This window comes from Priestia sp. HNGD-A6, from assembly GCF_045784335.1.
Taxonomy (GTDB): Bacteria; Bacillota; Bacilli; order Bacillales; family Bacillaceae_H; genus Priestia; species Priestia zanthoxyli.
In genome coordinates this window covers 576,715-634,385 of sequence record NZ_CP138621.1, presented here as the reverse complement: position 1 = coordinate 634,385, position 57,671 = coordinate 576,715, and the positions used below count along the sequence as shown (strand labels likewise).

Below are 57,671 nucleotides of genomic sequence, written 5' to 3'. Positions count from 1 at the left end.
AATGTGGAATAAATTTGATTACATTGTAGCAGTATCGGAAGAATGTAAGAGTGCATTTATTCAAAAATATTCTGGTTTAGAAAAGAAGGTTATTGTTATGGAGAACATTACTTCTCCAGATTTTGTTAGAGCCTTAGCCAATGAACAAGTTGAAAATCCTATGCTAAATGATCAAAGGTTCAAAATCATAACAGTGGCAAGATTATCTTATGCTAAAGGAATTGATAATGCAGTTAAAGCTTTGAAACTATTAAAAGATAAAGGTTATAAGGATATTGCCTGGTACGTCGTTGGATATGGCGGAGATGAGGCAATGTTAAAAGAGCTAATAAAAGAAAATAGCTTGGAAGATTGTTTTATTCTTTTAGGTAAACAAACCAACCCATACCCTTATATGAAAGAAGCCGACCTATATGTCCAACCGTCTAGATATGAAGGAAAAGCTGTTACGGTCGGGGAAGCTCAAATTCTTTATAAGCCGGTCTTGATTACTAATTATACTACTGCTAAAAGTCAAATCCGTAATAAATATGATGGATTTATATGCGAATTGTCAGTTGAGGGAATTACGGAGGGGATTGAAAGATTATATAAGGATCACCAACTGAGAAAGACGTTAATAATTAATTGTGAAAAATCTAGTTATCACAATGCCTATGAACTAAGTAAATTATACAAATTGATAAAATAGTTTTAAGGGAGTGACATTATGAAAATTTGTACAATAACATGCCATGATGTTTACAACCATGGTGCTTCCTTACAAGCATATGGACTAATGAAATATTTGATGAACTGTGGTCATGAGGTCGAAATAATAGATTACAAACCAGATTATTTAAGTAATCATTATAATTTATTAAGCATTGATAATCCCAAATGGGAAAAAAATATTATAACAAAGTCGATATATCTCACATTAAAAGTTCCTACTAGAATATCTGGATTAAGGAGGAAAAAAGCGTTTGATAGGTTTACTTCTCACTATTTAACAGTGACTAACTCGCGATTTATTTCTAATTATGAGTTAAAACAAAATGTTCCTTATGCAGACGCATATATATGCGGCAGTGATCAGATCTGGAATACTTTACACAGAAACGGAAAAGACCCTGCATTTTACTTAGACTTTGTGCCAAATGGAAAGATAAAGGCTTCCTACGCAGCAAGTTTTGCGACTGATACAATCTCTGATAAATATAAGCCTATGGTAAAAGAGAGAGTAGAAAGACTAGAGGGTGTAGGCGTAAGAGAAAAAAGTGGAGTGGAAATATTAAAGAAGCTAGATGTAAATAAAGCAGTTCATGTTGTAGATCCCGCTTTTTTATTAGAGAAAGAAGAGTGGAACAATATAGCTACAAGAGAATTCAAAGAGAAATATATTTTAATATATGATTTTGATAACAGTGTTCTGATAAAGGATGTAGCCATTAAAATTGCTAAAGAAAAAGGATATAAAATATATAATATAAATCCCAGTAAACTTACTTACGCTGATAGATACTTTAAATTTGATGGACCTGAGACATTGGTATCCCTTGTTAAAAATGCACAATTCATTATATCTAACTCTTTCCATGCTGCTGTTTTTTCAATAATTTATGAAAAAGAATTTATTATTGTTAACAGAACTGAAGCCATAAACACAAGAATGAGGGATTTATTAAGTGATTTAGATATTACCGAAAGATTAATAAGCGAGGATTACAGTCTAAGTCAAATATTAAAAAAAATTGATTATGAACGGAGTAAAAAAATATTAAATGAAAAGATAATGTTTTCTAAGGAATATTTAGAAGGTGTGTTATCTAAAAATCGAAACGTGAGAAACGTACTATGAAAAAGGTGTTATTTGTTATAGATTCGTTAAGTAGCGGAGGAGCCGAAAAAAGTTTAGTATCATTATTGTCATTATTGGATCACAAAAAATATAGTGTAGATTTATTAATGTTTTCTCCCAAAGGATTGTATCTACCACTTTTACCTAAGGAAATTAATGTATTAGAGGTTCCTAAGTTTATTAAGATACAAAACAATAATATAACGTATTTAATAAAAAATAAAAATTTTAAAGAGCTGTACTTAAGATTTGGAGCATCTTTCTCTCTTAGAAATCCATTAACTAAAAAAAAGATGCATAGCGCCCAAATAAACTGGCGTTGGATGTCTAAAGGTATAGAAAAATTAAATAAGAAATACGATATAGCTATAGCATATAGTCAAGGCACACCCACTTATTTTGTTGTAGAAAAAGTAGATGCTGCAAAAAAAATATGCTGGGTCAATACAGATTATAAAAAAGCATCGTATAATAAAGCGTTTGACGCAAGGTACTACAATCAATATGAACATGTAATAGCAGTATCTGATCACAATAAAGAAGTCTTTATAAATGAAATGTCTAATGCAAAAGAGAAAACTACTGTTATTTATGATATAGTCTCACCCAAACTCATCAAATCTATGTCCACAAATAACGGTGGATTTCAGGATGGTTGTGATGGTATAAGAATACTAACGATTGGAAGATTAGTCGATGTAAAGGGGTATGACATGGCAATTGAAGCCTGTTATAAACTAAAAAAACAAGGATATAAATTTAGGTGGTATGTCATTGGGGAGGGCACTTTAAAAAGTAAGCTCCAAAACATGGTTAGGGAGTTTCAGCTAGAAGATACATTCATCTTTCTAGGTACATTTCAAAACCCGTACGTATTCTTAAAACAGTGTGACATATATGTACAACCTTCAAGATTTGAAGGTTATGGGCTAGCAATAGCTGAGGCTAAAATTTTGCAAAGACCTATAGTAGCAACCAATTTTACAGTAATACACAATCAGATTCAAAATAGAAAAAATGGTCTTATAGTTAATATGAATGCAGAAGGAATATGTCAAGGTATCAAAGAAGTTATTGAACACAAGAATCTAAGGGAATATTTTTATAAAAATTTAAGTGCTGAAGATGTAGGTACTGAGGAAGAAATTAATAAAGTATGTTGTTTGATAGAGAATGTGTAAAAATAACTTACTTAATAGGTTCATAAGGAAAATAATTATGTCTAAATAAAAATTATCAATCATTAGCTGTAACAACCCTATAATTTCTAGGAGGTAGCATGAGAAAAAAGATCGTTTTTATGATTATAAACATGAATGTAGGTGGAACTGAGAAAGCATTGCTTAACATGATGTTAGAGATGCCAAGAGATACATATGAAATAACAGTTTTAATGTTAGAGGAATATGGAGGATTTCTGGAACATATCCCGGGTGATATTAATATTGAGTACTTCAAAAACTATAGAGGTATAAAAGACGTATTGAACAAACCTCCTAAGGTAACAACTCTACAACTCTTTAAAAATGGTCAAATCATCAAAGCTTTTAGTTTACTAATGATGTACTTAATATCAAAGATCGTGAAAGACAAGAGTATTTTCTTTAAATACATTTTAAGTACTTGTCCTGAAATGGAAAGTGAATACGATATTGCAGTAGCTTACGCTGGACCTATGGATTTTATAAGTTATTTTGTGGTAAATAAAATAAAGGCTAAAAAGAAAATCCAATGGGTTCATTTTGATATTACCAACATAGGTTTCGATCAAAATTTTGTATCTAAAATATATAAGAAGTTCGATAAGATTTTTGTAGTATCTAATGAGGGAAAAACTAAGTTAATTAATTTATTGCCCAATATTAAAGAAAAAGTAGATAATTTCACCAATATTATATCAAAAGATTTTGTAGTTAAAATGGCGGATAAAGGAAAAGGATTTGACGACGACTTTTGTGGAGTAAGAATCCTTACTGTTGGACGATTAAGCAGGGAAAAAGGGCAGGATTTAACTATTCCAATATTATCAAAGCTCAAAAAAGCTGGATACAATGTTAGATGGTACTGCATAGGTGATGGAAGTGAGAGACTAGAATATGAACAACTCATAAGAGAGCATAATGTTGAAAAAGATTATATCCTTTTAGGTTCTATTTCTAATCCATATCCTTATATGAAGCAATGTGATATATACGTACAATCATCACGACATGAAGGGTATTGTATAACACTTTCAGAAGCAAGATGTTTTAATAATCCTATTGTTACAACTAATTTTACAGGAGCAAATGAGCAGATTTCTAATGAAGAAACAGGGTTAATAGTAGATTTTGATGAGAGGAAAATGTATACAGCATTGCAAAGACTCTTAAATGACGAAAGAATAAGAAATAAATTTAAGTATAATTTGCATCAAGAAAGTGTAGATACTACCAAAGAAATAGAAAAACTATATAAAATAGCAGATAATTTTTAATGGTATCCTAAGTTAATAATTGTTACTTAAGGTACCATTATTTATTGTATTTTAAAGGATAATAATCGGGAGACTATTATGAAAAAAATATTATTTATGGTAAGCAGCATGAATATTGGTGGTGTAGAAAAATCACTCCTCTCACTTTTATCAGTTATTCCAAAAGAAAAATATGATATTACCCTTTTGTTGTTAGAAAAAAAAGGTGGCTTTTTAGAGCATATTCCGGAATGGATAAAAGTGGAGGAAGCTACTTGGTTTAAAAGTATACGTCCAATTATTACACAGTCACCACAACACACAATCCGTCATTATTGCGATAATAGAGAATATATGAAAATTCCATTTTTTGTATGTTCGTATTTCATATCCAAAACACTAAAAGATCGCTATATATATTATAAACAGATTTTTAGGGGGATTCCCCCAAAAAGGAATACGTATGATGTTGCAATAGCTTATCAAGGACCTACTGAAACTATTGATTATTATGTAGCAAATAAAATATCTGCAAAAAAGAAAATATCATGGATACATTTTGATGTTTCTAAACATCAAATTAATCAAAAGATGTATAACAAACTGCAAAAATCGTTTGACAAAGTCTTTGTAGTCTCAGAAGAAGCAAAAAAACGTTTGATTGAAAAAGTTCCTAAAAGTGGAAAAAAGGTAGAAGTTTTCAAAAATATAATATCTACCGAGTTAATATCTGAACTTTCTAAAGAAGATATTGAATTCGATGATGATTTTAACGGAACAAAAATAGTGACAGTAGGAAGGCTTTCTAAAGAAAAAGGCCAAGATATCGCAATCAAAGTATTATCCAAGCTACGTAAAAATGGATGTAATGTAAGGTGGTACTGTCTTGGAGATGGTATAGATAAAAAAGCATATGAAATTTTGATAGAAAAATATGATTTAAAAAATGATTTTATATTGTTAGGATCAAAGCACAATCCTTATCCATATATATCTAATGCAGATATCTATGTTCAAACATCAAGGCATGAGGGATTTTGTCTAACCTTAGCAGAAGCAAGATGTTTAAATAAACCTATAGTAACGACAAACTTTATAGGAGCATATGAACAACTTACGGATGGTTATGATGGATTGATTGTTCATTTTGATGAGGAAGAATTATATGAAAAAATCAGGCATTTAATTAAAAATAAAAATGAAAGGGAACGTCTTACTACCAATCTGGAAAAGACCTATGTAGATACGACATCAGAAAGTATGAAATTAATTAATTATATTGGCTAGAGAGGAAAAAAGATATGAACCCCAAAATAAGTATTATTGTTCCTGTATATAAAGTGGAAGCTTACATACACAAATGCGTGAATTCAATATTACATCAGACACTTAAAGACTTTGAGCTTATCCTTGTCAATGACGGATCACCCGATAATTGTGGGAATATTTGTGATGAATATGCAAAAAAAGATTATAGAGTAAAAGTAATACATAAAGAAAATGGTGGGCTCTCAGATGCACGGAATGAGGGTTTAAGTATAGCAACAGGAGATTACGTAGGCTTCGTAGACAGTGATGATTGGATTGAACCTGATATGTATGAGCTTCTTTATAATATGTGTGAAGAAAATAAATGTGATATAGCAAATTGTACAAGCACAATTCACTTTAAACATAAGGTGGTAAAAAATGGTACTCACCCTCTGGAAATCCACAATAGAAAACAAGCTATGGAATTCATGCTTAAAGGAGAACTATATGACGAGGTAGTTTGGACAAAGTTATTTAAAAGGAGTTTATTAGAAGATATAAGATTCCCGGTGGGCATTATATATGAAGATACTGCGTTCACTTACAAAGTTATCCACAAGAGTGAAAGAATCTGTTGCATAGGTGCACCTAAATATCATTACATCAAACGTGATGACAGTACCATGGATAGAGCTATAAAAAATATTAGAATTGATGGTGTATTGATATATGATGAAATGTATAAATTTATGGATAAGCATTATAGCGAATTACGAAATATAGTAGCTTTAAAGTTAGCTAATAGTGCAATGACTGTTATGAACTTAATGTCATTTCATTCAGACTTTCCTAAGTATAAAAAGCAGTATTATGAAGTTGGACATTTATTAAATGCTTATTTTAGTAGCACAGTAAAGCTTCAAGAATATCCTAGCACAGTAAAATTACTTTTGGCTGCTACGAAAGTGCATCCATTGTTATACAAACTGATAGTAAACGTAGCCTTAAGGAGAAGATCAGTGTGAAGAAGCATTTGTTGGAAATATATTATATAATACTTAAACTTAAAGATTTTAAAACCATTGTCTGTAATCATTCAATAGCGGCAATAGTCAAACCACCTTTAGTGAAGTCAACAGATGAAACGTTAAGTAAAATAATAAATGATAAATGTTCAGTAAGTAGATTTGGAGATGGGGAGTTTTCACTTATTTATGGGAAAAGTCTATTATTTCAACCTTATAGTGCTGAATTAAGCTCAAGGTTAAAAGATATACTTAAAAGTAATCAGAAAAATCATATAGTATGTATTCCAAATGTCTTCAAAAATCTTGATTGGTGTATGGGAAAGCCAAAAAAATACTGGGAGAAATACTTGAGTTTAAATCTTAGTAACATTTTTAAAATATTAGATAAGGAAAAAGTATATTATGATTCACTTGTGACGAGGATATATATAGATCATATCGACAAAAGTAAAGCAGAAAATCGATTTAAACAGTTTAAGAAAATATGGAATAAGAGAGAGATTATAATTGTTGAAGGTCAACAGAGTAGATTGGGGGTTGGAAATGATTTTTTTAATAACGCTGCTTTAATTGAAAGGATTGTTTGTCCAGCTACGAATGCCTTTGAAAAATATGAGGAGGTTCTTAAGAGGATTAAAGAACACGATAAAACAAAGTTAATTTTAATTGCACTTGGCCCGACAGCCACTGTTTTAGCTCATGATTTATCGATGGAAGGGTATGAAGCTATAGATATTGGTCATATTGATATAGAATATGATTGGTTTTTAAAAAAAGCTGTAGAGAAGGAACCAGTTGAAAGTAAGTACATCGGTGAGATAACTGGTGGTACTGAAGTTAAAGAGGTTAAAGACCAAAAGTATGAGGATGAAATTATTACTAGAATAGTATAAATGTAATTTAGTAAACAATCAAATTTAAAAAGGAATTAATTAAATATGAGAACTGAACAGTCTATAAAAAATATATTTATAAGTATATTTTCTCAATTAATTATTGTCGCTTTAGGTTTTATATCCCGAAAAGTTTTCTTAGATAGTTTAGGTGTTAATTATTTAGGAGTTAATGGGCTTTTAACCAATGTGTTATCTATGATGGCATTAGTGGAAGGAGGAATAGGATTAAGTATTGTATACAATTTATATAAACCGTTGGCAGAAAATGAAAGAAAAAAGGTAATAGCCCTGGTTCAATTATATAAAAAAATATACAAAATTTTAGCTTTGATTACCCTATTAATTAGTCTGTGTTTATATCCTTTCTTAAATCATTTAATGAAAGAAGGAGAGTCTATATCACATATTACAATTATATATTTCTTATTTGTTGCAAAAAATATAGTCTCATACTTAAATGCACACAAGTGGTCGTTAATTAATGCAGATCAAAGAGGATATGTGATAGTTAGAATGGAGCTTTTCTTTCAGATAACTACCACTGTAGCAAAGATACTTATTCTTATTAAGACTGAGAACTATATTCTTTACCTATTAATAGAATTTTTTATATATATAATTCAAAATATTGCAAATGGGATAATTGTAAATAAGCGCTATCCCTATATAAAAACCCAAACAAAATATTCGGTAGATAATGATACCAAAGAAAATTTGCGAAAAAATGTAAAAGCTTTATTCCTCCATAATATAGGAGGTTTTTGTGTGTTTGGGACAGATAACATTCTCATTTCCTCTTTTGTTAGTATATCTACTGTAGGTGTTTATTCTAATTATACCATGATAACTCAACAACTGGCTTCTTTGATAGGCCCGTTGCTTGGAGGTATTGGGGCCAGTGTTGGAAATTTAATTGCTACTGAAAGTAAGGAGAAAAATTATTCTGTTTTTAAAATAGCCTTTCTAATGAATTTTTGGATATATTCATTTAGTATAATATTTTTGTATAACTTATTAGAACCTTTTATTAATTGGTGGCTAGGAGACGGGTACCTTTTAAATAATAGTACATTTATTTTTATATTAATAAACTTTTATTTGAATGGAATGCGGACTGCGATAGCAACATTTAAAAATAAGGCGGGTTTATTTGTTCAGGACAAATATGCACCATTAGTAGAGGGTTTAGTAAATTTAATTTTTTCTTTAATTTTAATAAAGTACTTCGGGTTAATAGGAATATTTATGGGAACGGCAATCAGTACTCTTTCAACAGTGTTTTGGACTCAACCAGTTATTGTTTATCAAAATGTGTTTAATAAACCTGTTTGGTTATATTTCAAAAAGTATAGCCTTTACGCTATCTTAACAGTCATAACTTGTCTTTTAACAACTATGATATGTAATACTCTTGTAATAGGCCATAATTTTATCTCTCTATTATTAAAAGGAATTGTTTGTTTAATTGTACCTAATAGTATATATGTCGTATTGTTCTTTAAAACAAAAGAATTTAAGTATATATTGAATGTCCTGAAAAGTAATGTATTCAAATTAAAGAAGAGTAAGCAGATCCCTAAGGAAGCATAAAAGTATATAGAGATTAGAATAGAGTATATATTTCTGATCTCTTTTTATTATGGTAAAAAATGCAAAGGAAGAGGTTGTTTATGAGTAAAGTAAGTGTAGTAGTACCAATTTATAATGCAGGAAATAAGCTTAATAAGTACATATTTTTTATAAATATATTGAAATGATAAAATTTCAAAAGCATTTTAAGTAATAATCCAGTTCTTTTTTTTTGTATACTAATATGTCAACTGTCAAAATAACAGTAAAAAAACTTTAATAACCATAGCTCAAAACTACTCATGAAAAATACACCAATCCCATAATGAAGAAATAATTATAAATAAAGAAAATTAAATTTAGTATTGTATTTCTACTGAAAGTATAGTATGTTCTTTATAAAGAACATGTTTATTTGAAACTAATAAATAAGATTGTAAACATAACTTTAACGAACAATTCTTCTAACCAAATAAAGTTAAGTATATCATTTTTTATAACTAATTAGTTCTTTATAAAGAACGAAGGGGGTGCTTTATTTTACATCTGTTAAACGTAAATCTTTTGAATCGGAGAGAAAAACAATGAGCGCAATCGCTGGCGTCTATCATTTTAATAATGAACCTGTACCTATAGAGCATGTAGGAGGGATCATGGGGTCCTTACGAAAATATCCTGCTAATGATATTAAGGTATGGCATAAGGAAAATATCTTTTTGGGATGTCATGCGCAGTGGATCACACCAGAATCAGTTGGAGAGCAGCTGCCTTATTACGACTATGAAAGACAGCTAGCCATTACGGCAGATGCTATTATCGATAATCGGGATGAATTATTTGACCAGCTGCAAGTTGAACGATCGCGAAGAAAAATGCTGCCAGATAGCCAATTGATTTTACTTGCTTATCAAAAATGGGGAGAAGAAACACCTAAGTATTTAATAGGTGATTTTGCTTTTATGATTTGGGATGAGAAAAAACGTAAGCTATTTGGAGCAAGAGATTTCTCCGGGGCTCGAACTCTCTATTACTATCATACGCAGCAGCAACTTGCCTTTTGTACGACAATAGAGCCACTACTTACCTTACCTTATATTGAAAAACAGCTGAATGAACAGTGGCTAGCTGAATATTTGGCCATAGCTGGAATGATTGATGCGGCAGATGCTTCTATAACGCCCTATAAGAAGATACAACAAGTACCTCCATCTCACTGTATCTCGATAACTAAAGATAAAATAAATTTTACAAGGTATTGTCATTTGATTTCAGAAAAGAAACTAAACCTAAAGTCAAACGAAGAGTATGTAGAAGCATTTCAAGAGGTGTTTCAAAAGGCAGTAACTTCAAGGTTGCGTACACACTTGAATGTCGGAGCACAGTTAAGTGGAGGTTTGGATTCAGGGGCAGTGGTTAGCTTTGCTGCAAAAGATACCCAAGAGAATAACAAAAAATTACATACATTTAGTTATATTCCGCCAAAGGATTTTGTAGATTTTACGCCTAAACAATTGCTTCCTGATGAAAGACCTTTTATCCAATCAACTGTACAATATGTAGGAGGTATCCAAGATCACTATTTAGATTTTGCAAATAGGAATTCCTACTTAGAAATTGATAGTTTACTGGAAACAATGGAGATGCCGTATAAGTTTTTTGAAAATTCTTTTTGGTTGAAGGGGATGTTTGAGAAAGCTCATCATGAAGGATTAGGAGTATTATTAAGTGGCGATAGAGGTAATTTTTCGATATCTTGGGGGTTTGCTCTAGATTATTACGCAGTTCTTTTAAAGAAGTTAAAATGGCTTCAGCTGTTCTACGAATTGAATCAATATAGTCAAAACACAGGCGGGGCTAGGTTACGTATGCTCCCAGTTGTTGCTAGAGTGGGTTTTCCTATAATCGATAAAATTTTTCCAGAAGGTATATCGTATCAGCTTCCTAAACTTCTTAATCAGGAATTTGCAGAGAGCACAGGTGTTTTTAATAAACTTAAAGGGTACGGCATAGACCAAACAGGCTGGTTTCCTGGTGCAAATATATTTGAAGAAAGAAAAAGGCATTTTGAAGATGTTTTCCATTGGAATGCGGGTAATACACTTGCCGCCAAACTGTCTTTACGCTATGCCGTATGGAAGCGCGATCCAACCAATGATTTGCGTGTAGTGCGTTTTTGTTTATCTGTTCCTGAAGAACAATACGTTCAAAATGGAGTAGATCGCTCTCTTATTCGAAGAGCAACAGAGAACTTCCTTCCTGATGAAGTTAGGTTAAACCAACGTATTCGGGGAGTTCAAGGAGCTGATTGGGTTCATCGAATGATTCCCCATTGGGATGCATTTGTGGATGAAGTGGAGCAGCTTAGTGCAGATGAAAGAGTTTTAAGGTTTTTAGACGGTCAAGTAATTAAAAAGGCTCTGTTAAAAGTCAAACAGGGAGCGCAGCCAGAACATGCCACTGACCCCGATTATAAGGTTTTAATGCGCAGTTTAATTATATATAGATATATTAAAAAATTTACTTGAAAGGAGGTGATAACATGAAAAAAGAATGGCAAACACCCGTATTAGAAGTACTTGATGTGAAAATGACAATGCTTGGAAAAGATGGAGATTATACTGATGCTGCTTTTCCTCAAAACACACCTAAAGGTAAATTAACTTTTAGCTAAATGATCGGACAGAGCTATTCATCCAAATCTGCGTGGATTTCGTACATATGAAATTTTGCAGTGCAGGTTTGTAAGATTCAAAAGTTAAAAGCCCTTATATTTTAAAAAACATATAGGGGCTTTTAACTATTTAAAAAAGTCACTTAATTCTTTTTTAAAGTAAATTATTTCACAAATAAAACAGTTCTTTGTTCTATTGACAAGATAATTGGAAAATGTTATATATTAAGTAGTTGTTCTTAATTAAGAACCATTTATCTATTATAAAGTTTTTCTTAATAATATTAATATAAGTTGGTACAGAATTATTTTTTTGATTTAATTGTTCTATATATAGAACTTATTTGATTATATCGGTTTTAAAACAGGTGACTGCCTCCTCACTGAATTTAGCTCTTATAGCTAAGCGGATATAAGGAGAAGTACATGAGAAATGGGGACGTGTTAAATGATAGACACTGTAAAAAGGACTGCTTACAAGGCGTTTGGATTAACCGTTTCAAGTGAGCTTTCTCTGCCAGAACTGCTGCAAGCGGGCGTAGATGAATGTGAAGTAGATGTTGTGATTAAAGAGGCCGATCTTTTCGGATTATGGTCTGAAAGATCTGTTCCAGATGATGATTTTGTTATTCAAGAAAATTCAGTTATGTTTCATATTCCCGAAACAGCTTTCTTTTTGGTCGAAAACGGAAATGAAATTCTTTTCTCCCCAATGGAAGGTGCCCATGAAGATGAACTGCGTCTCTATATTCTTGGTACTTGTATGGGGACTGTGCTGTTACAAAGAAATATTCTCCCTTTGCATGGCAGTGCGATTGCTATAGATAACAAAGTGTATGCAATAGTAGGAGAATCTGGTGCTGGGAAATCAACTCTTGCTTCAGCTTTTTTGAAAAGAGGCTATCAACTTCTGAGTGACGACGTTATAGCGATAACTGTTACTGACGAGAACGTGCCTGTAGTCATACCCGCTTACCCACAGCAAAAATTATGGATGGAAAGTTTAAATGAATTTAAGATGGAATCAAGTAATTACCGGCCTATTATTGACAGAGAAACAAAGTTTGCTATTCCTGTTCAATCTCAATTTGCAAATCAACCACTGCCTCTTGCAGGTGTATTTGAACTAGTTAAAACAGATGGGGACGAAATAGAACTACACTGTATTCAAAAACTAGAACGGTTTTATACTCTGTATACTCATACTTACCGCAATTTTTTTGTGCAAAAGGCAGGCTTGATGGAATGGCATTTTAGTACTTTAGCAAAAATCATTAACAAAATTGAGCTTTATCAGCTTCGTCGACCTACGTCTCGTTTTACGGCTCATGATTTATCAGATTTAATTTTAGCTACATTAAACAAAGGAGAGGTATTAGATGATTAAAAGTATTTCAATAAGTCAATTTGTTAGCCAAGGAGAAGGAAACATTGTAAGCGATATGGATGGAGAAAAAGTGATGTTAAGTATTCACAACGGTAAGTACTATAACCTCGGGGAGCTCGGAGGTGAAATATGGGAGAAGATAAAAGAGCCCGTTTCCATTCAAAACTTAGTAGACAAACTAGTTGCTGAGTACGATGTAGAACTAGATACGTGCAAGGAGCAAGTCATTTCGTTTTTAGCCTTGCTACTTGATGAAGGTCTAGTAAAAGTTGAAGGCGAAAAGGCATCGTAGTTTTTATTGTTTTGAAAGGAATAATCATATGGCACTTATAAAAAAATTAAAAGCTTTCTTATTATTTGATTGGAAGACAAAAAGTTTGTTATTGGAGTCTTACCTTTATTTAGGGTGGTCTCGTTATTTAAAGAGTGTTCCTTTTTCAAAAGTGGCGCCTACTTTAGGTAATCATATGGAAGAGACATCTTTTACTCTTAGTTCATCAAATAAAGAAGTATTAGCTAGTGTAGCGCAAGCTATTCATATTATGAGTCGCTATACATTTTGGGAAAGTCAGTGTCTTGTAAAAGCCATTGCTGCGATGAAAATGCTAGAGAAACGCCAGATTGAAAGTACTCTTTATTTAGGTACTGCTAGAGAAGAAAACGGAGAGTTAGTAGCGCATGCGTGGCTTCGCAGCGGTCCTTTTTATATTACTGGAGCAGAAGTAATGGAAAGGTTCACCGTCGTGAGTAAGTTTGCTAAAAAGCTCTGATACTAAATGATTGAAGGAGAACTCAATGGATAATCAATTCTGTCTGAATGTATCGGGCATCCCTAATGAATTAAATTTAATCATTGAATTGCTAAAAAGTAGTGAGACCGGCGGTACGCTAACTAACAAATTGGAAGTATGCAGAGGAATTGATTGGGATCTTTTTGTTAATCAAGCGGAACATCATCGTATTTATCCAATACTCTACTCAAAGTTAAAAACAGCGGATGAACATATTATTCCTACCTACGTTATTCAAAGTTTACGTCAAGCATATAAAGGAAACACATTTCACATGCTTCATTTAAGTGCTGAAATGGAGAGGGTGGCTAAATTATTTACAGAAGCGCAAATACAGCTTCTGTGCTTAAAAGGTCCGGTACTTGCTCATGAATTATATGGTGATATCTCTCTTCGCACATCTGGTGATTTAGATGTCTTAATTCCTATTGAAAAACTCGAACAAGCAGATGAAATTCTCACAAGCATAGGATACGAAAAAGATGATTATATTCAAACAGTCTTAAACGACTGGAAATGGAGGCATCATCATGTTACGTATATTCATCCTAGAAAACTGATTAAAATTGAAATCCATTGGAGATTAAATCCAGGTCCAGGAAAAGAGCCTAGCTTTAACGAATTATGGGAACGGAAAAGTAAAAGTGAACTGATTGGTTATCCCGTCTATTTACTCGGAAAAGAAGATTTATTTCTGTTTCTCATCTCCCATGGAGCCCGTCATGGGTGGTCGCGCCTTCGCTGGCTTTTTGACATCCATCAAATGATGAATCAAGAGGTGGACTGGCAAAAGGTTTATGGCTTACTGAATTGTTATAATTATCTTCCTATAGGAGGACAGAGTATTATTCTAGCATCGCAGTTATTTCATACAGAAATAGCTGAAGAAATGAACTCTTTGGTTGCAAGTAAACGTCCAAGAGAGTTAGCTCAAGAAGCAATGTTTTATCTCGAAAATATGATAAATTTACATAATGAACCTGTTCCTGAAAATGTGGCTAAATACCACAGCCGTCATTTATTCTCATTAATGTCTACTCCACAAAAATTGGCCTTTATTGTGAGCTTTTTATATCCTTATCCTGAAGATGCAGAGACATTGCCATTGCCGGAAAAACTTCATTTTCTCTATTTTCCTTTGCGTCCTTTTTTATGGGCTTGGAGGAAGACTAGAAAAGATGAGTTACGTAAGGGGAGAACATAATGAAGCAGCTTGTATACTTCTTGAAGCAAATTCATTCGTTTGCTGGCAAAAGGCTCTATATTAACCTCTTAGCAACGGTATTTATGAGTTTACTTGAAGGTATTGGGATTTTACTATTAATCCCAATGGTTAGTCTAAGTGGTATCGTGAACTTTGGGACAGGAGAATCATCAATTTTAAGGGCATTTTCATTTTTTCGAGACATTCCTGATGCTATAAGCTTGCTTCTAATTTTGGGTAGTTATGTGTTAATAGTTACTGTTCAAAATATATTACAAAGGCAGGTAACTGTTCAAAATACCGTTATTCAGCTTAGTTTTCTAAGATATATGCGTTTAGAAACTTATAGAGTTCTACTTCATGCAGATTGGAATTTTTTTATCCAGAAAAGAAAATCTGATTTAATAAATATATTAACAGCAGAGGTTACTCGTGCTGGTGCGGGCACAACCTCGTTTTTACAGTTTATAGCTTCTCTTATATTTACGTGCATACAAATTGGACTGGCATTTTGGCTTTCACCTAAAATAACCCTTTTTGTATTACTTTGCGGTGTAGTGATTATCTTTTTAAACCGTAAATTTCTCAAACGATCGCTGGCATTGGGCAATAGAAACTTTGAGCTGGGAAAAAGCTATCTCGCAGGGATAACCGATCAGATTAACGGAATTAAAGATATTAAAAGTAATACTTTAGAAGAATCGAGAATGAGCTGGTACCAATCGATTACAGAAGAAATGAAAAATGAGCAGGTTGAATATACTAAATTAAAAACAACGTCACAATCTTATTATAAAATCTCATCTGCTGTATTAGTTGCAGCCTTTATATATGCTGCAGTGAAGTTGTTTCATGCTGAGGCAAGTCAGTTAATGCTTATTATTCTAATTTTTTCAAGGTTATGGCCAAAGGTTGCCGGTATTCAAGCCTCTATGGAGCAGATTACGACAACTCTACCAGCATTTAAAGCTGTGAAAGCCTTGCAAGATGAATGCAAAAATGCAAGAGAATTTGAAAAAGAAGCTAATCAAAGTGTCGAACCAGTTCAATTTAAAAAAGACATTCAGTGCAGAAACGTTTATTTTCGCTATAACCAAGGTGCATCTTACGCTTTGCAGCATATTAATTTAATCATTCCATCTAACCAAATGACAGCTTTTGTAGGTCGGTCCGGTGCTGGGAAAAGCACGCTGATAGATTTGTTGATGGGGCTTAATCAGCCTGAAAAAGGTCAGGTTTTAATTGATGGGATTCCGTTATCAAAAGATAATTTATTATCGTTAAGACGAGCTATTAGCTATGTTCCACAAGATCCTTTTTTATTTAATGCGAGTATAAGAGAAAATTTATTGTTAGTAGAACCTAACGCAAGTGAACAGCAAATGTGGGAAGCGCTTGAGTTTTCATCGGCTGCAGAATTTGTAAGGAGGCTTCCGCAAGGTCTAGATTCATTAATTGGAGACCGAGGAATTAAGCTTTCAGGAGGAGAAAGGCAGCGGCTTGTGCTAGCCCGCGCTATTTTACGCAATCCATCTATTTTAGTCTTAGACGAAGCAACGAGCGCGCTTGACACGGAAAATGAAACGAAAATTCAAGAAGCATTGGAACGATTAAAAGGAAAAATGACGATTATTGTTATTGCTCATCGTCTGTCTACAATCCGTAATGCTGATCAGGTTATCGTGCTGGAGCAAGGTGAAATTATTCAACAAGGCGGCTTTACTCAACTTGCTGAAGAAAAGAGTAATACATTTAGTCAATTACTAGGAAAACAAATGGAAGCTGCTCATTAGACCTTTACTAAACAGCAGTGAGTTGAATTTTTAAAACCAATCGTTCTTAATAAAGAACTAATTGAAAGGAGGTGATCATATGCAAGAGAAGACTTATAGTGCTCCAGAAGTGTTAAATCATCAGCCAATCCGTTTTGAAACCGCTCAAAGCTGGAATCCTGGAAAAGGAAACTTAGATCATCCTGGAAAAGGAAACAATGGTTCTAACTGGCCGTCTACGAATCCGAATCCTACTCCAGGTGGTGCAGGTGCGCCAGGAAAAGGAAAAGGGAAAAATAAATAAAATATTCTTTAGCTATTTTATTTACTTAATACAGCAATATATAAAGCAGAAAGTCAATGGTGTGCCATTGACTGCTGTTTTAAGAGAAATTGATTGAGGAGACGAATAATGAAGACGTTGCATACAAAAATAGGGGATCACTATATTGATATTAAAACAGAATTTGATGACGTATGGAAAATAATCAAACAATATTTTTTATGTGTTAGTATAGCGGAAAACCAGCCGGATATGACGGTCACAATCACAAATGGCTATGGTGTTTCGTTTCAAGATTATGAAGTCGCTATAGAAGAAAAACTCAATGCAATTACTTTTAAAAGAGCAGATTACTTAATTGAAGTAGATTCAGAGTATAAATCGGCTAACGTAGCTATCCACGATGAATTGGCTTTAAAACATGCTCTTATGAACTTATACAGTTCGTTCATTGTTCATCACAACTGGGGGATTCTGCTCCATTCATCGTGCGTTATTAACAGCGGCAAGGCGCATATTTTTACAGGGCACTCTGGAGCCGGAAAGTCGACTGCAGCAAAGTTATCAATGCCAAGGGAACTTCTTTCTGATGAAGCTACGATTTTAAAGATTACAGAAGAGAGTGTAACAGTTTTTAACTCACCGTTTAGAAGTGAGTTAAAAGCTAAGGGAAGTGAAAAAAACACACCTTTAGGAAGTATTCAGCTACTGCATCAGGCATTATCTAATCAACGGATAGAGGTAAGGAGAATAGAAGCGTTAATGAAGCTGATAGATAAAGTGTTTTACTGGTCTTATAAACCTGAAGAAACGAAAACAATCATGGGCCTGTTACAATTGTTAGTTAAACAAGTGCCTGTGTATGAGCTTCATTTTCAAAAAAACAATACATTTTGGGAGTTGATGTCATCGTGACAAGCTATATTCAAAAGGGTGGTTATGAAGTAATGGAAGTAGACTCAGAGTGGGTGATTTTAAATTCGCATGCCTATACAGTGACTACTTTAAACGAAGTAGGAGGCTACTGTTGGAAGGTAATAGAAAACAAAAAAACGCTTGCTGAAATTATTAAAGCTGTTGCAGGTTATTACAATACAGAAGCTGAAATGGTTGAAGGAGATATACAGCATTTTTTAAATAAGTTAATTGATTGCGGCCTTGTTGAAAAGTATGCAAGCTAATAATAAGCAGGGGCATCTATTAAAAGCTTTGATTGATCGGAATGGATTGCTTGAACTTCCTGCTGAAGGAACAAGTATGTATCCTCTTATTAAACAAGGAGATATTTGCGGGTTTACTTCAATAAAGCATTCTCCGCTAAAAAGAGGAGACATTGTTTTATTTGAAAGTCCAGCTAATAAACTCATTGCTCATCGACTTTTAAACTGTTCCTACGTTCAAGAAGAAGAATGTTATATTTTTAAAGGTGATACGAACTACGGGGTGGATGATCTTGTTACCCGAGAAAAGATTATCGGAAAACTTGTTGTTATTCAAAAAAAATCAGTGGCGATTCAAGAAAAAAATGTAGCTGCTGTTTTATGGGGAAAGCTCATTCTTGCTTTTCCTCTCCTGTCAGTGCTGTTACGAAGGTATATAAACTATCAAGAATGGAAAAAAGCAGATTGAAAGGAGGATGTCGTTATGATTAGTTTAAAAAAGATAAAGCAATTCGACATCCGCGAATATATTTCTATCAAAGAGACAAAAAGCATGGTTCAGTGGCTCTGGCCATACGTAATGAAGCATAAAGGTGCTTATATTGGACTGTTTATTTTGTTATTTGTTGAAATTACCCTTACTTTAGTATCTGCATGGTTTATCGGAAACATTACCGATGCTGCTGTTCATGGTAATTTTGAACGGCTTAAGTGGCTAGTAGCTATTGGTGTAGGGTTGTCAGTAACAAGTATTACAGCTAATTTTATTGATACATATCTTGAAACAATTGCGGTCAATGCCGTCAAGCGAGACTTGAATTTGGATTTATATAAACATATTTTACTTTTACGAGAACGAGACGTTTCAAATTTACATTCTGGTGAATTATTATCTCATTTCACTAACGATATACATAATGTTGAAGGTGTAATTGGACGAGGTTTGATTAATTTAGTTAGATTTCCAATCATTTCTATCGCTGCATTTATTTATTTAGTTCAAATTAATTGGAAATTATCATTATCAATTGTGCTCGTATCTCCTATTGCGATTGCTGGTGGAGCTATATTTGGGATTTTACTTCGAAATAATAGCCGTATCATGAATGAATTAATTAGCAATATTATTAAAAAACTGAATGATACGTTTCACGGATTTACTGTAATTCGATCTTTTACATTGGAAAAGCTGTTTTATAAAGATTATGGACAAAAGAATGAACAGCTTTATTCATTGGAAATGAGAGAGGCAAAGTTAAGAGGCTGGTTTTACGCTGGAAGCGAAGCAATTGGAGCCATTGCGTTTCTTATTAGCTTAATTATAGGCGCATTTTTTGTAACAGACAAAATTATTACGATTGGTGCATTATTAACATTTGTTAATCTTGTGAACCAGTTGATTTCTCCCTTGACAGGACTAGCTGGACAGTGGGCTGGCTATCAGCGGTCTGTGTCAGCGTTAGAAAGAATTACTAAACTACTCAATTATCCAACTCAAGCGAAGGCGCTGCCTCACTATACTTCCGCAATGCTTGTTCAAAAGGATATACACGTTAGAAATCTTACATTTAGCTATGATGAAAGCGCGACTGTGTTTAAGGATTTCAACTTATATATTCCTGCTGGTAAAGCAGTAGCGCTAGTTGGTCCAAGCGGTGCCGGAAAATCAACGCTTTTTAATTTGATTCAACATTTTTATGAACCTCACTTTGGCACCATTTCGATCGATGGATGTTCAATTGATGAGTTAACCATTTCAGAACTAAGAAGTTCAATTGCATATGTTCCTCAAGAGACATTTCTTTTTAGCGGTACAATAAAAGATAATCTAATGATAGCAAGACCTTTGGCTACGGAAGAAGAAATGATTAACGCTGCTGTTCATGCAAATATCCATGATCATATTATGACACTGCCTAACGGCTATGAAACAGAAGTCGGGGAACGGGGAGCTAAGCTGTCAGGAGGTCAAAGACAGCGATTAGCCATCGCAAGAGCCATTTTAAAAGATGCGCCTATTCTTCTATTAGACGAAGCAACTTCAGCACTAGACAGTGAAACGGAACATTTGGTAAAAGAAGCATTGGACCGTTTAATGGTCAATCGTACAACTATCATGATTGCCCATCGATTGTCTACTATTCAACATGCAGATCTCATTGTGGTAATGGATCAAGGAGAAGTTGTTCAAAAGGGCACCCATGAAGAGTTAATGAGACAAAGTGGAATGTACCGCAGATTAAATAACGCACAAGAAATCAGTGAACAGAATCCAATCATGCTGAAAGCTAAATAATAGGAAGGAAGAAGTGCTTTGCTTGATAAACTCATAACATACCTTTACGATCCTAACGCTAATCTACCAAGTGATGATGAATTTTATGATGAAGTAATAAAAAAGATTGAATTGTATTTCATTTCCCCACAAGTCTACTCCTTATTGAAAGAAAAAGGAAAGCTAGGAAATACTCCTTTATTTTTTCAAACAAGACTCAAGCAAAAATATCAAGAAACACTATATCAAAATTTATTTATTAAAAATCAAACGGATCATATTATTCGAAAATTTGAAGAAGAACAGATAGAAGTTATACCTCTTAAGGGAGTCTACTTTGCTGAAAAATATTTTGGTCACATAGGTGCTAGAGGGACTTCAGATATCGATATCTTAGTTAAAAGGAAAGACATAAATAAAGCGAAAGAAGCAGTAAAATCCATGAATTTTGAAATTGAAGAAGAATTTATTCCTTCTCACTTTCACAGTAGTTTTAGTAAAGAAATCCCTGGATCGGCTATCCCGCTAACAGTTGAAATTCATTGGGATATATTGAAAGAAAAAACTGCTAACTTCAACATCCAAGAGTTTTGGGGTGAAGCAGTAAGGTTAGAAGGCTTTCAGTTTGTAAAGACTTTATCCGACTATCATACGTTTTATATGATATGTCTTCACGGTTGGAGGCACAATTTAGATTCGCCTAAGCACTTTTTAGATATTATTCAAATAATTGATGTTGTAAAAGATAGGATAAGCTATGAAACTCTCTTTAAGGATGCAAAACGTCATCAAACATATAAGAGGATGGTTCGAACATTGTCCATCGTGTACAGTCAGTACAGCATATTGAACGAAATAAAGAAATTAAGTTCTATAGAAAATCAATTTAAGGGTTCTATGTCTTCAACATTGGAACAAGAAAAAAAAGGAATTAAAAAATATTTTGCCTTTATGGATTATCAATTTTTTAGCTATGATTCTGTTTGGCATAGTTTAATTGAAATGCGCAGCTGGTTATTACCGAATAGGTTTGAAGTAACTTCTCAGTTAAAAGAGACATCAAAACAACGTTCGTATTCTTATAGTTTACTCATGTTATATAAGCAGAGATGTAATAGTTTGGTGAAAGTTCTAGGGTCTTAAGATTCGAATTTATAGAGAGTTTAACTTATAAAGAAGTCTGTACCACTTTTTAATCTTCATACATAGGAGGGGATGCTAGTGAGAAAGATGAAAGGAAAAGTGATAGCAGCCTCTTTCTTTTTAATAGCTGTAGTAGTTGGATATACAGTTTGGGATAATCAACGAATTACTATAGCTAAGCAAGACATCATAATTAAGGACTTACCTAAAGAGCTTGAAGGACTTTCTATTGTTCAAATTACAGATTTGCATGAAAAAGAATTTGGGGAAAATCAAGAAAGACTAATAAATGCTATTAATTCAATTCATTATGATGCTATTGTTTTTACTGGTGACATGATGAAAAATAATAGCACAAACGCCGTGCCGTTTTACAGGTTAATAGAAGGTATTGAAAATAAACGATATGCTTTATTTGTACCCGGAAATACAGATCCTAAAAGCTATCGTACTTCTTCAAATCATCTTGAGAAAAGTGAATTTGTTAAACATATGGAAAAAAAGGGCGTTAAGCTTCTTGATTCCACGTACACAGTAAAGCGAGGAAATACCTATGCTCAGTTTGTTAACTTTGACTGGTCGTTGAAGACAGAGAATAAATTAGAAAAAAACAGAAATAATTTGTTGAAAAACAAAGATTATCCGAAAAAGGAAACCACAAATCTTATTATTGGGTTGAATCACTTTCCAGTAGTTGATTCTCACATCGATGCTCTTCTTAGAGATCCCAGCGTTACATTTAGGTATTATGATTTAATTATGGCCGGCCATTATCATGGAGGGCAGTTTCGCATCCCTTTTTTTGGTGCACTTTTTGTTCCGGAAGCTTGGTATGAAAAGAGTGGTCTGTTTCCTCCTCAAGACCGAGTTAAAGGCCTGTGGGAATACAAGCATATTAAGCAATACGTTAGTGCAGGTTTAGGAAGCAATGGCCCCATCCCATTTTTGAATTTTCGGTTCTTTGACTCGCCTGAAATCAACGTACTAACATTTAAAAGTGGGAAAATTGAATGAGAAAAATAAAGGTGTTGGGCTGAATTTGAACAGTCTGCTTATAAATTATGAGGTTTATTAACAATAAAGCTACGCTCGACAAGGAGGTAGCTTCTTGTTAGTTTATTGAAAAAGAGGAAGCCTTTCTTCTTGAATCTTTAAGGTAGCTGAAAAATTTTCTATAAAAGAAGCTTCGGTCATCACTTGTTGATCCTGCAAATCTTCTACTATTTTTCTTCGTGCATTTTCAATTTTTTTTAATTGGCCAGCTTCTAAGGAACCGTGAGAAAACAATTTAGGTAAAATCTGAGAAAGAACATCAGCATCCATTATAGCGGCATTCATACCATATGCGCCCGTTGGAGTCATGGTATGGGCGGCGTCGCCAATGATAGCTAATCCGTCTTTTACCCAAGTATCACAGTGAGAGCTATAAACAGACAATAAAATGAAATTTTTCCATGAATGAAGGTTCTGCTCAATACTTTCTTTTAATTGAGGAAATGCCAGAATTAGCTGATCAAGAAAAGGCTGTACAGACTGCTTCTTTAGAGAAGTATAAGACCCTTTTTTAATATTCCAGCCTATTTGAATAAAGCCGCCTGTCTGTGTAAACAGTGCCATTTGCTGATTGTTCACTACCGTAAAGCGAATAGTAGGTTCCCATTTCTCAGGTGCAGGAATTTTTGCCCACAGCAAATCGTATCCATGATTATGAATATTGTTTTTTATGTGCGCAAGTTTGCGAACAGTTGAATATCGGCCATCTGCTCCAATAATGATTTTACTTTCAACTATTATTTCACCCCGGCCTTTTTGCTGAGCTTTTATTCCAGTATATTGTCCATTTTCATTTTGCGTTAGCTCCGTTACTTTTGTGCCCAGCATAAGTTTGTAGGAGGGATGGCTGCTTGCTCGTCTATCTATAGACTGAAGAAGATGCTGCTGTGGAACATGAATTCCTGCATGTCCAAGTTCAGATTCTATCGTTTTGAATACATGTCCATCTTTCCAGTATTCGACCCTAGACATTCGAAGGAGGCCTAAGCTTTCAATTTCTTCAAATATATGATGTTTTTTAAGAATCATTTCTCCATCTTCATTTAAATGTTCGCCTCGAAATTCTTTTCCAAGCTTATCAGATTTCTCTATCAGTATAGTTGATATATTTTGTTTAGCCAGTAGATAGGCTAGTAGAGCACCGCCTGGTCCGGCTCCTATTATACACACATCTGTTTGATAGTTCATTTTCTTCACCTTGTTTGTTATATGCAATTAAGTTACTTTTAGTAAGTATATTAACTTTTATAAATGTTAATGTCAACTTTTTTATAGCTTTTCTTCTATGGAATTCGTTCTTTGGTCGAAACACAAATAAGGTTTTACATAAACAAAGTCAAAGATTAAGTTTTATGGTAAACTAAAATACACAAATTATTTTGAATAATTTGTATAAAAAGGTGAAATTTAAACATTGTTGAGAAAAAGCACGGTTGGAAAGCTGCAGGATTTTTAGCAAGAAGAGTAGAGAACGTCTCTGAAAATTCTAGCAAACTCCAATTTCGACTGGAGGATGATTATGACAAAAGTAGAACATTATATTCAAACATTGGGTAACAGTGCAGATTTGCTAACGAAAAAGCAGACAAGCATTTACTTCGAAAAACTTTCAAACACCTTTCCTTTTTTAACAATCATGCAAATTAATTGGAGAAAAGTATTAATTAAAAAGTCCGCCCGGCATATTGAAGAAATCAAAAAATGGCTTCAAGAGATGAATATAAAAGAACATCAGGTTGTTTTATTTTGGAAACGAGCAACTAAAGCCGTAAGCGTCGATTTAGCTCAGGCTCTAACGTTTTTCCAACAAACAGCTGATCTTACAGAAGAAGCGTTTATTTACTGTCCGTCTGTTGACTATGTCATTGAATATTTTAAAGACGGTAAAATGATGATTGGTTTAGCAGCACGTTAATTAAAAGGGAAAAAAGCTGAGGGAAGAGGGGGAATGAGAACTTCTTCACTCGGCTTTTTATGCATATAAACTCTAAAAAATACGAAACATAACGTTATTTACAACATAAATTACCTTCTCTTTATAATTAGTGGGAAAAGTATTGACATTTTCCATAAAACAAATATAATTAACATTAATCATATTGTTAATTGTAAAAAGAGTGATCAGGAGAAATGCTGAATGTCGAACAAAAAAGCAATGACGAATCAAATGAAAAAAGAATACCCTAAACCCTATGGCTATACGTCAGATATTGCTGTATTTACGATTGTGACGGAAGAAAAAGAACCATACAAACCACCTAAAATGAATTTAAAATTAATGCTTATCCAGCGAGCAATGCTAAACGCGGAGGGAGAAACGAACAGCGAAGCAGGAAAGTGGGCGCTTCCCGGCGGATTTGTCCATCCTGATGAATCAGCTTTTGAAGCGGCTAAAAGAGAGCTCGAAGAAGAAACGGGCGTGAACGATATCCATTTAAAACACTATGGTGTCTATGATGAGCCCGGAAGAGACGATAGGGGATGGGTCATCACAAACGCACATTATGCAATTGTCCCGGAAGATAGTCTAATAAAACGAAAAGCGAACGATGATGCTGCTCGAGTTGAATTATTTAAAATAGATGAAATCTTTTCATTGCCTTTAGCTTTTGATCATGAAATCATCATTCGAGATGCAATCAAGGAAATTAAGAAAGATTTATTGCAAACGACTATTGCTCAGAAGTTTCTGCCTTCTCAGTTTACATACTCTGAACTGCAGGCTGTGCTGCTTACCGTAACGGATGATGCGGCAATTAAAAGTGATCAGGCGTTTGCACGAAAAATAAGAATGCTGCCATTCATTGAAGAAGTAGACGGAAAAACAACGACGAGAACGTCTAAAAAGCCAACAAAGCTCTACCGGTTTGTTGAGATGAATGTGATGAAGCCAATCTATACAGCACGCTATTAAAAGAAAAAACTTTCAAATCAAATAATTAACAATATGTTAACTGTTAATTTTTATTTATGAGGGGGAAACATAATGAAAAAAGCACTGATTAACATTGATTATACCAATGATTTTGTAGCTGAAAACGGAGCTTTGACATGCGGAGAACCAGGGCGACACATTGAAACATCCATAAGCGATATCACGCGTCAATTTATTGAGCAAGACGAGTATGTCGTGTTTGCCATTGATTTTCATAAAGAAAATGATTCCTTGCATCCAGAATCAGCGCTGTTTCCGCCTCATAATATTGAAGGTTCTGCAGGAAGGAAGCTATACGGAAAGTTAAATGATTTATATAATGTGTATCAATCAAAGGCAAATGTAGAATGGATAAATAAAACGAGATACAGCGCATTTGCTGGAACAGATCTGGAGATTAAACTGCGAGAAAGACAGATTACCGATGTCTACTTAGCAGGTGTATGTACGGATATCTGTGTACTTCATACAGCAGTAGATGCCTATAATAAAGGATTTACTATTTATATTTATGAAAAAGCCGTAGCGAGCTTTAATCAAAAAGGCCATGAGTGGGCGCTCGAACACTTTAAATCTTGCCTCGGAGCAGAAATTATTTAAGGACATAAAAGTGGAGGAAATCAATGAATATGTTTACAGATGACAGCGTAATGCTACACACCGATCTATATCAAATTAATATGGGAGAAACGTATTGGGAAGATAACATTCATCAAAAGAAGGCTGTTTTTGAAGTTTTTTTCCGCAAACTTCCTTTTGGAAATGGGTATGCTGTTTTTGCTGGATTAGAAAGAATTATTGAATATATTAAAGCATTTAAATTTAGCGAATCTGATTTAACGTACTTGCACGAAGAATTAGGTTTTAAAGAAGATTATTTAGCTTACTTAAAAGACCTTACATTCACTGGGACAATTCGATGTATGCGTGAAGGTGAGCTTGTGTTTCATAATGAACCAATTTTACGTGTAGAGGCACCGTTAATTGAAGCTCAGCTTGTAGAAACAGCGATATTAAATATTGTGAATTACCAAACGCTGATTGCAACAAAAGCAGCCCGAATCAAACATGTAGTAGGAGATCAAGTGGCAATGGAGTTTGGAACGCGACGCGCTCAAGAAATGGATGCTGCTATTTGGGGAACAAGAGCAGCCTATATTGGCGGATTTGGTGCTACTTCTAACGTGCGTGCAGGAAAGAAATTTGGAATTCCAGTTGCAGGAACGCATGCCCATGCAATGGTGCAAGCTTATAAAGATGAATATATTGCATTTCATAAATACGCTCGTCGCCATAAAAACTGTGTGTTTCTAGTTGATACGTACGACACCTTAAAATCAGGAGTTCCCAATGCGATTAAAGTAGCAAAAGAATTAGGAGACAAAATTAATTTTACGGCAATTCGTTTAGACAGCGGCGATTTAACTTATTTGTCTAAAAAAGCTCGTCAAATGTTGGATGAAGCAGGATTTACAGAGACAAAAATTGTTGCTTCCAACGATTTAGATGAAGATACGATTATGCATCTAAAGTCGCAAGGTGCACAGATAGACATGTGGGGAATTGGTACGAAGCTCATTACTGCATATGATCAGCCGGCGCTTGGAGCAGTGTATAAACTCGTCTCTATTGAAGGAGAAAATGGCGAGATGATGGATACGATTAAAATTAGTGCGAATCCTGAAAAAGTCAGTACACCAGGGTTAAAGCGCGTATATCGTATTATTAATAATTTGAATGGGAAATCTGAAGGGGATTATATTACGATGGAAGACGAAGACCCTCAAAGCGAAGAGCGTTTAAAAATGTTCCATCCTGTTCATACGTTTATCAGTAAATTCGTCACAAATTTTGAGGCAAAAGAACTTCATCATGATATCTTTGTAAACGGAAAGCTTGTGTATGAAACAGAAGAACTTCAGGAAATTCAGCAGTACGTAAAAGATAATTTAGAGCTGCTTTGGGATGAATATAAGCGCACGCGCAATCCAGAAGAATATCCAGTAGATTTAAGCGAAAAGTGTTGGGAAAATAAAACGCGTCAAATTGCGTACGTAAAACAAAAAGTAGCGGAAGCCCTAAATAAAAAATAGTAGGGAGCTGGAGACATGTCAGATACGCTTGCTTATTTTCAACAGCTAAACCCTGATAAGAAAATAGATAAGCTCCTAGAAAAAGGAGCGAAAATTGGGATTTATGGTTCTTCTTTTGATCCGGTTACCAACGTTCATCTTTGGACGGCATCAACGGTTGCGCATCGAAAGAAGTTAGATGCTATTATCTTCTTGCCTTCATCGCACAAACGGACAGATAAAAAGCTTCAAACGTCCGATGAACACCGTGTAAATATGGTTAGCTTAGCGATTAAAGACAACCCGAAATTTTTGCTCGATACGTATGAGCTAGACGTATTGCCCGGCTATCATTACACATACTACACTATGGAGCACTTTAAAAAATTGCTCCCACACGCTGACTTATTTTTTATTATGGGAGCCGACTTACTGCAAGATATTGGTGAGGGCAAGTGGAAGAAAGCAGATGAACTTATTAGTGAAAACCAGTTTATCATCATGGCAAGAGAGGGAATAGACATGTTGAAAGCTATTAGTCATTCTCCTTTGCTTCGAAATTATGACGACGGCCGGTTTCAGCTTCTTGATAAGGGGCTAGCAATGGAAATCAGCTCTACTTATATTCGTCAAGAATTTGCCAGGGGCGGAGAACCACGATATTTAATGCCTGATCTCTGTTATTTTTATAGTAAAAAACATGGATTGTATCAGTAAGAAATCTACATATAATGGAAGGAGAGCATGTATCATGTCAGACATGCAAGAAAAAATAAAAAAAGAGCTACATGTGAAATCTGAAATTGATCCAGCACAAGAAATTCGTGCCCGCGTTGATTTTTTGAAAAACTACCTAAAGTCAGCAAATGCAAAAGGCTTTGTATTAGGTATAAGCGGAGGGCAGGACTCTAGTTTAGCTGGACGATTAGCGCAGATTGCTGTAGACGAATTGCGAAAAGAAGAATATGAAGCAAAATTTGTAGCCGTTCGCTTGCCTCATGGCACGCAGCATGATGAAGCGGATGCGAAGGCGTCACTAGAATTTATTAAACCTAATGAAACATATACATTTAATATTAAAAACACGGTGGAAGCATTTGAAAGTTCGTTTACAGGTTCTACAGATATAGCGCTGTCTGATTTTCATAAAGGAAATGTCAAAGCACGTACGCGTATGATTGTACAGTATGCAATCGGAGGAGAAAACGGCCTTTTAGTTATCGGAACCGATCATGCAGCAGAAGCAGTAACAGGCTTTTTTACAAAATACGGAGATGGCGGAGCAGACGTGCTGCCTCTAACGGGATTAACAAAACGTCAAGGAAAAGCATTGCTAAAAGAATTAGGTGCAGATAAACGATTGTACGAAAAAGTACCAACAGCTGACTTATTAGATAATAGTCCTGGTCAATCTGATGAAACGGAACTAGGAATTTCTTATGATGAACTAGACGATTATTTGGAAGGAAAAGAAGTATCACAAGAAGCCGCTGAAAAAATTGAACAGCGCTATCGTATTACTGAACATAAGCGTCAGTTACCGGCTAGCATGTTTGATGAATGGTGGAAATGAGAGAAATGCCCATATTAGGTATATCTAATATGGGCATTATTTTGACTGATTTCTTTCAAAAAACAAAAAAGAGGCGGAAAAAGTGTAATTTAACAAATTGTTTTCTCATACACACTTTGTTATTCTTACGCACTTTGGTATAATGAAGTGCTTTTAATATTATTGAGGAGGAACATTTTTTATGGCAGTTGAAGTAGGTAGCAAGGTACAAGGTAAAGTAACAGGTATTACTAATTTTGGAGCATTTGTAGAATTACCTGGAGGTCAAACTGGGCTTGTACATATTAGTGAGGTAGCTGACAGCTATGTAAAAGACATTAATGACCATCTTAAAGTTGGTCAAGAAATTGAAGTGAAAGTCGTTAATGAGAAAGACGGAAAAATTGGATTATCGATTAAAAAAGCGATAGATAAACCGGAAAGACCCTCATCTTCTTATTCACAGCGCCCGCCACGTCAGGCAAGAAATAATGATAATCGTTCTAAAAGCAACTTCCAACCAAAGGAAAACTTCGAACAAAAAATGGCGCGTTTCTTAAAAGATAGTGAAGATAATTTATCTACACTAAAACGCAGCACTGAATCAAAACGAGGTGGCAGAGGCGGAAGACGCGGATAAATCCCTTCCACTCTAACTACTTTATTATATAGTTGAAGCAAGCCAGTAAAAATTGGCTTGCTTCTTTTTTGTGATAGCTTAAGTACATACGCTAGAAGAGTAAAAAGAAGGTTAAGCATTTACTTAGTTGTAAAGTAGATGCCAATCGTGACAAGCGATGAAAGAAGATCAAGGATGAGTAGGATGAAATTTAAATCTATCATAATCATACCTCCCTTTTTGCGAGCGTTGACGTTAGTATCTGCACGAACTACTTTTATTATTCGTAATTTTTAAAAATTTCATTTAATTAAATGCGATATTTAATATTTAATTAAACTGTGTTCTAAATAATAATTAATAAAATAAAAAACGCTTATAAGAACAATTTTCTTAAAATAATAAAAAAACCTTATAAGTAAACGAAGAGAAAGTAGGAATGAGTCCCTCATCGAAATAGCTAAATTAACAGAGAATCGTCAGTATTCTTGTATATTCATCTAATTCCTTCATAATTTTAGGAATAAAAAAGTGCTGAAAAAGCGAAAAACAGACAAAATTCTTCCTTTTTTGAGCAGTAGTGCTCAGTTTGGAGAAATATATAAAATGATTCCATAGACTCAAGGATTTTATAGTAATATATAGAACTTCCATACTATTCTAGTTTTTAGCACATTAGCTAAGTAAAAGATGCGTATGTTTTGGGGATGAAGACATACATAGTCGTACGAATTATAGAGAGAAATGGAGAGGGAAAAACGATGAAGAAAGTATCAATTCGGGCTGTATTGAGTACAGTAGCATTTTCGGTTGCTTTATCTTCTTTTGCAATGGGAGCATCGGCTAACGGGAATTCAAAGCCGGCGCTGGAACCGTCACTAGTTAAAATTCAAGGAGACTATAACTTAAAGTCGGCTAAAAAAGTAAAAGTTATTGTGGAGTTAAATGAAGAGTCTGTAGCGGAAGCAAAGAAAAAAGGAGTAGCGCAAAGTAAAGGAAAGATTAAAAAAGCGCGTGACGAAGTGAAAAAAGAACTTTCAAAAGCTTCTAAAACTTCAAAAGTAAAGCGAGAATACGACCAAGTGTTTTCCGGGTTTTCAGCGGAACTTCCGGCTAATGACCTTGAAAAAGTAGCAAGTTTACCCGGAGTAAAAGCTATTTATCCAAGCGTTGAATATCATACAACAGAAGTAAAATCGAAAGAAGTGAGCGCCGAAGAATACGGTTCTGAAATGGATAAAAGCATTTACTACGTGGGAGCAGATCAAGCGTGGAAATCAGGATATACAGGTAAAAATATGACCGTAGCCGTTATCGATACAGGCGTTGATTACGACCACCCGGATTTAAAGTCCGCGTTTGAGAAATATAAAGGATGGGATTTTGTTGATGATGACAAAGACCCTCAAGAAACGCCGGCTGGAGATCCAAAAGGCGAAGCCACAACGCACGGTACGCACGTAGCGGGAACAATTGCAGCGGACGGAAAAATTAAAGGGATAGCTCCTGATGCTCATTTACTTGCGTATCGTGTATTAGGTCCAGGAGGAACGGGTTCAACCGAAGACGTGATTGCCGGTATTGAACGTGCGGTAGAAGACGGGGCGGATGTAATGAACCTGTCGCTTGGAGATACGATTAATAATCCGGACTTGGCAACGAGTATTGCATTAGATTGGGCAATGGAAGAAGGAGTAGTAGCCGTTACATCAAATGGAAACAGTGGACCAGCTAACTGGACAGTAGGCTCTCCGGGAACGTCTCGTGAAGCTATTTCAGTTGGTGCGACTCAGCTTCCTTACAATTTGTATAAAACGACATTAACCGTAGATAACGCAAGCTATGCTTCAGCTGAAGTAATGGGCTTTCCAAACGACAAGGCGTTACTGGATGCAAGCGGTAAAAATTATGAATTTGTACCTGTCGGACTTGGAAAACCAGAAGATTTTGAAGGAAAGGATGTAAAAGGAAAAGTAGCGGTTATTTCCCGCGGTGACATTGCATTTGTAGATAAAGTTGACAATGCGAAAAAAGCTGGCGCTGTTGCAACAGTCATTTACAATAACGTAGAAGGAGCAATTCCTGATATTCCAGGTACATCTCTGCCGAGTATTCGCCTATCGAAAGCCGATGGACAAGCTTTGATATCTTCTTTAGCAAAAGGATCCGTCACAGGCTCTTTTACTGCAACCTTTAATCAGACAGTCGATGAAACAATGGCTGACTTTTCATCTCGCGGACCGGTTGTGGATACGTGGATGATTAAGCCGGACATTTCGGCACCGGGAGTCGATATTATCAGTACAGTGCCAACCAATGATCCAAGCAATCCTCATGGATATGGATCAAAACAAGGCACAAGCATGGCCGCACCGCACGTAGCAGGAGCAGCAGCGTTAATTTTACAGGCGCATCCCAATTATAAAGTAGAAGACGTAAAAGCATCTTTAATGAACACAACGGAACTGCTTCGTGACCGCAACGGGCTCATTTACCCTCATAATACGCAGGGTGCAGGAAGCATGCGCGTAGTAGATGCAATTAAAGCAAAAACGCTTATTACCCCAGGAAGTCACTCGTACGGCGTCTTTTATAAAGATAAAGGGAAACAAGTAGAAAAACAAAGCTTTAAGATTAAAAATCTATCAAATCACAGTCAAAAATACTCGGTCAAAGTGAAATTTAAGAAAAGCCATCAAGCAATTGACGTTAAATCAACAAACGATTTAGTTGTTAATGCAGGAAAAACGCAAAAAGTAAATCTCAATGTAAAAGTAGATGCAGGGAAATTATCTCCTGGCTATTACGAAGGCACAATTACGGTAAGTAACAATAAAGAAACGTACGATGTTCCAACGATCTTATTTGTAAAAGAGCCGGATTATCCTCGCGTTACTTCTGCGTATGTAGATGTACTAGGAAATGGCTCGTTTGAATACGGCAGTTATTTACCAGGAGGAGCAGAGAAGCTTAGCTATTACATTTACGATGCAACGCTAGAAAAAGGGGAATTGTTAAGTTCGTATACGAATGTAGGAAAAGGATTCTCTAGCGCAACGTGGGACGGAAAAATTAATGGTGAAGCTCTTCCAGCGGGAACGTATTATTTATACGCAGAAGCAGTAAAAGCAGGTCAGACGACCGGTTCTTTAGGAGAATTTGAAATTCAATAAATAAAAAAAGAGTGCCAGTCTAACTGACACTCTTTTTTTATTGAGCCGTATATCCTCCATCAATCACAGCAGCTTGGCCGGTGACGCCTTTTGCTAAATCACTTGCTAAAAACATTGCGTAGTCTGCAATTTCATCAACTGCCAGCAAGCGTTTTTGAGGAACAAGAGGATAAATAACTTCTTCTAGCACTTTTTCAAGCGCTACATTTCGCGTACGTGCTAAATCTTTTAATTGATTTTGAACAAGCGGTGTATCAACATAACCAGGGCAAATCGCATTTACCGTAATGCCGTGCTCCGCACCTTCAAGAGCAGCCACTTTCGTTAAGCCAATCACGCCGTGCTTAGCACTGTTGTATGCCGCTTTTCCTGAGAAACCAATCAATCCGTTAATGGAAGACATGTTCAAAATGCGGCCGAATTTTTGCTTTTTCATAATAGGAAACGCATGCTTAGTCGCAACAAAAGGTGCAACAAGCATAATTTTCGTTAAAAGTTCAAATTTTTCAGTAGGAAATTCTTCGAGCGGGGAAACAAATTGCATGCCAGCATTGTTAATTAATACATCAAGGCGGCCATATGTTTCAACCGTTTGAGCAATCATTTGTTCAATGTCACTTTCATTTGTCACATCTGCTTTAATGCCTAATGCTTCGTAGCCTTTTGTCTTCAATTTGTCTGCTGCTTTCTTAACTCCGTCTTCATTCAAGTCAGTTAAGACAACAGTCGCTCCGTCTTCAGCAAAGCGCTCACCAATTTGATAACCAATACCTTGAGCTGCACCTGTAATTAACACAATTTTGTTTTCAACCATCGTTTTTTCCCCCTTATATGTAGATGATATAAAATCGCTTACTTTTCCATTTTATCAAAAATTATCTTAATTTAGCGAGTATTTTAACTGTACTTTACGCGAAAAGAATGGGTGTGGGAAGGGGTGTTTACTACCTTTACTTCCACATTGCTGACAGAAGCGAACGGCGAGGGACCTTTTTTTATTTCTTCAATAAATTTTTGGATATTACTTTCTTCACCTTCAGCATCAATTTCTACTTTTTGATCGTCTCGATTTCGTACCCATCCGTTAATGGAGCATTCCATTGCTTTTAGCTGCGTGTAGTGACGGAACCCAACCCCTTGAACGCGTCCGTCTACAATCATATGCACATGTTTCTTCACTGTTCTCACCTCACAGGCAATTTTCCCTTTTTTATAAAAAAGAAAACAACTATAATCTTACTTTTCACTGTATAATAGAAAAAGACATTGTAAGACTTTAACAGTTTTAATGTAGATTAAATAAGAAAGAAGGGTTATGAATGCAAGCAGCAGCACGAACGCAGCAAGCGCAGCCGGCGACAATTTACCGTATTTTATTTGCTATTAGTTTAGGACATTTCCTAAATGATTGTATGCAGTCTGTTATACCGGCACTTTTTCCAGTCCTTGAAAAATCGATGAATTTAAACTACACGCAAATCGGCTGGATTGCCTTTGCTTTAAACATGACGTCATCGATTATGCAGCCGGTATTCGGCGTATTTGCCGATAAGCGTCCCTCGCCGTTTTTATTGCCAATTGCAATGTGTTTAAGCATGATTGGTATGGTTGGACTCGCTTTAGCGCCAAATTTTTATTTTGTGATTATATCTGTTTTATTTGTAGGATTCGGATCCGCTATTTTTCACCCGGAAGGTTCTCGCGTAGCGTATATGGCAGCAGGAGGAAAGCGGGGGCTGGCACAGTCTATTTATCAAGTTGGCGGGAATACTGGACAGTCGATGGCTCCGCTGTTTACGGCATTTATCTTTATCGGACTTGGTCAGTTTGGAACAATTTGGTTTACGTTAATTGCAGGTATCGGCGTAGTGGTTCTATACAGCGTCTCTAAATGGTATAAATCAGAGTTAGCTACTCGTCAACGCTTGAAGAAAAAGCAGTCAGATGCTTCATTTACGATGAACAAGCAAATTATTTTTGCGATTGGACTTTTAATTTTTCTTGTTTTTGCACGTTCATGGTACGGAGCCGGCATCCTTAATTTCTTTCAGTTTTATATTATTGAAAAATTTAATTTGCCTATCAAAAGCGCTCAGCTTTACGTTTTTTTATTTATGATTGCAGGGGTGTTTGGAACATTCTTTGGAGGTCCGCTTGCCGATCGTTTCGGAAAACGAAATATTTTATTGTTTTCTATGTTAGGGTCAGTACCGTTTACTTTATTACTCCCTCACGTTTCTCTCGGAGTCGCAGCGCCTCTTTTAATACTAATCGGCTTTATTCTCCAGTCAAGTTTCAGCGTCACGGTCGTCTATGCTCAAGAGCTGATGCCGGGGAAAATTGGCTTGGTTTCCGGCTTAATTGTAGGTCTTGCTTTTGGGATGGGAGCTTTAGGAGCTGTTGTATTCGGTAAATTAGCCGATGTCTTCAGCCTTCAGTTTATTATGCTGTTTTGCAGCTATTTACCAATCCTAGGGCTGTTAACATGGCTGTTGCCGAGCGATAAGCGTGTGAAAGAAATACACGAAGCAAAATAAGAAAAAGAAAAAGCAAACGCGCCTTAGCGTTTGCTTTTTTTATGAGCGTGAAGCAAATTTCAAGACGAATTCATATTTTTCTCCTACAATAGATACAATAGAAATTGAAAATCGAAAGGAAGAATCAGCTATGATTAAGCTAAGCGTATTGGATCAGTCTCCAGTTTCAAGCGGATCAACACCAAAGGAAGCGTTAAAACGTACGGTGGAACTGGCAAAATTAACGGAAAAGTTGGGCTACCATCGCTTTTGGGTAGCGGAACATCACAATACGAACGGTCTTGCAGGCTCATCTCCAACTCTTTTAATGACGCACTTAGCTTCTCAAACGAGCCGAATCCGAATTGGATCTGGAGGAATCCTTCTTCCTCAATACAGTCCGTATAAAGTAGCAGAAGATGCTCAGTTGCTTGAAAATCTGTTTCCGAATCGAATTGATTTAGGTCTTGGACGCTCACCGGGAGGAGATGCGCTGACGCGGCTAGCGCTTACAGATGGAGTACGTAAAAGCCTCAATGAATTTCCGCGGCAAATTCAGGCGTTAAAAGGGCATCTTGAGCATAATTTGCCGTCTGACCATCCGTATTACGGGGTGACAGCTTATCCGTTAAGTGAAACAAAACCGGAACTGTGGCATCTTGGTATCAATAAAAGAGGAGCAAGATCAGCTGCTGAGCTGGGCATTTCTTTTACGTTTGGACACTTTATTTATTCAGTTGGTGGACAAGAAGCCATTCGTTATTATAAACAAGAATTTATCCCTTCTTCGTATCAATCAAAGCCTAACACCAACGTATGTGTATTTGTTGTATGTGCAGAAACAACAGAAGAAGCCGAGGAACACGCCAAAACGTTGGATGATTGGCTGTTGAAAGTAGCCAAAGGCGGAGACACAACGGTTTCATCGATAGAAGAAGTGCGTAATCGTTCTTATTCAGAAGAAGAGCTTAAAAATATAAGCACGAATCGTCCTCGTATAATCGTAGGAAATCCAGCTGAAGTAAAACAAGGATTAACTCAGCTTCAGCAAAAATACGATAACGACGAATTTTTAATTATTACAAATATCCATGATTATGAAGCAAAAAAGAAGTCTTATGAACTGCTTGCAGGGCTATTTCCTCAACCCTCATTTTTTTAAGAAAAAGATGGGGTTTGTGAGTAAGCTATTGATATGAGAGGGGTTTAAGAGGGGGGATTAGGCGTTTGCCCCATTTTTGCCCCACTAATTACTTAGATAACGATCTAGCTTAGTAATGTTTTCAGATTCATATTTCTTTGTAATATGAAGATATACATCAGCTGTCATTTTAATGTTTGTATGTCCTAGCCGATCACTTACAAATTTAATATCAGCTCCGCTCTCTAATAACATAATTGCATGAGTATGGCGTAAACCGTGAGGGCTTATGTGATGCAGTTTAGCTTTGTTGGTAATAGCCTTCATAATATCGTTAATTCGAAACTCACTAAGCGCTTTACCATTGGCTTGGGTAATCATGTACTCTTGTTCAATATAATTAGCTCCATATTTAAGTTTATTTCTTTTTTGCCAAGTTTGATATTTTTTTAACTCAGTTACCAATGTATCATCAATACTTATTGTCCGTATACTGCGTTTCGTTTTAGGAGGCTTTACGCCGTGACTGCTCCGTGTTTTAGTGATGCTAATAGTTTTATCTTTAAAATTAATATCGTCCCAATGCAGTGCAATTAATTCACCTTTTCTCATGCCTGTACGCAAGAGGGTAATAGCTACGATATATTGATAAAAAGGGCACTGTTTTGCTGTATCCATAAAAATGGTAACTTCATCTCTTGTAAGATAATTAATTTTTCTCTCGGAAAGATCCTTTTCTTTTTTTATAGAGATATTTCTATATTTGTTGTAGGTTAGCATTTCTAGCTCTACCGCTTTATTTATAGCAATACAAAAAATCGAGTGAATAGCTTTAACGGTACCTAGTGAATAATTCTCAGTTAATCTATTGATGAATTTCTGATATTCTAGTCTAGGTAATTGATTAAGCTTGAAATCACCTAAGTAAGGGATAATTTGATTATTAACGTAGGTTTTTCTGTTTTTTAATGTTCGCAGCTGAACTTGACTACCATATACCTCGAGCCATTCGTTAAACCAATCTTTAATTAATTTTTCCCGGTTCTCTAAAAGGGAATATTTGCCCAAATATATTTGTTTTTCTAATTCACTGGCTGCAAGTTTAGCTTCTGATTTAGTTCTAAAACCACCTTTTGATATTTCTTTCGTTTTTCCACAAGCAGGATCTACATATCTAATTCTGTATTCCCACTTCTTTCCTCGCTGGCGATAGCTTGCCAATCTAATCACCTCTTTAAAAAATATTAAGTCAATCGATAAGAATTTCTGTTTCACCTCCTTTAAGTAACTTGTGTTTAAAATTAGTTGTTTTTATGTATATGGATAACCCCGTTGGCGCTATAGAATATTTCGACTGAAGCAGGTTGAGCCTTTAATATTTTCTTTATTGCATATGATACCTCAGATTGTTTTACGTCTCTTTTAAGATTCGATATACTGACTTTTTCAGACTTTTCGCTGCTAGTGTAAATAATCTTAGTTACTCCATTACTAAAAATTTTGATTGTATTCGTATCTTTACTTTGATTTTTAAAACAAGAAACGAACGTTTTTCTTTCTGCAGTTACATCTTTAAATCTCAAGTAAATCACCTCTGTTAGGAATGTATGTTCTGTTTTAAGGTAAAGTTAATCCTTCATTTACTCGTGAAAGAGTAAGTTTAGAGGATAATGGTTTAGAAGTTTAGCTTTTTAATCAAGCGCGGAATAAAGATTATACATCCCATTAATTAGATTCAGAGTTAAGAGGTAATTTTTCTATAATTAGCGGATCAAATCCTATTAAGTAACCATCGTAAAAAGTGCAAACACCATATTTTTCTTTATACCAATCTAATGCTTCTTGTAAAAATTTTTCTGTTACATTTAAAAAGGAAGCAGTTTCATATCGATTTGTACAATTATTATGAAAAGCTTCAATGAGACGAGACAAAAATAATATTTCGTTGTAGCCCCAGCGGCGAGCTAACTTTTCCTGTTTTCGGTTTACGATGCTATCCTGGTTAAGGATATTTCCAACAGTTGTAAAGTGGTGACCTAACTCTTCAGCTAAGATACAATATTTTTCTGTCTCATCCAGATCTTTATCAATTAGGATACGACCGTCATAATATAGTCCTTTGAAGCCATGCATTAAAGGAATCTCATTCATAGGAATATTGCTGTATTTAGACTGTAACTTTTCATATGAACTTAACATTGAGTGTACTCCTTTTATTTATCAAACTGTTTGCTGAAGACATAATCGATATAGTTTAAAACTTCCTTCATTTTTTCTTCAGTTATATCTTTGCCTTCTAAATGAGCAGCAATTGTTTGAATAGGAGTGGGTTCCTTTTTATTGTTTAGCTTTTCAATTCCAAGTAAATAATCAAGCGAAACATTAAAATAATCAGCTAAGAATCTTGCTGTATCAATCCTTGGTTCTTCTTTATTATTTTCCCATTTGGAAATCATGCTTTTATTAATTGATGTTCCATATTGATCATTTAACGCCTTTGCTAACTGATCTTGAGTGATTTTACCTCTAAGCTTTTTTAAAGTTTCCCCAAAAGAATATTTCATTTCTTTACCTCCTTTTCTAACAATTTAGATGCAGTTTAATTATAAGTTATTTGTTTCGATACCGCAATATTTATTTCGATATAAGTTAATTAAGTTGTTGACATCGAAACTTTTAAGATGTATATTTGCATTGTTAAGTTTCGGAAATGACAACTTACAAGGGGGTGATGAAGTGTATGAGATTAAACGGAGACATCTTCCTTATTCAAAATTAAAAGCTTATATGGTGGAAAATCGCATTACGCAAAAGGAATTGTCTAACTTACTTAAAATTTCAGCAGTTGCATTAAATCAGAAGATTAATGGGACTGGAGGAGATTTTAACTTGAATGAAGTACGTAACATATGTCGACATCTTAAAATTTCATCAGATGAGTATTTTATTGAACCTCAAGTTTCGAAAGTGAAAACACAATTAATGGAGAGGGTAAATAGTGATTAATGTTGAGATTGATGAAAATGAAGTTAGAGAACTGTACTTAAAAACTCTTAAAGAAAAAATAGACGAAGTTGATGCTGAACTTATATTTTGGGATACCAAAGAATTAAAAAGAAGGACCTGTATGAGTTGGAATACTATACAAAAAGAATTCTTCTTTGATCCCCGCTTTCCAAAAAGGAAAGTAGGGGGGAAATGGTATATTTATGCTCCGAAAGCAAAAGAGTTTCTGGAAAATTGGTTGTTTGAACAATGTAACTTTTAAAAGGGGTGAAGGGATGAAATTTATTGAGACTATTCATAGTCGACTAGTATGGAACAAAGAGCAAATAAATCGTTTGAAAGTAGAGCTACTCACATCAGATACACCAATAGCAATTGAAAAACTGATATATGGATATGAACAGCAAAATTTAGCCCTGTCTTTTGTATTAGAAAGAGCAGGTGAATAGGGAATGGAAATTACTCTTTCGTTATTTACTTTTTTGTTCTTAATGTTCCTAGGTGGTCCATCAGTAATGCTATTAGTCTTTTTAATAATCTATAACTCTTTCACAAGAAGAAAGGAAGTTTAAATATGAGTAGAGTTTTGATATCTACCTTTAGGTATTTTTGTGAAACATGTAGCTATGAAATATTGAGCTGTAGTGTTGAGGTCAAACTCAAATGTTTATGTAACTTACTTGTTGAACATGAGGAAATAGAAGAAGTCATTAATGAAATTTATTAATAGATTAAGAGAGGGAGAAATAAAGGTGAAGGAATTAGTTAGTATACAAAATGGGAAAGCTGTCACGGATTCTTTAACTATTGCTGAAGTTTTCGGGAAGCGGCATGACTCAGTAATGAGAGATATTCGTAACCAAAAAATGAAGTTAGTTGAAGCAGGGATGGATGAATTTATATTCCACAACTTTGTGGAACGCGAATATCAATCTCAACAAGGTAACTTTTACAAAAAATATGAATTAACAGAGGATGCATTTGCGTTAGTTGCTATGTCCTATGTAACACCAGAAGCAATGAAATTTAAAGTGGAATTTTTACAAGAATTTAAACGAATTAAAGCAGAATTGCAAGGGAAACCCAAAATCTTAACGGAACGAGAGCAATTAATGGCCTCGATGAAGCTAAGCATAGAAGTAGCTGAAGAGATTCCTGTAATAAAAAAAGAAGTAACAGATTTAAAACGTGTCTTTTCTGAAGAACTAACCCTTAATCATGGGCAACAGCAATCTTTGCATCATGAAATTAAGAAACGTGTTGAATCACTTATAGGAGATTATAAAGAATGGGGTTTTACCAAACAAAGAATGTATTCAGAGATTCATAAGAACTTGAGACGAGCATTTTCAGCACCTAAATATATCTTTGTGAAACGGAAAGATTATCAAGAAGCTATCGCATGGGTCAAGTCCTGGAGACCATTATTATGAATGATAACCTAATTGATGTCTTATTGAGTGAAAAATAAAAGCCTCTGCTGCAACAGAGGCCCAAAAGAAAAAATTCTTACGGATAGTATAACACGAAGAAGGAGAGCTTAACATGGCTAAATATAGACAAGTTCATACAACTTTTTGGCAAGATCCTAAAGTTTTGGAAGAAATGACGCCAGAAGATAAGTATTTTTATTTATATCTTCTTACTAACCCAAACACTACTCAAATTGGTGTATACCAGATAACCAAAAAGCAAATAGCTTTTGATTTAGGTTATTCTACGGAATCAATTAATAGCCTCTTACATCGTTTTATTACACTGCATAAACTTATTAAATATAACGAGCAGACAAGAGAATTAGCTATCCTTAATTGGGGTAAGTACAATTTACATAAAGCTGGAAAGCCCGTAATTGACTGTGTAAATAAGGAACTAAAAGAAGTAAAAGACAAAACATTGTTACTAGATATCATGAAGCACATTCCTAATGATTCAGTACTTCAAGCTTTTTCACGACACGTAGACCATACGCATAGCGATACGTCAACGAGGAGTGGACAAGAAAAAGAAGAAGAAAAAGAAGAAGAAAAAGAAATAGAAAAGAAGAAGAAAAAAGAGAACCCCACAGCTTTCCAATTCTATGAAGAAAACTTCGGTTTACTTTCATCTCACTTAATCCAAGAAATTAATGCTTGGTTAAATGATTTTAAAGGGAACCATGAAGTAATTATTGAAGCTTTAAAAATTTCAGTTGAACGCAATAAACGAAATTGGGGATATGCAAAAGCTATATTAAAAGATTGGTATGGTAAGGGAGTCAAATCTTTATCAGATATAAAATCTCTAGAAATAGAATTTAAAAAAACAAGTATATCTACAAATAAAAGAGTTGTTCGCAGAGAGATAGTGCCTGAGTGGTTGAGTAATAACAATGAAATAGAAGAAAAAGTAACACCCGAGTATGATCCTTCTTTCGAAGAAGAAAAAAGAAAGTTAGAGGTTGAATTAAAAGCACTTGGTGAAGAGTTAAGAGAAAAAAGGTTATAAGTAAGAGTTAAATCAATGCCAAGGGGAGAGGGAGCCGCACTACGAGCCCCTTTCCTACAAGATGACATTGAACCCTGTTTGTATAAAGAGTATATAAGAACAAGCTTTATTTTAAGGGGGAATTCATTTGACTACAGGGACTAACGATTTACCAGAACAAATGATAAAATGGCAAATTGAAGAATGGATTCGTGATTATAACTTTATGTTAAGAGAGATAGCTCGGCTTAATGTAATATTAAATAAGCCTGAATTTAAAAAACAAAAATTGACTGCAACTTATGGATATGAAGCAGCAATGCCTAAGGGAAGCATTGGTATTAGTCAGGCAGAGTTAAATCAATTAGATCGACGAGAAAAACGTTTATATAAATATCTTGCTATTGTTGAATACTTAGATGAAGTAGTAGGGGAATTAGATAATGATAAGCAAAAAGTCATATATGATTGTATGCTAGAGGGGGTTTCTTATACAAAAATAGCTAAGCATTTAAATTGTTCACGTGATACCGTTAGAAAGGTCAAAGAAAATATAATCGTCAAGATAGCCAATAAAGTACAAAAAGACAGCTTTCTTTATAAGTTGAAATTTCTAACTAAATTTTCTTAAAATAAAACAAATATCTATTGTAAATAGTATGTAATTTCTAAGAATCATTAAAGCAATAAATCAATTTAATAACCAAAAGATGTTCTATACAATTAAAGATACATTTTTACTGTTAACTTTTGTATAAGAAAAAATATAGTTTAGGTAATTAGTTTCATATCATGGATTTTTATGGTATCATTTATAAAAAACTGTTTGGCTTAGAAATGTACTGAACTGGGGTAGATAAATGTTATACATAAAGAAAATTAAAGATAGAAGTTTCAGACGATTCATTTATAAAAAGAGGAAACAAGACAAGCTTTCTCGAATAAATAAAGATAAGAGAAGGAGAGCAAAAAAAGCAAAGTACAAATATTTAAAATATAAAGGGAGTAATTGGAATAGTCAATCTTTTTATAATTTCCTAAAGCATACCCCTTTTGCAAATAACAAAAAAATAAGGGCTAAAATCAATGGGGATGAAGCCACAGTGAAAATACCTGAAGTTTTTTCTTTTATGGATAATCCCGATGAGACTATTAGTGTCTACAATTTACTGTATCAAATATCTAAGAATAAACAGGTTACTAAGGTATTTATTGACCATCGTAATTGTAAAGTATTAGGCTTAGGTGCTTCTACTGTAATGGATGCTTTTGTAATGAATCTTAAAAATCATAAAAAGCAACAGAGCAAGAAAATACAGATACACGGTAGATTACCTAGAGATCCTTACATTAATATGGTTCTACAAGTTAGTGGGATATTAAAGAATTTAAATATTATTACTGACGAGTTAGACCAACTCTTAGAAGATACTTCAGGAATTGAAATTCTAGATTTAGTTTTAGGTGGTAAGCACTCATCTACTTTAAAAGTTTCGCCTCAGGCGACTTCTGCAGAGATTAGTACTCTGATTTCTGACTATTTCAATAGATGTTTGCAAACACAAGATTATTCCTTAACGGATGAAGGTTACGCACTATTTTGTCATATGGTAGGAGAAGTAATTGATAATTGTGAAATTCATTCAGGAGATTTTTGCCAATGGTTTACTTTAGGCAATTATTTTATAATTAACAAAAATGAGGAATATGGAGAATGCAATTTAGTGTTGTTTAATTTTGGTCAAACAATCTATGAGGGTCTTAAGAAGCATATAAATTCTTTAGGTGATAATACTACTAACAAAATGGCAGAACAACTTAAATATTCTTTAGAAGCATTGACTAGTCAGCATTTAAAAAAAGGTTTCTTTGGTCCAAACTGGAATGAGGAAGTTCTGTGGACACTTTATGCTTTGCAAGACGGTGTCAGCCGATGTATCAGTGAAGATGAACCTGATCGCGGTACTGGCACAGTTAGGTTAATTGAAGCTTTCCAAGAAATTGGTAATACATACGATGGTAAAACATCAGAAATGTGTATTATTTCAGGAAGAGCACAAATTAAATTTACTGGGAATTACGTAATGAACAGTGAAATGAAAGAAAATGAAACTCGTCAAATTATTGCTTTTAACAGTCAAAACGATTTAAATTTACCTCCCGATAAAAAATGTGTTAGATTATTAAAAAATCATTTTCCAGGCACTGTTATTTCAATGAAATTTTACTTAGATAGAAAGTATTTTGATGACGTACTAAAGGAGGAATAAAATGATTATGACGCAAATCAACCTAGGCACCTATAGAGGAAAGAACTCCAGAGTATTTTCAGGTCGTGAAGAAGGGAAGGCTGCTCGTAAAAAATTGAATTTAGATTTATTAGATAAAAATCAGGAAGAAGTAGAATTTGTTATACCAGTAGACACTTTATCGTTTAATACGTCTTTCTTTCTTGGATTATTTGGTAAAAGTGTTAGAAATTTAGGCGAAAATAAATTTAGAGAAATTTATCAATTTCAATGCAAACCTATTATTAAAAAAAGTATTGATGACGGTATTATTAGAGCATTGAAGAGTTCTAATCCTTTAGGTTAAAAAATGAAAAAATTGGCTAACTTTAAAAAAATAAATATTTTTTTCTTTATTTTTAATGTGATTCTTTTCTTACTTATTATAAACCCTCAAATTCGCCATATATTTTATAATTTTATTCAAAGTATAAATATAAGTTGGATAAAAAAAATAAATAGTGAAGGTATAAAAGTTTTTTCTAGTATTGTTACTTCCATTACTGCTACTATAAATATTTTGTTGGTTATAACTTTTTATAGAAAGAATTTGAGGAAAGATAATGAAGAAAAGATTTTAACTAAAAAATCTTATTGGTTTAGGGATGTAATATTAGATTCTCATATAGACGATGTAAGAAAGTTTTTTACTTATTTAAGGGAACTTAAAGGTATTTTAGAAAATCAAGATGAAGAAGAGTATATGCAGACTTTTTTACATGTTAAAGAAAAAATCACAATTTTAAATGGTTTGTTCGTACAACTATTAAAAGTGATTGATGAAGAATTAGCAGAATCTATAGAAGAACTTTTAGAAGAAATGGAAGACGGGTTTGTAGACTTAAGTGTTGTTGCTTTAGAGTTAAAAGGTTCTGAATTTAGAGATGCTATTAACAAAATTTCTACATTTATTGACAATGAAGAAATTAAGATGTTGAAACTTTTGTATAGCTATGAAATGGCTAACTATGATACAAAAAAAGTAAGCTAGAAGCCCAAGGTTAAAAAATACATATATTACATAAAAGTTCTGAATCTTTGGCACGAAAGAGCTGTTTTAGAATATACCTTATACCTTAGAGCTGCTTAGTCATTGTTTACAAGTTAAATTACAAAATAAAAAGCACCCTTACCTAAGGGTGCTTTTTATTTTGTTAGTAGAAAGAGTCAGAGTTTGCAGATAAAAATATATTAACTTGCAGTAAATATCAGAAGGGTCAAGCTGTAATACATAGTGAATGATGGAATATTAGCTAGAGAAAGATAATATATTAAATAAATATTTTTAGTGTTAATATAAAAAGAAAACATTAGGTTTAATTATTTTGTAGAAGGGATTTGGAAATAGTATGCAGAATTTATAGTTCTAGCAGCTCCCTTTTGTTTCCTTTTTAGCAAGTAGAAAGCAGGAAGTGATTATGAGAGAAATCGATATGATTAGTCCATTAGTCCAAACCTATTTAGAAAAAGGATTTAAGTCTTATGCTGAAATTCGCTTGAGCTCACGTTGGATAGATATCTTTATGATAAATGAGAAGACACAAGAAACTATTGCAATAGAGCTTAAGCTTACACAGTGGAAAAAAGCTTTTAAACAAGCAAAAATATATCAAATGGCAGCAGATTATGTTTATGTAGGAATGCCAGAAGAATATATCCACAGAGCATTAGGAAATAAAGAACTATTTCAAGAAATAGGTATTGGTCTATTATCAATCAATGGGAAGGCAAGTACCGCTTTAAAAGCAGAAAAAAGTCAGATTGTTATAGAAGAAATAAAGAGGGAGCTCATCGAAAACTTAAATCCAGATCTGGAGGTTATTCTTGATGAGCAAGGAAATCTTACCAAAACATTTCATCCGTGTGGGCGCAAGCAACGAACTGAAGTACGCAGATGATGCATTGAAGTATGGAGAAGCTTTAATGATTTCACAGCCATTTTCACTAAATGCTAGAAAGTCTATTCAAAGATTTTTGGAGGGACATGGAACCCCTTTTTTAATTGATCCAGAAACGTATAGGTATTTTCTTCCTCACAAGTATCACTTTAAAGGTTCAAATAAAGATAAGAAAATTAGAGCTTGGTTAGATAGAATGTCTAATCTTTTTCCAGAAGAAATTAGAGAAACATTTGGTAAAAGGGCTGCACGAGTAGAAAACTTTGATGCTCTTCAACTCTTGGAATTCTGTCAATCAAATATAGAAATTCAAACTGCTATGGAAAAAGAAGATGGCACACCCCTGTTACCAAATGGTATTGTTGCCCCATACTTACGTTTAACTAATGAGAAAATGGCTAGTAATTTACTTTTTCAAACTCAAGTTATTTCCACCACAGTTAAGGTGAATAAAAGTTCTTTACCAGTAGTTGGAGTATTTTATTTTTCAAAAGATATTCTTACTAATAACTATGCACTTCGTCAAATAAGACAAGCTATGAAAGAAGTTGAATGTGAAAATATTGCAGTTTGGGTTGATAATTTTGATGAAAAGAATGCGACGGAAGAAGAGTTATATAGTCTTAATGATTTGTATTTAGAATTGTCTAAAACCAAACATGTATTATCAATGTACGGTGGTATGGCCCAAATAATGATGATGTTTAATGGATTAGGCTCTATTACTCATGGTATACATTACCAGTTACATAAAAATGGACTTTCTAATGGTGGAGTACCAGCTTACTATTTTTATCTTCCTAATTTATTTCAGCGAGTAAGAACCATTGAAGCTTCCGCTATTATTAAAAGACAAGGTTTCTCAACACAACAATATTTAAAAAAAAGTTGTAATTGTCAAGTTTGTGAAGAGATATTGTCAATTCAAGCAGCTGAAAGGATATTTAATTTGGAAGGAAATGAAAGTGATATAGTGAAAATACTAACTAATCATTTTGCATTTAACAAGAGCTTAGAGATTGCCAATGTATTTAAACTAACAAAAGAACAATATGCTGATTGGGTTTTAGAAAAAATACAGAATCTTCATTTGACAATAGACGAGCGGGAATATGCTGACTTGGTTATAAATTGGGTGTCAGTAGTTTTAGATATAGATTTAATCAAACAAAGCTAATAGTATTTAAAGTTTGTAGAGCTTATATTACTATCGAAACAATGCGAGAGCATAAACTGTATGCATATTTAAATTCTGAAAGACACTACCTGAGGAGTGTCTTTTTATTTTCGGCAAGAGTGAAAAGTATAATTAATACCTTTAATTGATATGTCTTTGCTAGATGTTATCATAGTCACAGCCATATAGAATTAACTTTGTTTGAGAGCTTTATTAAGTACTGTAAGAGAATAAGGAGCTATATAAATATCATGTCTAGGATAGAGAATAAAATATGCTTACTAGAAATGGGCACAATAGAATATAAAAACAAGAAGCAAAAGCTAAAGTTCTATAAGTCTAAAGAGTGGAAAGCAGTTAGGCGTGAAGTATTGAAGCGAGATAACTACGAATGCCAGGAGTGCAAGCGGAACGGATCAGTTTATACAGATGAACATGATCCAGAGAAACATAAGCGGCTAGATGTTGACCATTTAAAAGAGATTGAAAATTATCCTGAACTTGCTTTAGACATTGATAATTGTGAAGTTAAATGCGTTAGATGCCACAACAAAAAGCATAATCGTTTTCAGAAACGTAGAAAAAAATTTTTTTGGGACGATGAAAAATGGTGAGCACCCCCCCATAAAAAATTTTGATCAAAAATTTTTGTCCTGGGGAACGAGGAGGGGGCTCGATTTTCCAAATTTGCTGCGCTTTTTCGTGAGACTACTAAATTGGGATTAATTGTAAGTTGGAAGGAGGGGACCAGGTGGCTAAAATCAAGAGGGAAACATTGCGGAAACGGATTGAAAAAGATCTAAGAAATCAGCTAAGTGAAAAAAAGATTGTAGGAAATCACTATGAAGATTTGGTACAAGATTATTTATCTTTATGGGATTTAAAATGCAATCTTATTGAGGACATCGAAACGAACGGAATAAAAGTTACTGGTATGCATGGCCCTAAGTCCAATCCTTCCATAAACGATTTACATAAAACGAATGATCGAATGCTAAAGATCTTAGATGCTCTTAGTTTAGAAGCGTCTCCAGAAGAAAAGAATTCTCCTTCAAAACCTAAGCGCTCTGCTAAGGATTTAGTATGATAAGTAACAAATACGTTGATGAATATATTCACCTCTACGAAACTGGGAAAATTAAGCTAAATAAAGAGCGCATTATGCTTATTAAGTACCTACAGAAACATGTACTTGTTAGGGATGATATATATTTCAATGAGGAAATGATTGAGAACTATATAAAGTTCACAGAGAAATGGTACTTCAAGCTGCAACCATTTCAGAAGTTCATAGCGCCATTTGTTTTTCTTTATTACCAAGAAGATGACAGCGTTTTTTATGACCAGTTTTTTATAACCATGTCCCGTGGTGGCGGGAAAAACGGTTTTATCTCTAGTTTAAGTCACTTCTTTATTAGCCCGCTGCATGGTATTCCTAAATACAATATCTCTATTGTTGCTAATAATGAAAAACAAGCAAAACTTTCTTTTAAAGAGGTTTATGATTGTATAGAAAATAACGAAGTGCTCGAAGATCTTTTCTATCGTACCAAAGTCGAAATAATGGGCTACGATACAAAAAGCATTATGCAATACCATACATCAAATGCCAGTTCTAAAGATGGTTTACGTGATGGATGTGTTATTTATGATGAAATTCACCGATATGAAAATTTTGATGTTGTAAATGTATTCTCTAGCGGGCTTGGTAAAGTACCCAACGCTAGGGAATTTTTTATTGGGACAGATGGCTATGTTCGTGAAGGTTTCTTAGACAAAATGAAAGAACGGGCCATGAATATTTTAGAGGGCAAAGATTTAGATGATCCTCTTTTTCCGTTCATCTGTAAAATCGATGAAGCCGAAGAAGTTAATAACCCGGATATGTGGGAAAAGGCTAATCCAATGTTTAGTGAGCCAAGAAGCTCATACGCAAAAGGCTTATTTAAAAAGGTTTTAAGACAATTTAAACAGCTAGTTAATAATCCATCTAACAGAGAAGAGTTTATGACCAAGCGCATGAACTTTCCAGAAACAGATCTTTCAAAAAGTGTTGCGTCCTGGGAAGAAATTTGGAGAACAGGTTATGAAGAGGACGGAAAATCACTTAGAAAGGTTCCTGACTTAAAACATCGTGTAGCTGTAGGCGGTCTTGACTTTGCAAGTATCAAAGACTTTGCAGCTGTTGGCCTTTTGTTCAAAGTTGGAGAAGATTATATTTGGAAAAGCCATTCTTTTGTTCGTAAAGGGTTCCTGGACAAAGTGACGTTGAAGGCTCCTATAAAAGAGTGGGAAGAAAAAGGACTGCTTACAATCTTAGATGAACCAGTTGTTAATATTAAACACATAGTTGATTGGTTTGTAGAAATGCGTGAGCTATACGGGGTTAATACAATTGTTGGTGATACTTTCCGTTTAGATCTAGTCAAAACAGCTTTAGAAGCAGAAGGATTTATATTGCTTTATATAAGAAATCCAAAAGCCATTCATTCTCTTTTAGCTCCAAGGGTAGAAACGCTATTTGCTAATAACCATATTATTTTTGGTGATAATCCAATGATGCGCTGGTACACAAATAACGTCCTGGTGAAAATTAAGCCGGATGGCAATAAAGAGTATTTAAAGAAAGATGAATTTAAGCGGAAAACAGACGGATTCCAAGCCTTTATTCATGCCTTATGGCAAGCGGATAATCTTCTCACTGATGAATTAGATTTCATGCTATCCGACATTAAGTTTTAAAGGGGGTGAGAACAATTGGATTATTAGATGCCATTTTTAAAAGAGATAGTGAACTTGGATATATGTTTGATGTAGAAATGTTTGTCGAAACAGCAAACAGAGTCCATATGAAAAAGTTAGTTTTAGATACTTGTATTGCTTTCTTAGGAAGAACAATTAGTCAATCAGAATTTAGGGTTAAGAATGGCAAAGCATTTGTGAAGGATGAACTTTATTATCGGTTAAATGTTAGGCCAAATAAAAATATGACAGCTAGTACATTTTGGGAAACGTTTGTTCACAAATTGATTTATGACAATGAGTGCTTGATTATTCAATCAGATGATGATGATCTGCTTATTGCTGATGATTTTCAGCATAATGAATATGCGGTATTTGAAGACACGTTTTCAAATGTAACAGTCAAGGACTATACATTTAAGCGGGTTTTTAAGCAGAGTGACGTTATCCATTTACGATACCGAAACGAGCGGTTAACACCATTAATTGACGGTCTTTTTACTGATTACGGGGATCTATTTGGACGCATTTTAAGTTCCCAAAAGCGAAAAAATCAAATTCGCGGTACTGTCGATATGGATATGATAGGAGCTAAAAGCCCGCAGCATCAAGCAAAGCTCCAGGAATTCATTGATAACATGTACAAGGCTATCGGTGAAAAAGATGTGGCTATTATTCCGCAGCAACCAGGCTTTAAATATTCGGAAACGTCTGGCGGTGGAACCACTGGCCAAAGTGTAGATGAAATTAATAAAGTGACAAATGGTTTCTTTAATCAAGTAGCAATGGCTTTGGGTATTCCTACTAGCCTTGTATATGGAGATATGGCGGATATAGAAAAGCAAACGAAAAATTACATGCTTTTTACTATTAATCCTTTGCTTAAAAAACTAGCCGATGAAGCAAATGTGAAGTTTTTTGAGCAAGAAGAATATCTATCTGGCCAAAAGATTGATATTAAAAGCATTTCTTATCAAAGCTTATTTGATCTTGCTACAGCGATTGACAAACTTATTTCTTCTAGTGGCTTTACTGGTAATGAAATTAGATTGGAGGCGGGTTATGAACCTTCCGATGATCCGAACCTGGACAAACATTATATTACTAAAAACTATACTGAAATGAACAAAGTTGAAGGAGGTGAGGAACAAAATGACGGTGAAAATTGACGTTAAAGGGCCAATCATTTCAAATGATGAAGCTTGGATTTATGAATGGTTTGATATGGATTTTACTAGTCCAAAAACAGTTATTGACCAGTTAGCTAATGCAAATGGTGAAAATGTAATTGTATCTATTAATAGTCCAGGCGGTTATGTAGATGATGGATCAGAGATTTATACAGCTCTGAAAGCTTATCCCGGCCATGTAGAAACTCAAATTGTAGGTTTAGCTGCAAGCGCAGCATCTTTTATTGCTACTGCTGGTGATAAGGTAGTAATTGCACCAACAGCAAAATTTATGATTCATAATGCTTCTATGGGTAACTTGGGAGATCATCGTTCAATGGAAAAAGCTTCTCAAATGTTGAAAACAACTGATAGAACCATTGTAAATGCTTATGTATTGAAAACAGGCAAAGATGAACAAGAGCTATTAGATATGATGGCAGAAGAAACATGGATGGGGCCACAAGAAGCATTAGAACACAATTTTGTGGATGAAATCATGTTTATGGATAATCCAATTAAATTAACCGCTTCTAGTGCTGCATCTGCAATGATTCCACAAAAAATTATTGATGGCTTTAGAAATGGAATGATGAACAAGGGTAAGCCTGAAGGTGTAACAAAAGAAGATCTAAAGGCATCACTTGCAGAATTCAAAAATGAAATTCTAAACGAATTACAGCTTAATAAAACAAACGAACCAAAAGAGCCTACTCTTAAACCAGCTAATAAGCGGGATTTGAGTAAGCTCTTTTTAAGTTTATAAAATTGGAGGAAGTCATAAATGACTATTAAATTTAACAAATCAGAAGCTATGAATGAGGCTAAGTCAAAATTAGCAGCGGTTTTAACAAATGCAGAATCTACAGAGCAAGAGCAAACAGCAGCCTTTCAAACTTATTTTGATACCTTGCAGCACGAAGTTGCAAACAACGTTCGTAAACAAGTAAATGATGAAATGCTTGACCGCTCTATTCTGCAGCAACGTGGCCAAAATGTATTAACTTCTGCTGAAATGAAGTTTTTTAATGCGGTTGTACAAGATGGCGGTTTTAATGATGATGCTATTCTTCCAGAAACAACACAAGAACGTGTATTTGAAGATCTAGTAACAGAGCATCCATTATTAGACGCTTTAGGGTTACAGGATCTAGGCGCAGTAACACGTTTTATTTATTCAGATCCAGAGGGCGCAGCTGTATGGGGGCCATTATTTGGTGAAATCAAAGGGCAAATTAATGCTGCCTTCCATGAAAAACAAATTGGCCAATTAAAACTAACTGCCTTTGCTGCTATTCCTGATGATATGCTGCAATTAGGCCCGGTATGGGTGGAGCGATATGTACGAACAGTTATTGTAGAAGCTTATGCTGTAGGTTTAGAAAGTGGATTTGTAAATGGTAATGGTAACAATCAGCCAGTAGGTCTTTTAAAAGATGTTAACGCTGAAACGGGTGCAGTAACAGATAAAGCATCATCTGGTACATTAACTTTTAAACCAGGTCGAACTACTGTAATTGAATTAAAAGATGTTGTCAAAGGTCTTTCTAAAAATGCGAAAGGCAAAAACCGAAAAGTTGCAGGGAAAATTGTTATGGTTGTTAACCCATTTGATAATTTTGATATTCAAGCCTCTGCTACTACTCAAAATGCAAATGGTGTATATGTAACAAATTTACCTTTTAACCCGCAAATTGTAGAATCTGAATTTGTTCCTGAAGGCAAAGTTATTTTCTTTGTTAAAGGTGAATATATCGCTGCTGTTGCTGGTAACTACCAATTGAAAAAATTTGATCAGACTTTAGCTATTGAGGATGCAATTCTTTACACAATCAAGCGTTTTGCAAATGGCTTGCCAAAAGATAATAAAGCGTCTGCTGTTTATGACTTAAAAATTGATGAATCTTTAGAAACAGAAGCACCAGTAACAGCGTAAGGAGCTGAAGTGATTGGAAATCACAGATAAATTACTTCAGGAATTTAAAGATAGGATGCATTTTACACATAAAGGAGAGGACAGCAATTTAAAAGAGTTGTTGTCCTTTTCTATTGACGATATTACACGGAAATGTGGAGCATTTGACATTGAAGAAAACAAGGGAGCAAAGGAATTAGTCTTTGAGCGTACCCGCTACGCTTACAATGATGCTCTTGAATACTTTGACAAGAATTTTCAAAGTCAAATTAACAGTGTAGGTTTTTCTATAGCTATGGAAACTAAAGAAGGTGATCCAGATGCAGCCGTTTAAATATACGCCTCCAAGGATTCATACAGGAGAATTAAAAACATGGGTTACTTTTTATGAAGCTAAAGAGAACGAAGGGCCATTGCCAGGAGAGAATCCAAGGAACGTTCTTTATGAATGTTGGGCCAAAGTTGATGAAGTATGGACTAAAGATATAGAAATTGCTAAGTCAAATGGTACTTTATCAGACTTAACAATTTCTATTAGAGATCCTAGAGGTGATTATTCACCAACAAACAAACATTATGTGCAAGTTCATACCCCTGAATATGAGGGTTTAAGATACAACATTAAACAGGCTTTTCCTGACTTACAGAACCGAGATTTCATTAAGGTTATAGCCGAGGTGTCAAAATGAGTGTTCAAATTAAAGGTTTAAATAACCTGTTAGCAGATTTAGAAAAACGCTTTGGCCCTGCTAAAGTAAAAAGCATTAGTGACAAGGCTTTAAAAGAGGGCGCAAAAGTTTTTGTAAAGGAATTAAAGGCGCAATTTGAATCTTTTAAAGATACCGGGGCATCCATTGATGAAATTACGATTTCAGAACCAGAGTATATTGCTGGTGTAAGAACAATTAAAATACATTGGCGTGGCCCTAAAGACAGGTATCGGATCATTCACCTTAATGAGTGGGGAACAGTTAAAAACCCTAACCCTAAAGGTAAAGGGGCTATTGCCAGGGCCATGCGTAATGCGGAAAATGCCTATAAAGCAGCGGTGAAAGAAGCTGTAAGGAGAGGTATTTAATGCTCTATAAAGTATACGATGCACTAAATACTAGTGATCTTATCAAACAAAAGGTAGGCAAAAGAATTAAGTTTTATGAATATCCGTCTACTGATAATATGCAAGGCGTTTATATTGTCATTGATCCGCTAGATGTACCTAAGCCTGGTGATTATGCAGATAATAAATGGTTAACAGACGAATATTTTTATCAAATTGAAGTCTGGTCTATGAATCTATTTGATACACAAGCTGTTGCAAAAGAGGTTCGTAATATTATGTGGAAGCAGCTTGGCTTTGCTCAACTAATACCAGGTCTTGATGAATTTGATAAAGATACAGGGATTTACCGTGATGCTAGGCGCTATCGTGGTAAAGAGTATGTAGAAATTTAAAGGAGGAATTTATAATGGCAGGAGAAACAAAGAATTATCATGCTTCTACAGGTGTAGATGAATTTTACTATGGGGAAGTTGGAGACGGTACAGTTGCCTCATATATTGAACGAGTGGAATATTTACAAACTATTGATGTAGATATGCCGCAAGAGATTACCCGTGCTTATGGAGATAATAAAACAGCGGAAATGGCTGTATCAAATGGTGATATTAAGGTTACTTCTGCTTTTCATAAAATTCCTATGGAGGACAAGCAAAGACTTTTAGGGCTTGAAGTTAAAGAAGGTATTACTTATATGGGTAGTAAAGATAACCCTCCATATGTTGCAACTATTTTTGCTAAAACGTATGAAGATGGATCAAAAGAATACGTTGGTTTGCCAAAAGGATTATTTACAAGACCAAAAATTGCAGGAAAAACAAAAGAGGATGGAACAGAATTTTCTTCAGAAGAAATTGAAGCACAGTTTATGGATCGTAAAATCGATGGACTAGACGAAGAAAAATCTGTTGCTTTTGCCGTGGACAAAAAAGGAGAAACAATTAACCGAGATCTTTTATTCCAAAAGATATTTGGTAAACCATATCCGACAGGAGAGGAGGGAGGCGTTGAAGCCTAATGAGTACCTTTCAAGTGAAAGCAGCCGAAGTTATTCAGCCTAATAGATTGTTAACTTTATCAAGCGACACTAATGGAAGTGCTATTATTTCTTTGACTAAAGCAGGGGGAAATCCTGATTTTCATTCAACTAGACAAATTGCAAAGGATCAAAATGTAACAGTTAGTTTTAACGGGAAAAAGGCTTGGATAATTGAAGCTGGGGAGAATTTAAAAACAGGTCAAAGAGTGCAAGCCGGTCAAGATGGAAAATTAGTTAAATCTACTGGTACCGGGATTGGCTATGTATACGCAGATGCGACAGCTGGTGCATTAGCAACTTTTATTCGTACTGCCAGCGGGAGCAACAGGGCCACAAGGGCCAGCAGGAGCAAAAGGAGACAAAGGCGATACAGGAGCAGCAGGGTTTGGTACAAAGGCACAGTATGACGATATAATTGCTCGTCTAACAGCACTAGAAAGCAAGTAGGCTAGATGATAATATCTAGCCCTTTTTTTATTTTTATCTAACACCAAAAGGAGACTAAAAAAATGGCAAATTTAAAACGTAACATGATTGAATTAGTAAAAGAAGTAACAGCAGATGGAGAAGTTATTACAGAGAAGTTTTTAACCCCACCTTTTATTCCTCTATCTGTTGTTTATCAAGCAATGGATTTAGTGGAAGAAGCACAAAAAGGTGAAACAGCTGAAAGAGAAATGTTTGACCGTATGATTGATTTTGTAGTGAATGATATTTACGGTAACAAATTCACTAAAGATGAATTAGTAAATGGGTTACATGCTCCAGATGCTGTTGAGGTAATTAATGACCAAGTTTTATTCGTGTCTCAAGGGAGACAAAGTGATGAAACAAAAAAGTTCCTGGAGAACAAACGTTAAGTGATGAAGATTTCACAGCAGAAAAACAAAAAGAATACCTAAACAAGCTCATATTGTCCTTGATAGAAGAAGGTAAGGACATTAATGAGGTATTAGCCATGCCTTACCACTTTGTCTTGGAAATTTTACGCGAGCGAAATAAACCTAAACAAGAAAAATCCTTAATTGCTGCATTTGGTGGTTAAGGATTTTTTTGTTTTTCAAGAAAGGGGGTAAGTGTCTATGGAAAGAATTGAAGGTATGTCCATTGGCTTGAATTTAGAGACGTTGCAGCTTCAGCGAGGGTTAACAGGTCTTAAAGATAGAATGAAAACCCTAAATTCTGAAATGAAAGCCCATCTGTCTGCTTTTGATCGTGGCGATAAATCCATTGAAAAATATGAAGCTACCTTACAAGGCTTAAATAGAAAAATGGAATTGCAAAAGCGTATTGTAAGTGAATCCAGGGCTGAATATGAAAAAATGATCAAAGACTATGGCGAAGGATCTAAAGAAGCTGAAGCAGCTGCAAGGTCTTATAATAATCAAGTTGCATCTTTAAATAATTTAGAGCGTGCCGTTAATCGTACTAGCCTTAGTTTAACTGAACTAAAAGCGGATCAGGGAGCCTTGCAGAATAACTGGAGTAAGTTAGGGCGCTTATTTGATGAAACTGGCTCAAAATTAACCGGGCTAGGTTCTAAAATGCAGGGTGCAGGATCTGCCTTAACATCATCTCTTACTTTGCCTATTGCTGGTGCTGGTGCGGGAATAATGGGTTTAGCTACCAAATTCAATAACTCTTCTGTAAAAATCCAAAACTCTTTAGGCACAACTGCTAAAGAGACAAAGAAGCTAACTCAAATTTCAAAGAATATCTATAATGATGGATTTGGAGAAAGTTTAGAAGAGGTTGACACAGCTTTACTTGAAACAAAGCAGAATATCACTGATTTAAACGATAAAGACTTAGAGAAGATTACTAAAAAAGCAATGACTTTGGCCAATACATTTGATGCTGATGTAAACGAAGTTACCAGAGCAGGAAATACCCTTATCACAAACTATGGTATGGATGCAGATGCAGCATTTGATTTAATGGCAAAGGGCGCACAAAATGGGATGAACTTCTCAAAAGAGATGTTTGATAATATGGCAGAGTATTCTATAAGCTTCAAAGAGGCTGGATTCTCTGCAAATGAAATGTTTGCTATTCTTTCAAATGGTGCTAAGAAAGGATATAACCTAGATCGTTTAAATGATACAATGCTTGAATTTAAGCTCCAGGC

65 protein-coding genes (2 of these 65 only partly in view) are annotated in these 57,671 nt (G+C 34.6%); 58 read left to right on the top strand and 7 right to left on the bottom strand.

Going from position 1 to position 57,671, the window contains the following annotated elements; translation table 11 throughout:
* The 22 genes from SCI76_RS03265 to SCI76_RS03160 form a co-directional block, all read left to right on the top strand.
* On the top strand, nt 1–691 hold the 3' portion of the coding sequence (locus tag SCI76_RS03265; protein ID WP_098626836.1) for a glycosyltransferase. Its footprint begins 491 nt before the window's first position; the window shows 691 of its 1,182 coding nt (coding positions 492–1,182); its start codon lies off the left edge, out of view; it ends in the stop codon at nt 689–691.
* Between the two features lie 18 nt (nt 692–709).
* Complete coding sequence (locus SCI76_RS03260) at nt 710–1,840, top strand: polysaccharide pyruvyl transferase family protein (RefSeq protein ID WP_328174857.1); 1,131 nt, start codon at nt 710–712, stop codon at nt 1,838–1,840.
* Complete coding sequence (locus SCI76_RS03255) at nt 1,837–3,021, top strand: glycosyltransferase (RefSeq protein WP_328174858.1); 1,185 nt, start codon at nt 1,837–1,839, stop codon at nt 3,019–3,021. The genes SCI76_RS03260 and SCI76_RS03255 overlap by 4 nt, the downstream gene beginning before the upstream one ends.
* Nucleotides 3,022–3,119: 98 nt before the next feature.
* Nucleotides 3,120–4,316 (top strand): glycosyltransferase, encoded by a 1,197-nt coding sequence (locus tag SCI76_RS03250; RefSeq protein ID WP_328180125.1) that lies wholly within the window; start codon nt 3,120–3,122, stop codon nt 4,314–4,316.
* 78 nt (nt 4,317–4,394) lie between these two features.
* Nucleotides 4,395–5,582, top strand: coding sequence for a glycosyltransferase (locus SCI76_RS03245; RefSeq protein ID WP_098626840.1), 1,188 nt, complete (start codon nt 4,395–4,397; stop codon nt 5,580–5,582).
* Nucleotides 5,583–5,596: 14 nt separating this feature from the next.
* Entirely contained in the window at nt 5,597–6,571 is a 975-nt protein-coding gene (locus tag SCI76_RS03240; RefSeq protein ID WP_098626841.1) for a glycosyltransferase, read from the top strand.
* Nucleotides 6,568–7,467 (top strand): SP_1767 family glycosyltransferase, encoded by a 900-nt coding sequence (locus tag SCI76_RS03235; RefSeq protein WP_098626842.1) that lies wholly within the window; start codon nt 6,568–6,570, stop codon nt 7,465–7,467. Before SCI76_RS03240 ends, SCI76_RS03235 begins: the two co-directional genes overlap by 4 nt.
* Before the next feature lie 45 nt (nt 7,468–7,512).
* A complete protein-coding gene (locus SCI76_RS03230) occupies nt 7,513–9,060 on the top strand; it encodes a hypothetical protein (RefSeq protein ID WP_328174860.1) in 1,548 nt (515 codons plus the stop codon).
* A gap of 563 nt (nt 9,061–9,623) precedes the next feature.
* On the top strand, nt 9,624–11,564 hold the full coding sequence (locus tag SCI76_RS03225) for a lasso peptide isopeptide bond-forming cyclase (RefSeq protein ID WP_328174861.1): 1,941 nt from the start codon (nt 9,624–9,626) through the stop codon (nt 11,562–11,564).
* Between the two features lie 14 nt (nt 11,565–11,578).
* A complete protein-coding gene (locus tag SCI76_RS03220; RefSeq protein ID WP_115653796.1) occupies nt 11,579–11,710 on the top strand; it encodes a paeninodin family lasso peptide in 132 nt (43 codons plus the stop codon).
* Nucleotides 11,711–12,158: 448 nt separating this feature from the next.
* Nucleotides 12,159–13,097 carry an aldolase gene (locus SCI76_RS03215; RefSeq protein ID WP_168760711.1) on the top strand — a complete coding sequence of 313 codons (939 nt, stop codon included), beginning with the start codon at nt 12,159–12,161 and terminating at the stop codon, nt 13,095–13,097.
* Nucleotides 13,090–13,389, top strand: a complete 300-nt coding sequence (locus SCI76_RS03210; RefSeq protein WP_168760712.1) for a lasso peptide biosynthesis PqqD family chaperone — start codon at nt 13,090–13,092, stop codon at nt 13,387–13,389. The genes SCI76_RS03215 and SCI76_RS03210 overlap by 8 nt, the downstream gene beginning before the upstream one ends.
* A gap of 28 nt (nt 13,390–13,417) precedes the next feature.
* Nucleotides 13,418–13,867 carry a lasso peptide biosynthesis B2 protein gene (locus SCI76_RS03205; RefSeq protein WP_098626847.1) on the top strand — a complete coding sequence of 150 codons (450 nt, stop codon included), beginning with the start codon at nt 13,418–13,420 and terminating at the stop codon, nt 13,865–13,867.
* A gap of 25 nt (nt 13,868–13,892) precedes the next feature.
* Nucleotides 13,893–15,092, top strand: a complete 1,200-nt coding sequence (locus SCI76_RS03200; RefSeq protein WP_168760714.1) for a nucleotidyltransferase family protein — start codon at nt 13,893–13,895, stop codon at nt 15,090–15,092.
* A complete protein-coding gene (locus SCI76_RS03195; RefSeq protein ID WP_255900760.1) occupies nt 15,092–16,885 on the top strand; it encodes an ABC transporter ATP-binding protein in 1,794 nt (597 codons plus the stop codon). The genes SCI76_RS03200 and SCI76_RS03195 overlap by 1 nt, the downstream gene beginning before the upstream one ends.
* A 79-nt stretch (nt 16,886–16,964) precedes the next feature.
* Entirely contained in the window at nt 16,965–17,168 is a 204-nt protein-coding gene (locus tag SCI76_RS03190; protein ID WP_098626850.1) for a hypothetical protein, read from the top strand.
* A 108-nt stretch (nt 17,169–17,276) separates the two neighbouring features.
* Nucleotides 17,277–18,062, top strand: a complete 786-nt coding sequence (locus SCI76_RS03185; RefSeq protein ID WP_168760716.1) for a hypothetical protein — start codon at nt 17,277–17,279, stop codon at nt 18,060–18,062.
* Nucleotides 18,059–18,328: a PqqD family protein gene (locus SCI76_RS03180; protein WP_255900763.1), complete on the top strand. Its 270-nt coding sequence runs from the start codon at nt 18,059–18,061 to the stop codon at nt 18,326–18,328. Before SCI76_RS03185 ends, SCI76_RS03180 begins: the two co-directional genes overlap by 4 nt.
* Before the next feature lie 28 nt (nt 18,329–18,356).
* On the top strand, nt 18,357–18,776 hold the full coding sequence (locus SCI76_RS03175) for a signal peptidase I (protein ID WP_168760717.1): 420 nt from the start codon (nt 18,357–18,359) through the stop codon (nt 18,774–18,776).
* Nucleotides 18,777–18,791: 15 nt separating this feature from the next.
* Entirely contained in the window at nt 18,792–20,603 is a 1,812-nt protein-coding gene (locus tag SCI76_RS03170) for an ABC transporter ATP-binding protein (RefSeq protein ID WP_168760718.1), read from the top strand.
* 18 nt (nt 20,604–20,621) lie between these two features.
* The gene (locus SCI76_RS03165) at nt 20,622–21,725 is read left to right on the top strand and encodes a nucleotidyltransferase family protein (RefSeq protein ID WP_168760719.1); all 1,104 of its coding nucleotides are present in this window, start codon (nt 20,622–20,624) and stop codon (nt 21,723–21,725) included.
* An 87-nt stretch (nt 21,726–21,812) separates the two neighbouring features.
* A complete protein-coding gene (locus SCI76_RS03160) occupies nt 21,813–22,739 on the top strand; it encodes a metallophosphoesterase (protein ID WP_221833381.1) in 927 nt (308 codons plus the stop codon).
* Nucleotides 22,740–22,841: 102 nt separating this feature from the next.
* Here SCI76_RS03160 and SCI76_RS03155 read toward each other — a convergent pair whose 3' ends face one another.
* Entirely contained in the window at nt 22,842–23,966 is a 1,125-nt protein-coding gene (locus SCI76_RS03155; protein WP_168760721.1) for an FAD-dependent monooxygenase, read from the bottom strand.
* Between the two features lie 331 nt (nt 23,967–24,297).
* On the opposite strand from SCI76_RS03155, the gene SCI76_RS03150 reads away from it, so the two are divergent.
* From SCI76_RS03150 to SCI76_RS03115, 8 genes are all read left to right on the top strand, one after another.
* A complete protein-coding gene (locus tag SCI76_RS03150; protein WP_014460246.1) occupies nt 24,298–24,693 on the top strand; it encodes a hypothetical protein in 396 nt (131 codons plus the stop codon).
* Nucleotides 24,694–24,915: 222 nt separating this feature from the next.
* Nucleotides 24,916–25,692, top strand: coding sequence for an NUDIX domain-containing protein (locus SCI76_RS03145; RefSeq protein WP_168760722.1), 777 nt, complete (start codon nt 24,916–24,918; stop codon nt 25,690–25,692).
* A gap of 72 nt (nt 25,693–25,764) precedes the next feature.
* A complete protein-coding gene (locus SCI76_RS03140) occupies nt 25,765–26,313 on the top strand; it encodes a cysteine hydrolase family protein (RefSeq protein WP_048021054.1) in 549 nt (182 codons plus the stop codon).
* Nucleotides 26,314–26,336: 23 nt separating this feature from the next.
* A complete protein-coding gene (locus tag SCI76_RS03135; RefSeq protein ID WP_028413473.1) occupies nt 26,337–27,806 on the top strand; it encodes a nicotinate phosphoribosyltransferase in 1,470 nt (489 codons plus the stop codon).
* 15 nt (nt 27,807–27,821) lie between these two features.
* A complete protein-coding gene (nadD, locus tag SCI76_RS03130; RefSeq protein WP_014460242.1) occupies nt 27,822–28,502 on the top strand; it encodes a nicotinate (nicotinamide) nucleotide adenylyltransferase in 681 nt (226 codons plus the stop codon).
* A 34-nt stretch (nt 28,503–28,536) separates the two neighbouring features.
* A complete protein-coding gene (gene nadE, locus SCI76_RS03125) occupies nt 28,537–29,358 on the top strand; it encodes an ammonia-dependent NAD(+) synthetase (RefSeq protein ID WP_328174863.1) in 822 nt (273 codons plus the stop codon).
* Nucleotides 29,359–29,539: 181 nt separating this feature from the next.
* The gene (locus tag SCI76_RS03120; protein ID WP_013056909.1) at nt 29,540–29,977 is read left to right on the top strand and encodes a S1 domain-containing RNA-binding protein; all 438 of its coding nucleotides are present in this window, start codon (nt 29,540–29,542) and stop codon (nt 29,975–29,977) included.
* 740 nt (nt 29,978–30,717) lie between these two features.
* On the top strand, nt 30,718–33,129 hold the full coding sequence (locus tag SCI76_RS03115) for a S8 family serine peptidase (RefSeq protein ID WP_048021049.1): 2,412 nt from the start codon (nt 30,718–30,720) through the stop codon (nt 33,127–33,129).
* A gap of 37 nt (nt 33,130–33,166) precedes the next feature.
* Here the strand turns inward: SCI76_RS03115 and SCI76_RS03110 are convergent, their stop codons facing one another.
* Nucleotides 33,167–33,943: a 3-hydroxybutyrate dehydrogenase gene (locus tag SCI76_RS03110; protein WP_013056911.1), complete on the bottom strand. Its 777-nt coding sequence runs from the start codon at nt 33,941–33,943 to the stop codon at nt 33,167–33,169.
* Between the two features lie 83 nt (nt 33,944–34,026).
* Nucleotides 34,027–34,308 carry an acylphosphatase gene (locus tag SCI76_RS03105; protein ID WP_013083031.1) on the bottom strand — a complete coding sequence of 94 codons (282 nt, stop codon included), beginning with the start codon at nt 34,306–34,308 and terminating at the stop codon, nt 34,027–34,029.
* A gap of 140 nt (nt 34,309–34,448) precedes the next feature.
* Between SCI76_RS03105 and SCI76_RS03100 the strand changes: the two genes are divergently transcribed.
* Both SCI76_RS03100 and SCI76_RS03095 read left to right on the top strand, forming a co-directional pair.
* On the top strand, nt 34,449–35,666 hold the full coding sequence (locus SCI76_RS03100) for an MFS transporter (RefSeq protein WP_028413468.1): 1,218 nt from the start codon (nt 34,449–34,451) through the stop codon (nt 35,664–35,666).
* Nucleotides 35,667–35,796: 130 nt separating this feature from the next.
* Nucleotides 35,797–36,807 carry an LLM class flavin-dependent oxidoreductase gene (locus SCI76_RS03095; RefSeq protein WP_328180127.1) on the top strand — a complete coding sequence of 337 codons (1,011 nt, stop codon included), beginning with the start codon at nt 35,797–35,799 and terminating at the stop codon, nt 36,805–36,807.
* An 84-nt stretch (nt 36,808–36,891) separates the two neighbouring features.
* Here the strand turns inward: SCI76_RS03095 and SCI76_RS03090 are convergent, their stop codons facing one another.
* The 4 genes from SCI76_RS03090 to SCI76_RS03075 all read right to left on the bottom strand — a co-directional run bounded on the left by SCI76_RS03090 (nt 36,892) and on the right by SCI76_RS03075 (nt 39,350).
* On the bottom strand, nt 36,892–38,016 hold the full coding sequence (locus SCI76_RS03090) for a tyrosine-type recombinase/integrase (protein WP_407545239.1): 1,125 nt from the start codon (nt 38,014–38,016) through the stop codon (nt 36,892–36,894).
* A gap of 71 nt (nt 38,017–38,087) precedes the next feature.
* Nucleotides 38,088–38,369: a DUF1827 family protein gene (locus tag SCI76_RS03085; RefSeq protein WP_407545050.1), complete on the bottom strand. Its 282-nt coding sequence runs from the start codon at nt 38,367–38,369 to the stop codon at nt 38,088–38,090.
* 142 nt (nt 38,370–38,511) lie between these two features.
* A complete protein-coding gene (locus SCI76_RS03080) occupies nt 38,512–38,985 on the bottom strand; it encodes an ImmA/IrrE family metallo-endopeptidase (RefSeq protein ID WP_407545049.1) in 474 nt (157 codons plus the stop codon).
* Between the two features lie 14 nt (nt 38,986–38,999).
* Nucleotides 39,000–39,350: a helix-turn-helix domain-containing protein gene (locus SCI76_RS03075; protein WP_407545048.1), complete on the bottom strand. Its 351-nt coding sequence runs from the start codon at nt 39,348–39,350 to the stop codon at nt 39,000–39,002.
* A gap of 172 nt (nt 39,351–39,522) precedes the next feature.
* Between SCI76_RS03075 and SCI76_RS03070 the strand changes: the two genes are divergently transcribed.
* The 26 genes from SCI76_RS03070 to SCI76_RS02945 all read left to right on the top strand — a co-directional run.
* Nucleotides 39,523–39,792, top strand: a complete 270-nt coding sequence (locus SCI76_RS03070) for a helix-turn-helix domain-containing protein (RefSeq protein WP_407545047.1) — start codon at nt 39,523–39,525, stop codon at nt 39,790–39,792.
* Entirely contained in the window at nt 39,785–40,054 is a 270-nt protein-coding gene (locus SCI76_RS03065; protein WP_129708912.1) for a group-specific protein, read from the top strand. Before SCI76_RS03070 ends, SCI76_RS03065 begins: the two co-directional genes overlap by 8 nt.
* Before the next feature lie 13 nt (nt 40,055–40,067).
* Nucleotides 40,068–40,241, top strand: coding sequence for a hypothetical protein (locus SCI76_RS03060; RefSeq protein WP_407545046.1), 174 nt, complete (start codon nt 40,068–40,070; stop codon nt 40,239–40,241).
* Nucleotides 40,242–40,505: 264 nt separating this feature from the next.
* Nucleotides 40,506–41,225 (top strand): Rha family transcriptional regulator, encoded by a 720-nt coding sequence (locus SCI76_RS03055; protein WP_407545045.1) that lies wholly within the window; start codon nt 40,506–40,508, stop codon nt 41,223–41,225.
* A gap of 112 nt (nt 41,226–41,337) precedes the next feature.
* Entirely contained in the window at nt 41,338–42,279 is a 942-nt protein-coding gene (locus tag SCI76_RS03050) for a DnaD domain-containing protein (RefSeq protein WP_407545044.1), read from the top strand.
* A gap of 160 nt (nt 42,280–42,439) precedes the next feature.
* A complete protein-coding gene (locus SCI76_RS03045) occupies nt 42,440–42,889 on the top strand; it encodes a hypothetical protein (protein WP_407545238.1) in 450 nt (149 codons plus the stop codon).
* Nucleotides 42,890–43,118: 229 nt separating this feature from the next.
* Nucleotides 43,119–44,528, top strand: a complete 1,410-nt coding sequence (locus SCI76_RS03040; RefSeq protein ID WP_407545043.1) for a hypothetical protein — start codon at nt 43,119–43,121, stop codon at nt 44,526–44,528.
* Between the two features lies 1 nt (nt 44,529).
* On the top strand, nt 44,530–44,853 hold the full coding sequence (locus SCI76_RS03035; protein ID WP_407545042.1) for a hypothetical protein: 324 nt from the start codon (nt 44,530–44,532) through the stop codon (nt 44,851–44,853).
* Nucleotides 44,854–44,856: 3 nt separating this feature from the next.
* The gene (locus tag SCI76_RS03030; RefSeq protein ID WP_407545041.1) at nt 44,857–45,537 is read left to right on the top strand and encodes a hypothetical protein; all 681 of its coding nucleotides are present in this window, start codon (nt 44,857–44,859) and stop codon (nt 45,535–45,537) included.
* Between the two features lie 427 nt (nt 45,538–45,964).
* Complete coding sequence (locus SCI76_RS03025; protein ID WP_407545040.1) at nt 45,965–46,444, top strand: hypothetical protein; 480 nt, start codon at nt 45,965–45,967, stop codon at nt 46,442–46,444.
* Nucleotides 46,374–47,621, top strand: a complete 1,248-nt coding sequence (locus tag SCI76_RS03020) for a hypothetical protein (RefSeq protein ID WP_407545039.1) — start codon at nt 46,374–46,376, stop codon at nt 47,619–47,621. Before SCI76_RS03025 ends, SCI76_RS03020 begins: the two co-directional genes overlap by 71 nt.
* A gap of 287 nt (nt 47,622–47,908) precedes the next feature.
* Nucleotides 47,909–48,235 carry an HNH endonuclease gene (locus SCI76_RS03015; RefSeq protein ID WP_407545237.1) on the top strand — a complete coding sequence of 109 codons (327 nt, stop codon included), beginning with the start codon at nt 47,909–47,911 and terminating at the stop codon, nt 48,233–48,235.
* Between the two features lie 137 nt (nt 48,236–48,372).
* Nucleotides 48,373–48,708, top strand: a complete 336-nt coding sequence (locus SCI76_RS03010; RefSeq protein ID WP_034652391.1) for a P27 family phage terminase small subunit — start codon at nt 48,373–48,375, stop codon at nt 48,706–48,708.
* Nucleotides 48,705–50,363 (top strand): terminase TerL endonuclease subunit, encoded by a 1,659-nt coding sequence (locus tag SCI76_RS03005; protein ID WP_407545038.1) that lies wholly within the window; start codon nt 48,705–48,707, stop codon nt 50,361–50,363. Before SCI76_RS03010 ends, SCI76_RS03005 begins: the two co-directional genes overlap by 4 nt.
* Nucleotides 50,364–50,425: 62 nt before the next feature.
* A complete protein-coding gene (locus SCI76_RS03000) occupies nt 50,426–51,532 on the top strand; it encodes a phage portal protein (protein ID WP_407545236.1) in 1,107 nt (368 codons plus the stop codon).
* Nucleotides 51,516–52,298, top strand: coding sequence for a head maturation protease, ClpP-related (locus tag SCI76_RS02995; RefSeq protein WP_407545037.1), 783 nt, complete (start codon nt 51,516–51,518; stop codon nt 52,296–52,298). Before SCI76_RS03000 ends, SCI76_RS02995 begins: the two co-directional genes overlap by 17 nt.
* Nucleotides 52,299–52,316: 18 nt before the next feature.
* The gene (locus SCI76_RS02990; RefSeq protein ID WP_289914126.1) at nt 52,317–53,468 is read left to right on the top strand and encodes a phage major capsid protein; all 1,152 of its coding nucleotides are present in this window, start codon (nt 52,317–52,319) and stop codon (nt 53,466–53,468) included.
* 13 nt (nt 53,469–53,481) lie between these two features.
* Nucleotides 53,482–53,781, top strand: a complete 300-nt coding sequence (locus SCI76_RS02985) for a phage gp6-like head-tail connector protein (protein ID WP_407545036.1) — start codon at nt 53,482–53,484, stop codon at nt 53,779–53,781.
* Nucleotides 53,768–54,136 (top strand): phage head-tail adapter protein, encoded by a 369-nt coding sequence (locus SCI76_RS02980; protein WP_034652374.1) that lies wholly within the window; start codon nt 53,768–53,770, stop codon nt 54,134–54,136. The genes SCI76_RS02985 and SCI76_RS02980 overlap by 14 nt, the downstream gene beginning before the upstream one ends.
* The gene (locus tag SCI76_RS02975) at nt 54,133–54,525 is read left to right on the top strand and encodes an HK97-gp10 family putative phage morphogenesis protein (protein WP_043853513.1); all 393 of its coding nucleotides are present in this window, start codon (nt 54,133–54,135) and stop codon (nt 54,523–54,525) included. Before SCI76_RS02980 ends, SCI76_RS02975 begins: the two co-directional genes overlap by 4 nt.
* Nucleotides 54,525–54,899, top strand: coding sequence for a hypothetical protein (locus SCI76_RS02970; protein ID WP_268577749.1), 375 nt, complete (start codon nt 54,525–54,527; stop codon nt 54,897–54,899). The genes SCI76_RS02975 and SCI76_RS02970 overlap by 1 nt, the downstream gene beginning before the upstream one ends.
* 14 nt (nt 54,900–54,913) lie before the next feature.
* On the top strand, nt 54,914–55,522 hold the full coding sequence (locus SCI76_RS02965; RefSeq protein WP_407545035.1) for a major tail protein: 609 nt from the start codon (nt 54,914–54,916) through the stop codon (nt 55,520–55,522).
* Complete coding sequence (locus tag SCI76_RS02960) at nt 55,522–55,950, top strand: head fiber protein (protein WP_407545034.1); 429 nt, start codon at nt 55,522–55,524, stop codon at nt 55,948–55,950. Before SCI76_RS02965 ends, SCI76_RS02960 begins: the two co-directional genes overlap by 1 nt.
* Nucleotides 55,951–56,052: 102 nt before the next feature.
* Nucleotides 56,053–56,403, top strand: a complete 351-nt coding sequence (gene gpG, locus SCI76_RS02955) for a phage tail assembly chaperone G (RefSeq protein WP_268577752.1) — start codon at nt 56,053–56,055, stop codon at nt 56,401–56,403.
* Between the two features lie 53 nt (nt 56,404–56,456).
* Entirely contained in the window at nt 56,457–56,588 is a 132-nt protein-coding gene (gene gpGT, locus SCI76_RS02950; protein ID WP_407545033.1) for a phage tail assembly chaperone GT, read from the top strand.
* A gap of 37 nt (nt 56,589–56,625) precedes the next feature.
* A protein-coding gene (locus tag SCI76_RS02945; protein ID WP_407545032.1) for a peptidoglycan DD-metalloendopeptidase family protein crosses the window boundary here: on the top strand, nt 56,626–57,671 show its start. The gene runs 3,769 nt beyond the window's last position; 1,046 of the gene's 4,815 nt are visible here — the first part of the coding sequence; its start codon is at nt 56,626–56,628; its stop codon lies off the right edge, out of view.

Bases quoted from the DNA above. Each gene is read 5' to 3' on its own strand.
- SCI76_RS03200 (WP_168760714.1), top strand. From the start codon at position 13,893: ATGGATAATCAATTCTGTCTGAATGTATCGGGCATCCCTAATGAATTA.
- SCI76_RS03005 (WP_407545038.1), top strand. From the start codon at position 48,705: ATGATAAGTAACAAATACGTTGATGAATATATTCACCTCTACGAAACT.
- SCI76_RS03120 (WP_013056909.1), top strand. From the start codon at position 29,540: ATGGCAGTTGAAGTAGGTAGCAAGGTACAAGGTAAAGTAACAGGTATT.
- SCI76_RS03140 (WP_048021054.1), top strand. From the start codon at position 25,765: ATGAAAAAAGCACTGATTAACATTGATTATACCAATGATTTTGTAGCT.
- SCI76_RS03155 (WP_168760721.1), bottom strand. From the start codon at position 23,966: ATGAACTATCAAACAGATGTGTGTATAATAGGAGCCGGACCAGGCGGT.
- SCI76_RS03115 (WP_048021049.1), top strand. From the start codon at position 30,718: ATGAAGAAAGTATCAATTCGGGCTGTATTGAGTACAGTAGCATTTTCG.
- SCI76_RS03250 (WP_328180125.1), top strand. From the start codon at position 3,120: ATGAGAAAAAAGATCGTTTTTATGATTATAAACATGAATGTAGGTGGA.
- SCI76_RS03185 (WP_168760716.1), top strand. From the start codon at position 17,277: ATGAAGACGTTGCATACAAAAATAGGGGATCACTATATTGATATTAAA.
- SCI76_RS03230 (WP_328174860.1), top strand. From the start codon at position 7,513: ATGAGAACTGAACAGTCTATAAAAAATATATTTATAAGTATATTTTCT.
- SCI76_RS03150 (WP_014460246.1), top strand. From the start codon at position 24,298: ATGACAAAAGTAGAACATTATATTCAAACATTGGGTAACAGTGCAGAT.
- SCI76_RS02975 (WP_043853513.1), top strand. From the start codon at position 54,133: ATGAGTGTTCAAATTAAAGGTTTAAATAACCTGTTAGCAGATTTAGAA.
- SCI76_RS03220 (WP_115653796.1), top strand. From the start codon at position 11,579: ATGAAAAAAGAATGGCAAACACCCGTATTAGAAGTACTTGATGTGAAA.
- SCI76_RS03060 (WP_407545046.1), top strand. From the start codon at position 40,068: ATGAAATTTATTGAGACTATTCATAGTCGACTAGTATGGAACAAAGAG.
- SCI76_RS03110 (WP_013056911.1), bottom strand. From the start codon at position 33,943: ATGGTTGAAAACAAAATTGTGTTAATTACAGGTGCAGCTCAAGGTATT.
- SCI76_RS03225 (WP_328174861.1), top strand. From the start codon at position 9,624: ATGAGCGCAATCGCTGGCGTCTATCATTTTAATAATGAACCTGTACCT.
- SCI76_RS03080 (WP_407545049.1), bottom strand. From the start codon at position 38,985: ATGTTAAGTTCATATGAAAAGTTACAGTCTAAATACAGCAATATTCCT.
- nadE (WP_328174863.1), top strand. From the start codon at position 28,537: ATGTCAGACATGCAAGAAAAAATAAAAAAAGAGCTACATGTGAAATCT.
- SCI76_RS03240 (WP_098626841.1), top strand. From the start codon at position 5,597: ATGAACCCCAAAATAAGTATTATTGTTCCTGTATATAAAGTGGAAGCT.
- nadD (WP_014460242.1), top strand. From the start codon at position 27,822: ATGTCAGATACGCTTGCTTATTTTCAACAGCTAAACCCTGATAAGAAA.
- SCI76_RS03145 (WP_168760722.1), top strand. From the start codon at position 24,916: ATGTCGAACAAAAAAGCAATGACGAATCAAATGAAAAAAGAATACCCT.
- SCI76_RS02980 (WP_034652374.1), top strand. From the start codon at position 53,768: ATGCAGCCGTTTAAATATACGCCTCCAAGGATTCATACAGGAGAATTA.
- SCI76_RS03100 (WP_028413468.1), top strand. From the start codon at position 34,449: ATGCAAGCAGCAGCACGAACGCAGCAAGCGCAGCCGGCGACAATTTAC.
- SCI76_RS03190 (WP_098626850.1), top strand. From the start codon at position 16,965: ATGCAAGAGAAGACTTATAGTGCTCCAGAAGTGTTAAATCATCAGCCA.
- SCI76_RS03075 (WP_407545048.1), bottom strand. From the start codon at position 39,350: ATGAAATATTCTTTTGGGGAAACTTTAAAAAAGCTTAGAGGTAAAATC.
- gpG (WP_268577752.1), top strand. From the start codon at position 56,053: ATGGCAAATTTAAAACGTAACATGATTGAATTAGTAAAAGAAGTAACA.
- SCI76_RS03015 (WP_407545237.1), top strand. From the start codon at position 47,909: ATGGGCACAATAGAATATAAAAACAAGAAGCAAAAGCTAAAGTTCTAT.
- SCI76_RS03245 (WP_098626840.1), top strand. From the start codon at position 4,395: ATGAAAAAAATATTATTTATGGTAAGCAGCATGAATATTGGTGGTGTA.
- SCI76_RS03040 (WP_407545043.1), top strand. From the start codon at position 43,119: ATGTTATACATAAAGAAAATTAAAGATAGAAGTTTCAGACGATTCATT.
- SCI76_RS03255 (WP_328174858.1), top strand. From the start codon at position 1,837: ATGAAAAAGGTGTTATTTGTTATAGATTCGTTAAGTAGCGGAGGAGCC.
- SCI76_RS03025 (WP_407545040.1), top strand. From the start codon at position 45,965: ATGAGAGAAATCGATATGATTAGTCCATTAGTCCAAACCTATTTAGAA.
- SCI76_RS03210 (WP_168760712.1), top strand. From the start codon at position 13,090: ATGATTAAAAGTATTTCAATAAGTCAATTTGTTAGCCAAGGAGAAGGA.
- SCI76_RS02970 (WP_268577749.1), top strand. From the start codon at position 54,525: ATGCTCTATAAAGTATACGATGCACTAAATACTAGTGATCTTATCAAA.
- SCI76_RS03050 (WP_407545044.1), top strand. From the start codon at position 41,338: ATGGCTAAATATAGACAAGTTCATACAACTTTTTGGCAAGATCCTAAA.
- SCI76_RS03000 (WP_407545236.1), top strand. From the start codon at position 50,426: ATGTTTGATGTAGAAATGTTTGTCGAAACAGCAAACAGAGTCCATATG.
- SCI76_RS03160 (WP_221833381.1), top strand. From the start codon at position 21,813: ATGAAAGGAAAAGTGATAGCAGCCTCTTTCTTTTTAATAGCTGTAGTA.
- SCI76_RS03170 (WP_168760718.1), top strand. From the start codon at position 18,792: ATGATTAGTTTAAAAAAGATAAAGCAATTCGACATCCGCGAATATATT.
- SCI76_RS03205 (WP_098626847.1), top strand. From the start codon at position 13,418: ATGGCACTTATAAAAAAATTAAAAGCTTTCTTATTATTTGATTGGAAG.
- SCI76_RS03045 (WP_407545238.1), top strand. From the start codon at position 42,440: ATGATAAAATGGCAAATTGAAGAATGGATTCGTGATTATAACTTTATG.
- SCI76_RS02990 (WP_289914126.1), top strand. From the start codon at position 52,317: ATGACTATTAAATTTAACAAATCAGAAGCTATGAATGAGGCTAAGTCA.
- SCI76_RS03215 (WP_168760711.1), top strand. From the start codon at position 12,159: ATGATAGACACTGTAAAAAGGACTGCTTACAAGGCGTTTGGATTAACC.
- SCI76_RS03035 (WP_407545042.1), top strand. From the start codon at position 44,530: ATGATTATGACGCAAATCAACCTAGGCACCTATAGAGGAAAGAACTCC.
- SCI76_RS03095 (WP_328180127.1), top strand. From the start codon at position 35,797: ATGATTAAGCTAAGCGTATTGGATCAGTCTCCAGTTTCAAGCGGATCA.
- SCI76_RS02960 (WP_407545034.1), top strand. From the start codon at position 55,522: ATGAGTACCTTTCAAGTGAAAGCAGCCGAAGTTATTCAGCCTAATAGA.
- SCI76_RS03195 (WP_255900760.1), top strand. From the start codon at position 15,092: ATGAAGCAGCTTGTATACTTCTTGAAGCAAATTCATTCGTTTGCTGGC.
- SCI76_RS03030 (WP_407545041.1), top strand. From the start codon at position 44,857: ATGAAAAAATTGGCTAACTTTAAAAAAATAAATATTTTTTTCTTTATT.
- SCI76_RS03135 (WP_028413473.1), top strand. From the start codon at position 26,337: ATGAATATGTTTACAGATGACAGCGTAATGCTACACACCGATCTATAT.
- SCI76_RS03055 (WP_407545045.1), top strand. From the start codon at position 40,506: ATGAAATTTATTAATAGATTAAGAGAGGGAGAAATAAAGGTGAAGGAA.
- SCI76_RS02995 (WP_407545037.1), top strand. From the start codon at position 51,516: ATGACGGTGAAAATTGACGTTAAAGGGCCAATCATTTCAAATGATGAA.
- SCI76_RS02965 (WP_407545035.1), top strand. From the start codon at position 54,914: ATGGCAGGAGAAACAAAGAATTATCATGCTTCTACAGGTGTAGATGAA.
- SCI76_RS03020 (WP_407545039.1), top strand. From the start codon at position 46,374: ATGAGCAAGGAAATCTTACCAAAACATTTCATCCGTGTGGGCGCAAGC.
- SCI76_RS03260 (WP_328174857.1), top strand. From the start codon at position 710: ATGAAAATTTGTACAATAACATGCCATGATGTTTACAACCATGGTGCT.